Annotated in this window: 54 protein-coding genes, 1 tRNA gene and 1 pseudogene (1 of these 56 cut by a window edge); 27 read left to right on the top strand and 29 right to left on the bottom strand. The window is 60.4% G+C overall.

The annotated features are described in order from the left end of the window. From B9A12_RS13155 to B9A12_RS13165, 3 genes and pseudogenes are all read left to right on the top strand, one after another. Window positions 1-318: pseudogene (locus tag B9A12_RS13155) on the top strand (anaerobic carbon-monoxide dehydrogenase catalytic subunit); the annotation flags it as partial. Between the two features lie 190 nt (window positions 319-508). Next, a complete protein-coding gene (gene galE, locus B9A12_RS13160) occupies window positions 509-1,486 on the top strand; it encodes a UDP-glucose 4-epimerase GalE (RefSeq protein ID WP_084058572.1) in 978 nt (325 codons plus the stop codon). Between the two features lie 849 nt (window positions 1,487-2,335). Then, window positions 2,336-3,724, top strand: a complete 1,389-nt coding sequence (locus B9A12_RS13165; protein ID WP_084058573.1) for a lipopolysaccharide biosynthesis protein — start codon at window positions 2,336-2,338, stop codon at window positions 3,722-3,724. Here the strand turns inward: B9A12_RS13165 and B9A12_RS17970 are convergent. Further along, entirely contained in the window at window positions 3,700-4,695 is a 996-nt protein-coding gene (locus B9A12_RS17970; RefSeq protein ID WP_084058574.1) for a transposase, read from the bottom strand. The two genes, B9A12_RS13165 and B9A12_RS17970, sit on opposite strands and share 25 nt — an antisense overlap. 308 nt (window positions 4,696-5,003) lie before the next feature. On the opposite strand from B9A12_RS17970, the gene B9A12_RS17045 reads away from it, so the two are divergent. The 12 genes from B9A12_RS17045 to B9A12_RS13230 all read left to right on the top strand — a co-directional run bounded on the left by B9A12_RS17045 (window position 5,004) and on the right by B9A12_RS13230 (window position 17,819). Then, on the top strand, window positions 5,004-5,177 hold the full coding sequence (locus B9A12_RS17045) for a hypothetical protein (RefSeq protein ID WP_170920604.1): 174 nt from the start codon (window positions 5,004-5,006) through the stop codon (window positions 5,175-5,177). A gap of 156 nt (window positions 5,178-5,333) precedes the next feature. After that, window positions 5,334-5,552 carry an IS3 family transposase gene (locus B9A12_RS17890; protein WP_084058576.1) on the top strand — a complete coding sequence of 73 codons (219 nt, stop codon included), beginning with the start codon at window positions 5,334-5,336 and terminating at the stop codon, window positions 5,550-5,552. A gap of 204 nt (window positions 5,553-5,756) precedes the next feature. Further along, complete coding sequence (locus tag B9A12_RS13185) at window positions 5,757-5,939, top strand: hypothetical protein (protein ID WP_139796631.1); 183 nt, start codon at window positions 5,757-5,759, stop codon at window positions 5,937-5,939. 166 nt (window positions 5,940-6,105) lie between these two features. Next, window positions 6,106-6,999, top strand: a complete 894-nt coding sequence (locus B9A12_RS13190; RefSeq protein ID WP_084058578.1) for a sulfotransferase domain-containing protein — start codon at window positions 6,106-6,108, stop codon at window positions 6,997-6,999. A 246-nt stretch (window positions 7,000-7,245) separates the two neighbouring features. Next, window positions 7,246-8,460: a hypothetical protein gene (locus B9A12_RS13195; RefSeq protein ID WP_139796632.1), complete on the top strand. Its 1,215-nt coding sequence runs from the start codon at window positions 7,246-7,248 to the stop codon at window positions 8,458-8,460. Continuing rightward, complete coding sequence (asnB, locus tag B9A12_RS13200) at window positions 8,448-10,433, top strand: asparagine synthase (glutamine-hydrolyzing) (protein WP_084058580.1); 1,986 nt, start codon at window positions 8,448-8,450, stop codon at window positions 10,431-10,433. The genes B9A12_RS13195 and asnB overlap by 13 nt, the downstream gene beginning before the upstream one ends. Beyond that, a complete protein-coding gene (locus B9A12_RS13205; protein WP_084058581.1) occupies window positions 10,433-11,599 on the top strand; it encodes a glycosyltransferase family 4 protein in 1,167 nt (388 codons plus the stop codon). Before asnB ends, B9A12_RS13205 begins: the two co-directional genes overlap by 1 nt. Then, window positions 11,592-12,569 carry a UDP-glucose 4-epimerase family protein gene (locus tag B9A12_RS13210; protein ID WP_084058582.1) on the top strand — a complete coding sequence of 326 codons (978 nt, stop codon included), beginning with the start codon at window positions 11,592-11,594 and terminating at the stop codon, window positions 12,567-12,569. The genes B9A12_RS13205 and B9A12_RS13210 overlap by 8 nt, the downstream gene beginning before the upstream one ends. Beyond that, window positions 12,566-13,600, top strand: coding sequence for an MraY family glycosyltransferase (locus B9A12_RS13215; protein ID WP_170920605.1), 1,035 nt, complete (start codon window positions 12,566-12,568; stop codon window positions 13,598-13,600). Before B9A12_RS13210 ends, B9A12_RS13215 begins: the two co-directional genes overlap by 4 nt. Window positions 13,601-13,898: 298 nt before the next feature. Next, entirely contained in the window at window positions 13,899-14,312 is a 414-nt protein-coding gene (locus B9A12_RS13220) for a GxxExxY protein (protein ID WP_084058642.1), read from the top strand. A 262-nt stretch (window positions 14,313-14,574) separates the two neighbouring features. Next, window positions 14,575-16,536 carry a polysaccharide biosynthesis protein gene (locus tag B9A12_RS13225; protein ID WP_084058584.1) on the top strand — a complete coding sequence of 654 codons (1,962 nt, stop codon included), beginning with the start codon at window positions 14,575-14,577 and terminating at the stop codon, window positions 16,534-16,536. A gap of 80 nt (window positions 16,537-16,616) precedes the next feature. Then, the gene (locus B9A12_RS13230) at window positions 16,617-17,819 is read left to right on the top strand and encodes a Wzz/FepE/Etk N-terminal domain-containing protein (protein ID WP_084058585.1); all 1,203 of its coding nucleotides are present in this window, start codon (window positions 16,617-16,619) and stop codon (window positions 17,817-17,819) included. Window positions 17,820-18,125: 306 nt separating this feature from the next. On the opposite strand, the gene B9A12_RS13235 is transcribed toward B9A12_RS13230, so the two are convergent. Continuing rightward, window positions 18,126-18,213: transfer RNA gene (locus B9A12_RS13235), tRNA-Leu, on the bottom strand. Window positions 18,214-18,322: 109 nt separating this feature from the next. On the opposite strand from B9A12_RS13235, the gene B9A12_RS13240 reads away from it, so the two are divergent. After that, window positions 18,323-19,273, top strand: coding sequence for a bifunctional riboflavin kinase/FAD synthetase (locus B9A12_RS13240; protein WP_084058643.1), 951 nt, complete (start codon window positions 18,323-18,325; stop codon window positions 19,271-19,273). A 411-nt stretch (window positions 19,274-19,684) separates the two neighbouring features. Here the strand turns inward: B9A12_RS13240 and B9A12_RS13245 are convergent, their stop codons facing one another. The 17 genes from B9A12_RS13245 to B9A12_RS13325 all read right to left on the bottom strand — a co-directional run bounded on the left by B9A12_RS13245 (window position 19,685) and on the right by B9A12_RS13325 (window position 35,716). Continuing rightward, the gene (locus B9A12_RS13245; RefSeq protein ID WP_084058586.1) at window positions 19,685-20,248 is read right to left on the bottom strand and encodes a coiled-coil domain-containing protein; all 564 of its coding nucleotides are present in this window, start codon (window positions 20,246-20,248) and stop codon (window positions 19,685-19,687) included. After that, window positions 20,245-21,960, bottom strand: coding sequence for a GTPase HflX (hflX, locus tag B9A12_RS13250; RefSeq protein WP_245802450.1), 1,716 nt, complete (start codon window positions 21,958-21,960; stop codon window positions 20,245-20,247). Before hflX ends, B9A12_RS13245 begins: the two co-directional genes overlap by 4 nt. 320 nt (window positions 21,961-22,280) lie before the next feature. After that, the gene (locus tag B9A12_RS13255; RefSeq protein ID WP_084058588.1) at window positions 22,281-23,582 is read right to left on the bottom strand and encodes a phenylacetate--CoA ligase family protein; all 1,302 of its coding nucleotides are present in this window, start codon (window positions 23,580-23,582) and stop codon (window positions 22,281-22,283) included. Window positions 23,583-23,690: 108 nt separating this feature from the next. Further along, window positions 23,691-25,049: a replicative DNA helicase gene (dnaB, locus tag B9A12_RS13260; RefSeq protein WP_084058589.1), complete on the bottom strand. Its 1,359-nt coding sequence runs from the start codon at window positions 25,047-25,049 to the stop codon at window positions 23,691-23,693. A gap of 4 nt (window positions 25,050-25,053) precedes the next feature. After that, entirely contained in the window at window positions 25,054-25,500 is a 447-nt protein-coding gene (rplI, locus tag B9A12_RS13265; protein WP_084058590.1) for a 50S ribosomal protein L9, read from the bottom strand. A gap of 72 nt (window positions 25,501-25,572) precedes the next feature. Beyond that, window positions 25,573-26,565 (bottom strand): YybS family protein, encoded by a 993-nt coding sequence (locus B9A12_RS13270; RefSeq protein ID WP_084058591.1) that lies wholly within the window; start codon window positions 26,563-26,565, stop codon window positions 25,573-25,575. 288 nt (window positions 26,566-26,853) lie between these two features. Further along, window positions 26,854-27,108 carry a 30S ribosomal protein S18 gene (gene rpsR, locus B9A12_RS13275; RefSeq protein WP_084058592.1) on the bottom strand — a complete coding sequence of 85 codons (255 nt, stop codon included), beginning with the start codon at window positions 27,106-27,108 and terminating at the stop codon, window positions 26,854-26,856. Window positions 27,109-27,147: 39 nt separating this feature from the next. Beyond that, entirely contained in the window at window positions 27,148-27,558 is a 411-nt protein-coding gene (gene rpsF / locus B9A12_RS13280; protein ID WP_084058593.1) for a 30S ribosomal protein S6, read from the bottom strand. Between the two features lie 138 nt (window positions 27,559-27,696). Further along, complete coding sequence (locus B9A12_RS13285) at window positions 27,697-28,026, bottom strand: FtsB family cell division protein (RefSeq protein ID WP_084058594.1); 330 nt, start codon at window positions 28,024-28,026, stop codon at window positions 27,697-27,699. Then, the gene (locus B9A12_RS13290; protein ID WP_084058595.1) at window positions 28,023-29,639 is read right to left on the bottom strand and encodes an ASKHA domain-containing protein; all 1,617 of its coding nucleotides are present in this window, start codon (window positions 29,637-29,639) and stop codon (window positions 28,023-28,025) included. Before B9A12_RS13290 ends, B9A12_RS13285 begins: the two co-directional genes overlap by 4 nt. 126 nt (window positions 29,640-29,765) lie before the next feature. Beyond that, window positions 29,766-30,551 (bottom strand): YkgJ family cysteine cluster protein, encoded by a 786-nt coding sequence (locus B9A12_RS13295; protein WP_170920606.1) that lies wholly within the window; start codon window positions 30,549-30,551, stop codon window positions 29,766-29,768. A 42-nt stretch (window positions 30,552-30,593) separates the two neighbouring features. Continuing rightward, complete coding sequence (locus B9A12_RS13300; protein ID WP_245802451.1) at window positions 30,594-31,649, bottom strand: DUF72 domain-containing protein; 1,056 nt, start codon at window positions 31,647-31,649, stop codon at window positions 30,594-30,596. Between the two features lie 44 nt (window positions 31,650-31,693). After that, window positions 31,694-31,990 carry a hypothetical protein gene (locus tag B9A12_RS13305; protein ID WP_084058598.1) on the bottom strand — a complete coding sequence of 99 codons (297 nt, stop codon included), beginning with the start codon at window positions 31,988-31,990 and terminating at the stop codon, window positions 31,694-31,696. A 7-nt stretch (window positions 31,991-31,997) separates the two neighbouring features. Further along, window positions 31,998-32,243 carry a KH domain-containing protein gene (locus B9A12_RS13310; protein WP_084058599.1) on the bottom strand — a complete coding sequence of 82 codons (246 nt, stop codon included), beginning with the start codon at window positions 32,241-32,243 and terminating at the stop codon, window positions 31,998-32,000. 285 nt (window positions 32,244-32,528) lie between these two features. Then, entirely contained in the window at window positions 32,529-33,188 is a 660-nt protein-coding gene (gene phoU / locus B9A12_RS13315) for a phosphate signaling complex protein PhoU (protein WP_084058600.1), read from the bottom strand. After that, the gene (locus B9A12_RS13320) at window positions 33,185-35,020 is read right to left on the bottom strand and encodes an ATP-binding protein (RefSeq protein WP_170920607.1); all 1,836 of its coding nucleotides are present in this window, start codon (window positions 35,018-35,020) and stop codon (window positions 33,185-33,187) included. The genes phoU and B9A12_RS13320 overlap by 4 nt, the downstream gene beginning before the upstream one ends. 9 nt (window positions 35,021-35,029) lie before the next feature. Then, entirely contained in the window at window positions 35,030-35,716 is a 687-nt protein-coding gene (locus tag B9A12_RS13325; RefSeq protein ID WP_084058602.1) for a response regulator transcription factor, read from the bottom strand. 358 nt (window positions 35,717-36,074) lie between these two features. Here B9A12_RS13325 and pstC point away from each other — a divergent pair, with 358 nt between their 5' ends. The 5 genes from pstC to B9A12_RS13350 all read left to right on the top strand — a co-directional run bounded on the left by pstC (window position 36,075) and on the right by B9A12_RS13350 (window position 41,534). After that, on the top strand, window positions 36,075-37,454 hold the full coding sequence (gene pstC / locus B9A12_RS13330) for a phosphate ABC transporter permease subunit PstC (protein WP_084058603.1): 1,380 nt from the start codon (window positions 36,075-36,077) through the stop codon (window positions 37,452-37,454). Between the two features lie 43 nt (window positions 37,455-37,497). Beyond that, window positions 37,498-38,766, top strand: coding sequence for a phosphate ABC transporter permease PstA (pstA, locus tag B9A12_RS13335; protein ID WP_084058604.1), 1,269 nt, complete (start codon window positions 37,498-37,500; stop codon window positions 38,764-38,766). Between the two features lie 153 nt (window positions 38,767-38,919). Continuing rightward, window positions 38,920-39,966, top strand: a complete 1,047-nt coding sequence (locus B9A12_RS13340) for a PstS family phosphate ABC transporter substrate-binding protein (protein ID WP_084058605.1) — start codon at window positions 38,920-38,922, stop codon at window positions 39,964-39,966. 217 nt (window positions 39,967-40,183) lie between these two features. Continuing rightward, window positions 40,184-40,969, top strand: a complete 786-nt coding sequence (gene pstB / locus B9A12_RS13345) for a phosphate ABC transporter ATP-binding protein PstB (RefSeq protein WP_245802454.1) — start codon at window positions 40,184-40,186, stop codon at window positions 40,967-40,969. A 94-nt stretch (window positions 40,970-41,063) separates the two neighbouring features. Further along, window positions 41,064-41,534, top strand: a complete 471-nt coding sequence (locus B9A12_RS13350; RefSeq protein WP_084058607.1) for a PilZ domain-containing protein — start codon at window positions 41,064-41,066, stop codon at window positions 41,532-41,534. A gap of 3 nt (window positions 41,535-41,537) precedes the next feature. On the opposite strand, the gene B9A12_RS13355 is transcribed toward B9A12_RS13350, so the two are convergent. From B9A12_RS13355 to B9A12_RS13390, 8 genes are all read right to left on the bottom strand, one after another. Next, window positions 41,538-42,275, bottom strand: a complete 738-nt coding sequence (locus B9A12_RS13355) for an ABC transporter ATP-binding protein (protein ID WP_084058608.1) — start codon at window positions 42,273-42,275, stop codon at window positions 41,538-41,540. Further along, a complete protein-coding gene (locus B9A12_RS13360; protein WP_084058644.1) occupies window positions 42,272-43,042 on the bottom strand; it encodes an ABC transporter ATP-binding protein in 771 nt (256 codons plus the stop codon). The genes B9A12_RS13355 and B9A12_RS13360 overlap by 4 nt, the downstream gene beginning before the upstream one ends. Next, the gene (locus tag B9A12_RS13365) at window positions 43,039-43,878 is read right to left on the bottom strand and encodes a branched-chain amino acid ABC transporter permease (RefSeq protein WP_170920608.1); all 840 of its coding nucleotides are present in this window, start codon (window positions 43,876-43,878) and stop codon (window positions 43,039-43,041) included. The genes B9A12_RS13360 and B9A12_RS13365 overlap by 4 nt, the downstream gene beginning before the upstream one ends. A gap of 101 nt (window positions 43,879-43,979) precedes the next feature. Beyond that, window positions 43,980-44,846, bottom strand: coding sequence for a branched-chain amino acid ABC transporter permease (locus B9A12_RS13370; RefSeq protein WP_084058610.1), 867 nt, complete (start codon window positions 44,844-44,846; stop codon window positions 43,980-43,982). Window positions 44,847-44,856: 10 nt separating this feature from the next. Beyond that, window positions 44,857-46,071: an ABC transporter substrate-binding protein gene (locus tag B9A12_RS13375; protein WP_170920609.1), complete on the bottom strand. Its 1,215-nt coding sequence runs from the start codon at window positions 46,069-46,071 to the stop codon at window positions 44,857-44,859. Between the two features lie 100 nt (window positions 46,072-46,171). After that, the gene (locus B9A12_RS13380; RefSeq protein WP_084058612.1) at window positions 46,172-47,017 is read right to left on the bottom strand and encodes an MBL fold metallo-hydrolase; all 846 of its coding nucleotides are present in this window, start codon (window positions 47,015-47,017) and stop codon (window positions 46,172-46,174) included. A 158-nt stretch (window positions 47,018-47,175) separates the two neighbouring features. Then, a complete protein-coding gene (locus tag B9A12_RS13385; protein ID WP_084058613.1) occupies window positions 47,176-48,816 on the bottom strand; it encodes an acetate--CoA ligase in 1,641 nt (546 codons plus the stop codon). 381 nt (window positions 48,817-49,197) lie between these two features. Next, the gene (locus B9A12_RS13390; protein ID WP_084058614.1) at window positions 49,198-49,806 is read right to left on the bottom strand and encodes a CBS domain-containing protein; all 609 of its coding nucleotides are present in this window, start codon (window positions 49,804-49,806) and stop codon (window positions 49,198-49,200) included. A gap of 319 nt (window positions 49,807-50,125) precedes the next feature. Here B9A12_RS13390 and B9A12_RS13395 point away from each other — a divergent pair, with 319 nt between their 5' ends. From B9A12_RS13395 to B9A12_RS13405, 3 genes are all read left to right on the top strand, one after another. After that, window positions 50,126-51,808 (top strand): CTP synthase, encoded by a 1,683-nt coding sequence (locus tag B9A12_RS13395; protein ID WP_245802452.1) that lies wholly within the window; start codon window positions 50,126-50,128, stop codon window positions 51,806-51,808. A 212-nt stretch (window positions 51,809-52,020) separates the two neighbouring features. After that, window positions 52,021-52,875, top strand: a complete 855-nt coding sequence (gene kdsA / locus B9A12_RS13400) for a 3-deoxy-8-phosphooctulonate synthase (RefSeq protein ID WP_084058616.1) — start codon at window positions 52,021-52,023, stop codon at window positions 52,873-52,875. 15 nt (window positions 52,876-52,890) lie between these two features. Beyond that, window positions 52,891-53,451, top strand: coding sequence for a KdsC family phosphatase (locus B9A12_RS13405; RefSeq protein WP_084058617.1), 561 nt, complete (start codon window positions 52,891-52,893; stop codon window positions 53,449-53,451). A gap of 36 nt (window positions 53,452-53,487) precedes the next feature. Here the strand turns inward: B9A12_RS13405 and B9A12_RS13410 are convergent, their stop codons facing one another. Together B9A12_RS13410 and B9A12_RS13415 are read right to left on the bottom strand one after the other, a co-directional pair. Further along, window positions 53,488-54,702, bottom strand: a complete 1,215-nt coding sequence (locus B9A12_RS13410; protein WP_084058618.1) for an NAD(P)/FAD-dependent oxidoreductase — start codon at window positions 54,700-54,702, stop codon at window positions 53,488-53,490. Window positions 54,703-54,759: 57 nt separating this feature from the next. Beyond that, window positions 54,760-55,125, bottom strand: a complete 366-nt coding sequence (locus B9A12_RS13415) for a DsrE family protein (RefSeq protein WP_084058619.1) — start codon at window positions 55,123-55,125, stop codon at window positions 54,760-54,762. Window positions 55,126-55,353: 228 nt separating this feature from the next. Between B9A12_RS13415 and lptC the strand changes: the two genes are divergently transcribed. The 3 genes from lptC to lptB all read left to right on the top strand — a co-directional run. Continuing rightward, window positions 55,354-55,920 carry an LPS export ABC transporter periplasmic protein LptC gene (lptC, locus tag B9A12_RS13420; protein WP_170920610.1) on the top strand — a complete coding sequence of 189 codons (567 nt, stop codon included), beginning with the start codon at window positions 55,354-55,356 and terminating at the stop codon, window positions 55,918-55,920. Window positions 55,921-56,167: 247 nt separating this feature from the next. Then, on the top strand, window positions 56,168-56,764 hold the full coding sequence (gene lptA / locus B9A12_RS13425; protein ID WP_084058621.1) for a lipopolysaccharide transport periplasmic protein LptA: 597 nt from the start codon (window positions 56,168-56,170) through the stop codon (window positions 56,762-56,764). Continuing rightward, window positions 56,761-56,788, top strand: the 5' portion of a protein-coding gene (lptB, locus tag B9A12_RS13430) for an LPS export ABC transporter ATP-binding protein (RefSeq protein ID WP_084058622.1). It continues 707 nt past the right edge of the window; only the first 28 of its 735 coding nucleotides appear in the window; it begins with the start codon at window positions 56,761-56,763; the stop codon falls past the right edge of the window. The genes lptA and lptB overlap by 4 nt, the downstream gene beginning before the upstream one ends.

The following is a 56,788-nucleotide window of genomic DNA, read 5'->3' on the forward strand; positions in this document are numbered from 1 at the left end:
GCGGATCTTCCCGTGGCGGGCGCGGCGCCGGAGTGGATGAGCGAGAAGGCCATCAGCATCGGGCACTACTTCGTGGCCTCGGGCGTGTACACGGTCTTCGGTGTGACCTTCCCGTCCGTCGAGGGGACCAAGTTCCACAAGCTGCTCTTCGAGGGCCTGGAGGAGCTGGGCTTCGGCAAGTGGGGCTTCGCCAAGGATCCCATCGAGATGGCACACATGATGATCGCCCATATCGACAAGAAGCGCGAGGCGCTGGGGATCATGGGACCGCGCGAACGCAAGCTCTTCGACATGGCCGACCGTCGCGCCCTGGACTAACGAAGCGGACAAAGCCCATGGGGGTAAAATGGCGAAGACCGGCCTGAAGGGCGGCTTCGTTGGAGGCCCCGGCTCACCGAGCCGGGGCCTTTTCTTTTGTGCGGTGTCAGCCCCCTGCCTTGGGGGTTCTTGACAAGGCGCTTCGTCCGGTTGGATAAGGAGAGATCGTCAAACCGAACGGAGGGAGATCATGCGCGTTCTCGTCACGGGGGGTGCCGGCTACATCGGAAGTCATACGTGCAAGGCCCTGCATCGAGCGGGTTTGGATCCGGTGGTTTTGGACAACCTTTCCACGGGCCATCGCTGGGCGGTCAAGTGGGGCACGTTGCTGCATGGGGACCTTCGGGATGCCCAGTGGGTCCGCCGGGTTTTGAAGGAGACCCGCGTCGATGGGGTGATTCATTTTGCCGCCAGCGCCAATGTGGGCGAATCCATGGCGGATGCGCGCAAGTACTTTGAAAACAACGTGGCAGGAACCCTGAACCTGCTGGGAGCCATGCTGGAAGCCGGGGTGCGCTCCATCGTCTTTTCCTCGTCTTGCGCGGTCTACGGGATCCCGGAACAGGTCCCCATCCCCGTGGAGCATCCCCGTCGTCCCATCAGCCCCTATGGGGAGACCAAGCTCATGGGGGAAAAGATGCTGCGCTGGTTCGGCGAGGTGCACGGCCTTTCCTGGGTCGCTCTTCGTTACTTCAATGCGGCGGGGGCCGATCCGGACGGCGAACTGGGAGAGTCGCACGATCCGGAAACCCACCTCATCCCGCTGGTGATGGAAGCCGCCTTGGGAAAAAGGGGCCCGGTGCGGATCTTCGGAACGGACTACCCCACCCCGGACGGCACGGCGATCCGCGACTACATCCATGTGGCCGATCTGGCCGAGGCGCACCTGAGGGCGCTCCGTCATCTTTGGGACGGCAAGGAGTCTGTGGCCCTCAATCTGGGGACCGGCCGGGGCCACAGCGTCCTGGACGTGATCCGGGCGGTGGAGGCGGTGGCAGGGCGCCCCGTCCCCCAGGTACCGGCGGACCGACGCGCCGGGGATCCCCCCGAGCTCGTGGCCGACGGCGCCGGCACCCGCGCGCTCCTCCAGTGGGAACTCCGGTGGGATCTCAACGGCATCGTGGAAACGGCCTGGCGCTGGCACAAAGACCGTGCCCCGCATCTCTGATCCGCACTCTTATACGCCCACGTGGTCCAATAGGACGGAGATGCACACAGGCTACGCACACAGATAAAAAAATCTGTGTCTGTCTGTGCCAATCTGTGTCCCATTAAATAGAATACGGATGCACAAGCCCCTTTCGTTCCTTTCCTCATCTTTGCGCCTTGGCGCCTTTGCGTGAGGACATAAAAGAACCGCCCCCGAAAGATTCCCCCAGCGAGAACCCATCCCGACCGGCCGGCGCCTTGGCGTGAAATGCCTTGACGCACAACCGGTTTTTGACTAACCATCTCGCGAAACAAAGATCAATATCCTATTGTCATCGTAGGATTTTTATGCACCTGGTGCCCAAGCACCTCAGCGGCAATCGGTCGGTTGTAACCGAGTTGGCGAAGCTGTGGGCTCAGCGCGCCGTTTAGTTGACGCCCCCGAAGCCCCTTTACTTTGACCATTTGAAAAGGTGGACGGAACGTAATGGCTTTTTTGTTGGTATGGAATAACAGGCTCTAAAGCAGATTGGGATGGCTAGTCTGCAGTGGAATAGAGCGGATCGGTCATCCCGCGAGAACTCCGCTAAGGAGCGGCTTGTTGGAGTGATAAAGGGTGGTCTCTTCAAAAAAGGTCAGGTAGTGCGCTGTGTGAAAAAGGGTGGCCCAACCGTCACCCCTGATCGTTTCGCGGGGCCGTCCTGTGCTACACTCATCCCCTGGCACCATGACCCCGGAAAGGCAGGCAGTATAGATGTCCCGCCGGCCCAACCCACGCGATGCGTCGAATCCCTTTTCTTGCCGCTTACTACGGCCTTTCACCTCCGCGGCGCGTTAGGGGCGTTCAAAGATATAATGGTGGTTCTCCATGGCTAAAACGGCAGAGTGCATGGAATCTCCGACTTCGAACGGCTTGTCGAGGAACCTGCCTCGCTGGGTACCGGCCTGGGTCGCCCGCAGGCTCGACGAGCACATGCGAGAGGTGATCGCCGGCGCCGCCGTCACCTTCACGGTGAAAGTGGTCGGTTCGGCGCTCATGTTCGCGTTCAACGTGGTGGTGGCCCGGCTCCTAGGCGCAGAACAGACGGGACTCTTCTTTCTGGCCCTCACCGTACTCCAGGTGTGTGCCGTGCTCGGCCTCTGGGGCCTGGACAATGCAACCTTGAAGTTCGTGGCGGCGAACGCGGAGCTCGGGGAATGGGGTAGGGTCTTGGGCGTGTACCGCAAGGCCGTAATTTTCACGGCCGGCCTTGCAGTCCCCTTGGGTTTTGCGGTGTTCGTGGCTGCGCCCGTCCTTGCCTGTTCCGTGTTCCAAAAACCTGAACTCACGGGTGCCCTCCGGGCCGCCGCCGTGGGCGTGCCGGCGGTGGCCTTGCTGTGGATCCACTCCGAGGCCCTCAAGGGCCTCAAGCGCATGCTGGCCTCCCAGTCCTTGCAAAGCCTGATTCTCCCGATCACAGCGCTTTTGACCGTTCCGGTTGCGGCCAGATGGTGGGGGGCGACCGGTGCGGTGGCCGTGTACGCGGTCGCCGCCTACGCGGCGGTGGTCGGGGGCTACGGATTCTGGCGGCGCCACACGGCGCACTCCCGGGCGGCCGCCGCCGCGTTTCCTGGGCGAAATCTTGTGGATACCGCCAAACCCTTGGGAGCGGTTGCGGCGACAAACCTTGTGATCCAATGGCTCCCCTTGCTGGTTCTGGGGGCTGTCGGCACCAAGGCCGACGTGGGTGTGTTCGGAGCGGCGCTCCGCACCGCGATGCTCACGAGCCTACTTCTGGTGGCCGTGAACAGCATGACAGCGCCAAAGTTCGCGGCGCTTTGGGCAAAGGGGGATCTGCCGGCGCTCGAACAGACGGCCGTGAAGTCGGCCGCGCTCGTGGCCCTGGCGGCCGCACCCATCCTGTCGGTCCTCGCCTTTTTCCCGAAGCATGTACTGGGCTTGTTCGGGCAGGGCTTCGCCTCGGGCTCCGTGGCGCTAACCATTCTGGCCGCCGGGCAGTTTGTGAACGCGGCCACCGGCTCAGTAGGCTGCCTGTTGATGATGACCGGAAACGGCAAGTGGCTCTGGGTTTCTGTAGTTCTGGGGGCGATGACGTGTGTAGGTTTGTCGAGCGTGATCCCCGTGTGGAATAGTGTAATCGCTGCTGCCATCGCCGTAGCTGTACCGCTCGCAATGCAGAATATAGCAGCCTCTGTTTTCTCGTTTTGGCGCATCAGGGTCGCACCGTGCAACTATAGGGCGTTGTTTTCGAAATAGTTCAGCCCGAATTGTCCATAACCCGCAAGGGCGTGGGGGGTAGATGATGGCGAGACCTTAGTGTTCCGGGGTTGTGGCCCGGTGTAATCCGGGGGTGAAGCCGGCCGTTTCTGCAAGCCCATGCAGACATCGGCCCTTTCCCCCGAACCGTGGGCCGCCCCCCCTGCGTTCAGGGTAGATCCTGTGAGAGGTATAGGCCCGTGACGGGAACGGTTGTGCCAGAAGACTGGCGACGTTGGCCAGGATGGAGCGCAGGAATTCCCGGTAGAGGCAAGGGGAAGGGCAGCGATAGAGAGCGGGTCGACGTGGCAAAGCCGCCTTTGGCGCGCACGAGGATGTGGGCGCGGCCGAAAGCGCAATACAGCGCCCAAGGGGTAGTCGGTGAGGCCGTCGAAGACGACAAGCGGATGGAACATATACTGTTTGTAGAACCCGTGGAACAGGGCCAGTTGCTGGCGGCCGAGGGCGGGGTTATCGGTGGAATCGATGTCGAGGACGATATGGCGGCGAGCGCCGGGGTGGGCGGCTATGTAGGATTCGAGGAGTACCCGGGGAAGGCGGACCAACTGCCGTCGAGAAATACGGTTTTCCAGGCGGGAGATTGTGGGCTGGGAGGCGAGATCGGGGTCGGAATCGGGGGTGTGGCCGGTGGCGATCTTGATAGCAGGGTCGGAACGCAGGGTGTTGTGGTCGTTCGCATTCTCGTAGCTGAGGGCGATGGCATAAATGCGCTGGCGAAGCAGCGTGAGTTGGGCGTGCCGAATCTTGCGCAGGTCTCTGGGGTCAGCGATGGCGGAGTTGAGGGCGCGAATGAGGCCAGTGCGCTCTTCGATCTCTCGCAGGAGGGGCGCACCGGCGTCGGAGGTGATCTTACCGCCGTCGAAGGTGGCGGTGAGGGATTTGCGGCCGAGAGTTGCGAAGGAGAGCTGGGTGTGACAGACTGTGCCCAACGGGCACTCCTCTTTTGGCATGTTTTTCTTTGGCGGAACAACATGTTAGAGGGTGCCCGTTCTCTTGTCTACCTCCCTTCGTGGATAATCCGGGCTAGTCCAATCGCCCTTCATGCAAGTCACGCTGTTTCGCCTCTCGAATCAACTTGACACATACCTGGTCTTACAATGAGAGCGACAGGAGGGGGTTGTGCACTGGCTCCGGGGTGAAGCTCTGAATGCGACTCCGCCGGGAAACGGGCCAGCAGGCTGCGGTTCTGTCAACCTGGCAGGATGAGTTCCTCGAAGGCGATATAGGCGCCCCGAAGCGTCGTACGAATGATCCCAAGGTGGCAGCACTGGAAAAGGAGCTGAAGCGGGCCAAGCGGATGGTCGGGGATCTCATGATGGACAAGGAACTGTTGGAGATGCGCATTGCCCGGACGAGGGCGAGTTCCCTTTTCTGCAGCGAAGGTCGAATCCGTGAGCTGAACCTGCTCGGTCCCCGCGAAGTGTGTTTATGACAAGGCCCGGGTATACTGGCAGTGGGGTGTGGACCGTTCGACACACTATGCCCGCCAAGCGGCCGATGAAGGGCCCGTTCAGACCCAACGCCGGGGGCGTAGACCGGTGCTGCCGGACGATGAGGTGATAGCTGGCATCCGCTCGGCGCTGGCCGAGTGAGATCCTGGGCCTTCGGGGAGGGGCGCCGCAAGGTATGGGCCCGTCTGCGGCACCGGGGTATTCCCGCTTCGAACGAGCGGATACATCGCCTGATGCGCCAGCACGGCTTGCAGGTCCCGCATCGGCCGGGTACTGCTTGGGCCCGCAGACGCACGATGTCACCCTCACCTCCAAGGCGGCGAACCGGATGTGGGGCACGAACGCCACCCAAGTGAGGACCCGGCGGGACGGCATGGCAATGGTGTTTCTGGCCATCGACCATTTTGCGGGAGATGTGGTCGGCATCCATGCGCCCCCGCCCGGTACCCGTTTTGAGGCACTGGAGGCGGTATATCAGGGTGTGTTGGAACACTTCGGTCCCTTGGCGAAGGAACCTTCCGAAGGCCTGTCCTTGCTGCATAACCATGGGTCAGAGTCACATGAGCTATCACTTTCAGGACGAGATAGCCTTTCTGGGTATCGAATCGATTCCAGGCTTCGTCAAGGCCCCAGAGAGCAACGGTGTGGCCGAGGCGTTTATCCGCACCCTGAAAGAGCAGCTGCTGTGGGTGCAAACCTTCGATACGGTCGAGGAGCTAGCGCGGGACCCTGCTGGGGTTTAAGAAGCGGTTCAACAAACACTGGATACTCAAGCGGCATCGTTATGCGACGTCGGAACAGGTGCGATCTGAACATGCACCAGTGGCGGCGACGGCATGAATTTTGTGCAAAACAGTGTACAGGATTTCGGGGGCTTTACGAATTGATCAGAGGTTCCAGAGGCAACTTATGACGAATCCAAACTTCTTCATCATTGGCGCGCCGAAATGCGGGACTACATCCTTGTCTGCTTGGCTGGCGGAGCATCCGAATATTTATATGTCTCCCATGAAAGAGCCACAATTTTTCAACAGCGACCTTCAGATTTCCATAGTCCCGAATCGCTACGCATATGAACGACTTTTTCGTGGTGTAAAGGCGAAGCATGCAGCTGTAGGGGAGGCTTCAGTGTGGTATCTTGCCTCCCAAGTTGCTGTGCCACGCATCGAGCAAGAACTGCCCGGTTCAAGATACATTGTGATGATTAGGAATCCGGTGGATGCGGCGTATTCTCTGCATGAGCAGCAGTTGGTTACGGGGAATGAACACATTAAAGACTTTGCGGCGGCTTGGAACCTGTCCGAAGAAAGAGAGGTAGGCAAGTTCGTCACTCGCCGTTGCCGTGAACCGAGGTTGCTAAATTATAAGAATGTTTGCCTATTTGGTAGACAACTTGCGCGATTAATGGATACTGTCTGTAAGCAGCGCGTCCTTGTTCTTCTGTTAGATGATGTAAAGGAGAATCCGCGCCGTGAGTACATGAAGGTCTTGGATTTTCTGGGTGTCGAGGACGATGGGCGTCAGGACTTTCCAGCAATGAACACAGCGAAAGAATTGCGGTGGCCGATACTGTACTATGCCGTGCGTGACCTGGGACATTTTTTGGGCATAAAGCGGTGGCTTGCCGTGCCAGAGTTATGGCGATTGGTAAACATAATAATCGGATATAACAACCGGTTTCGGCCCCGAGAGCTCATGTCAATTGATCTACGTGAAGAACTGACCGAATACTTTCGAGAAGATATTTATTTACTTCAGAAGTTACTGGAGCGGGATCTGTCTCCTTGGCTGGATGTAGCATAAGAAAGTTCGCAGAAGGGAGAGAAAATGTCTGATGAAAGTGTTTCTAAAAGTCAATAAGAGTAGTTAAAGAGTGTAATCCGATTGCTATTTTGGACAAAGTTGACGTTGCAGAGGTTCGTTTGTGTTTCCTCCCTTATAAATAGTCCGTTTGCAGCGTTTTAAGATCGTTGCATTCGGGTTGCTCGTTACGCTATTGGAGGTTCCGACGTGTATGTGTAAGGCCTACTTTGGGCGGTTTAGAACGTCATGAATATCATTCTCGACAATAGATTTTGTCGCAGTATCTTCTCTCGGAGACTTTGGTTAAGCGTGGTTTTGGGCGTTGCTCTCGGCACGGGCTACATGACTTCGCTCCGATTTTGGGGACCGCTAGGATTATCTGAGATTCTGTTTTGTGTTGTTATTTCTGTTATGCTGGTCCGGAATTTCCGTGTGCTGGTCCGTTTTGAGCGCTCTCTATCAGGGTATATTAAAGTATACCTGCTGTTTACCTTTCTGCTTGTTCTTCCTGTAGTGACTTCTATTGTGTATTTCTTGTCCGAGTACTCAGAAATGTCGTCTCCGGAGTACATTGCGTCGTGGATAGCAGGTGTCCTGCTGGCGTTTTTGCTGGCGGCCGAAATAAGGGAAAACAGCATCGATATGCGTTTGGTTTCTAGCGTGTTTTTTGTAGTGTTTGTGGCTGGTAATATTATCTCGATGGTCACTGGTTATGGGTATTATGGGGTAAGGTATAAAGGTTTTGCCAACAATCCGAACCAGTTGGTTTTTTATCTGCTATCTGTTTCCTTGTTGCTGGCTCTGTATTATAGAAAGTTGTTTTTCGCCGGCTTTCCAGTTCTTTTTTATATTGGGTTAATTTCTGGGAGTGATGACTATAAACTTTCAGTTGCCATAAGTATAGTTATTTATTTTTATCTGGTTGTGTTTTATTGGAAAAAGGCGTCTCTCGGTGTAAATGTATTGCTGTTTTCTTTTATGGCGTGTGTGTTTGGTTTGGGTTTTGGTCCACAATTTGCTGAAGTGCTCATGCGTATTTGGCATCAGGCAGATGAAGGTGGGGCCAGAATCGGTTTAATGGTAAATGCACTCCAAGCGAGTGCGTATTCGCCCTTGTTTGGATGGGGTGCTGGCTCCTTTTCTGGGCTCACAGGACCATTTGAAGGGTGGGAAGGACACAACAACCTATTGGATCTTTCTATGCAGTTTGGTTTCTTGGTTCCTGTTGTGATTTACGGAGTTTTTGCTGCGGGGATGGTTCGAGCATTGGGTAGACGAGAATATTTGGTGTTTTCAGTTATGGCAGGGTTTGTCGTGGCAGGTTTGTTTCATTTTTCAGCAAGGCATTTCGTGTTCTGGGTGGAGTTTGGTGTGTTTCTTTACTACGTTTTCTATTCTCGTTCCGAGTCGTCTGTCCGTCTTCATAGGAGCAGCGTAGAGAAGGCTCCATGTGTGGGCTGAGCGGTATATGGGGCGGGGGCTATGCAGACTCAAACATCGTCGGTCGCATGGTCAACTGCCTTGTTAATCGGGGGCCAGATGACGTCGGTGTGTGGACGGATGCGGATGCCGGCCTGGCATTGGCGCACCGCCGCCTCTCCATCCTCGACCTCTCGCCAGCCGGGCACCAACCCATGGTCTCACCCTGCGGGCGTTATGTATTGGTCTATAACGGCGAGATCTACAACCACGCGGATCTGCGTGCTGATCTGGAATGCGAGGGGGGCTCTTTTGCCTGGCGGGGTCATTCGGATACCGAGACGTTGCTCGCCGCGCTGCGTCATTGGGGCGTGCAGAGAGCGCTGGAACGCCTCAATGGCATGTTCGCTTTTGCCCTGTGGGATGCCCGTGAGCGGACTCTGTATCTGGCCCGGGATCGCATGGGCGAAAAGCCGCTCTACTACGGTCGTAATGGCGATACTTTCCTGTTCGGCTCTGAGCTGAAAGCGCTTGTTGTTCATCCTGCCTGGCAGGGGGAGGTGAACCGGGACGCGCTGGCCCTGTTTCTGCGCCACAATTACGTACCCGCACCATGGAGCATCTACCGGGGCATCTTCAAGCTGCCACCCGCTCACTTTGTTGTGATCAGTGAGGGTGGCAAGCGGGTTGGGGCGCCGCAGTGCTATTGGAACTTGGCTGAGGTGGCGAAGCGGGGTGTGGCTGCCGCTGATGGCGACCCGCAGGCGTTGGCCGACGAGCTCGACGGCCTGTTGCGCGACGCTGTGCGACGGCGCATGGTGGCGGACGTGCCGCTGGGCGCTTTTCTGTCGGGAGGATACGATTCCACGACCGTGGTCGCGCTGATGCAGGTGCAGAGCAGCCGCCCTGTCAAGACCTTTTGCATTGGCTTTTACGAGGAGGCCTTCAACGAGGCCCGGCATGCGAAAGCGGTGGCGGAGCATCTGGGTACCGACCATACCGAGCTCTACGTCACGCCTGAAGAGGCGATGGCTGTCATACCGCGGCTGCCTGAAATCTATGATGAGCCCTTCTCGGACTCTTCCCAGATACCCACCTTTCTCGTTAGCCAGCTAGCGCGCCGTCATGTGACGGTCAGCCTCTCGGGCGACGGCGGCGACGAACTTTTCTGCGGGTATAACCGCTATGTCCTGGGTTATCAGGTCTGGAGCAAGTTGCGATTGTTGCCCCGGCCTCTGCGGGAAATGCTGGCGGCGGTGCTCAACCGAGCGCCTGGGCATGCGCTGGATGTGCTTCAGGGAAAGCTGCCACAGCGGTTCCGGGTCTCCAACTTGGCCGATCGGCTGCCCAAGCTGGCCGAAGTGCTGGCACACCGGGATGGGCAATCATTCTACCGCAGCCTGGTGTCCCATGCCAAGAATCCGGATCAGCTGGTTCTTGGCGCCAACGAACCCGATACCATCCTCAACCGCCCCGATGGCCTGCCGAGCCTCCCCGGCCTGCGCGAGCAGATGATGTATCTGGACATGCTCACCTACCTGCCCGACGATATTCTGACGAAGGTGGACCGGGCGAGCATGGCTGTGAGTCTGGAGGCGCGGGTGCCGCTGCTGGACCATCGTGTGGTCGAGTTCGTCTGGCGGGTGCCCACCGAGTACAAGTACCGCAACGGGCAGGGCAAATGGCTGCTCCGGCAGGTGCTCTACCGCTATGTACCCAAGGAGCTGATGGAACGGCCGAAGATGGGATTCGGCGTACCCATTGAGCACTGGCTGAGGGGTCCGCTGCGGGATTGGGCCGAGGCGCTGCTGGACGAAAAACGCCTGCGTGAGGAGGGCTATTTCAAAGCGGCGCCCATCCGGCGTATGTGGGAAGAGCATGTTTCCGGCAAACGGCGCTGGCACTATTACCTGTGGGATATGCTGATGTTTCAGTCCTGGCTGGAGGTACAGCAGAAGAGCCGGGGAATGGCTGACCGCAGAGAAAAGAGTCTTGTGAGCATGGTGGCTGGCTAATGTACCGTCGTCTTCTGTTCGTCGTCAATGATGCGGGGTTCTTTCTCTCGCACCGGCTCAACATCGCGCGAGCCGCTCTTGAGGACGGCTGGGAGGTGCACGTGGCGACGGCGGACGGACCGGCTGTGACGCGGGTCCAGGCGGAAGGCTTCTGGCATCATACGGTGGCTCTTTCTCGTAGTGGCGCCAATCCGATGGCCGAGCTCCGGACCCTTTGGGCTCTATTCCGGCTGTTTCGTCGCCTTAGACCTACTCTGGTTCACGCGGTGACCATCAAGCCGGTGGTCTACAGTGGGCTGCTTGCCCCGTGGGCCGGAGTGCCAGCGCTGGTCCAGGCAATCTCGGGGCTCGGTCATGTGTTCATTGCCGAGGGGCGTCTTGCAGCCTTACGGCGTAAGATGATAGCCGCAGCGTATCGGCTGGCCTTTCGGCATCCTAACTCGCGTGTGATCTTTCAAAACCCGGATGATCTTGCTGCTTTGGGGCAGGCAATCAGGGACGGGCAGGCGGTGCTGATTCCCGGGGCCGGCGTCGATCCGGAAAAGTTTGCTCCGAGGCCGGAGCCGCCGGGGGAGCCGCTGGTAGTTCTCGCGAGCCGTATGCTCTGGGCCAAGGGGGTGGGCGAGTTTGTCGAGGCCGCACGCAGACTGCAGGAGAGGGGCGTTTCGGCACGTTTTGCGCTGGTGGGTGATTCGGACCCGGGCAATCCGGCCGCCGTACCCGATGACCGGCTGCGTGCCTGGGCCGCCAGCGGTGTGGTCGAGTGGTGGGGGCGGCGCGAGGACATGCCTAGCGTGTTTGCTAAGGCGCACGTCGTGTGTCTCCCTTCATATCGCGAGGGCTTGCCCAAGGTACTGCTGGAGGCTGCTTCCTGCGGCCGGGCTATTATAGCAACGGATGTACCCGGCTGCCGTGAGATCGTCCGTGACGGGCACAACGGCCTTCTGGTGCCGCCGCGCGATCCGGAGGCGCTGGCCGGTGCAATTGAAAGGGCTCTGAAAGATCGGGATCTTCGCGAGCGCATGGGGGCTCGCGGCCGGGAGATGGTCCTATCCGGCTTCACTTCGGCGCAGGTGGTGGAGAAAACACTGGCTGTCTACTGCGAGCTTTTGAACCGGGCCGGGGTGACGGCGGAGCCGGGGTTCGAGCCAACGGCCGATGAGTGAACGAACGGTACTTGTTACAGGCGCGACCGGTTTTGTGGGGAGGGCGCTGGTTTCGGTGTTGTCTTCGCGCGGCCATGTCGTGCGGTCAGCGGTGCGGCGGTGCGGCTCCGGTGCGCCGAACGAGGTGGCGGTTGGCGATTTGCAGGCTCCGAACCGTGATTCACTTAAGGATGCGCTCGCGGGGAGCGATGCGGTGGTGCATTTGGCGGCCCGAGTGCACGTGATGTCCGATTCAGAGGACGATCCGCTGGCCGTCTATCGGGCCGTGAACGTCGTGGCGACCGAATCTGTTGCGAGGATGGCCGCCGAAGTGGGTGTCGAGCGCTTCGTTTTCTTGAGTTCCATCAAGGTTAACGGCGAGGGCACGCCCGGGGGAACCGCCTTCACTGAGCGAGACAAGCCGGCGCCGCAGGATGCCTATGCCGTTTCGAAGCACGAAGCCGAGCGAGCACTCCACCAGGTGGCGCAAGAGACGGGATTGCAAGTAGTTATTGTCCGTCCCCCGTTGGTGTATGGGCCAGGAGTTCGCGCAAATTTCTTGCGCTTGATGAACATGGTTGCGCGCTGCCTGCCATTGCCGCTTGGCGCAGTGGACAATCGTCGCAGCCTCGTGGGGCTGACCAACCTTGTGGATTTTCTGGTCACCTGTTTGGATCATCCGATGGCGGTGGGGGAGACCTTCCTGGTTTCCGATGGGGAGGATCTCTCGACCCCCGAACTCATCGGACGTATCGCCGGGGCGATGGGCCGGCCCGCCCGGCTCTTCCCCTTTCCACCTGGCTGGCTCCAAGCCGGGGGCCGCCTGCTTGGGCTTGAGGCGACGGTGGAGCGGCTGTGCGGTTCGCTGCAGGTGGATATCGGCAAGGCACGAGGCGTACTTGGCTGGCAGCCGGTGTCGAGCGTCGATGAGGAGCTCGCTCGCACAGCGGATTGGTACATTCAGTCGCGCTCCGACAGGAGGGGAAGGTGAGCCAGATATCCCTTGCAATCCTGGATGTGGTATCGATCCTGGCAGGCTTGGTCGTCTCGTTTGGGCTGACTGGACGGTTCACCGATCCACGCTCTCGACTGCATCTCATCGATCAGCCCAATCACCGTTCGCTGCATGAGCAGCCCACACCGCGCTCGGGAGGAATCGCTATCCTTGCGGGCCTGGTGGTCGCTTCCGCAGTGGGGGCGACGGCGTGGCAGTTGCCCATTGAATTTGCGTGGGTGGCAGCGGGGGGGCTGGGCCTTGCTGCCGTGTCTTTTCTGGATGATCTTCGCGGCGTACGGCCCCTATATAGACTGCTCGTGCACTTTGCAGCCGCGGCCTTGTTGCCGATCGCGGGGTATGGTGTGCAGCGGATGGTACTGCCCGGCATCGAACTGTCACTGCCGGCAGGGCTGGGGGTGACGCTATCCCTCCTGTTTACCGTGTGGATGGTGAACCTCTACAACTTCATGGACGGCATGGACGGGTTTGCGGGCGGCATGGCTGTGTTTGGGTTCGGCGCCTACGGCATACTGGGATACCTGGCAGGGGAGCCGGCCTTCGGTTGGGCTGCGTTGGCGGTAGTCGCCGCTGCAATGGGGTTTCTGGTCTTCAACTTTCCGCCAGCGCGCATTTTCATGGGGGATGTGGGCTCGGCTGTGCTGGGCTATCTGGCGGCGGTCTTTGCCCTATGGGCTGATCGGCAGGGAATTGCCCCGCTTTGGGTCTCCGTACTGGTGTTCTCCCCGTTTGTCGTTGATGCGACGGTGACCCTTTTCCGGCGCGCCCTGCGCGGTGAGCCACTCTGGGAGGCGCACCGCAGCCACTATTACCAGCGGCTGGTTAGAAGCGGCTGGGGGCACCGGCGCACGGTGATTTGGGAATATGGAGTGATGGCGATGTGCGCGGCTGCGGGCGTCGTCGCCGTTCGCATGTCGGTTCCCGGCCAGTGGACGGTACTGGGGGGCGCAACTACCGTTTTGATCGCGGCCATGGTCTGGGTCGATCGTCGGGCCCCGTTTTCCTGAACGGGATGAGGTTGCTTCAGCTGTGATCAAGCATAAGAGAGGCGTCCGGCAGTGGCTGCCTTGCCGTTTTCGGCCAACACTTGGAGAGTACCAGGCTGTGCGCAGAGAAAAATATAGGACACAGATGAACGCGGACTTCGTACGCAGATAAGTAAAAATTAGATCTGTGTTTATCTGCGTGAATCTGTGTCCCATTAAAAATAGGACGCAGATAAACGCAGGCTGCGCACGCAGATAAAAACATATATCAGTGTTTATCTGTGTGGGTCTGTGTTCCATTGATTTGAGAGGATGTGTGATAGGCGAGCAATACAAACACAAAGCCATCACCGACCAAATTCTGAAGGCGTTCTACACAGTGTACAACATACTGGGCTATGGTTTCTTGGAAAAGGTCTACCAGAACGCCATGGCCCTGGAGCTGCGGAAAATCGGTCTGGATGTGGTGCCTCAGGCGCCCATTCAGGTGTTCTATGGGGGGCATGTGGTGGGGGAATACTTTGCCGACTTGCTTGTGGACAATGCTGTGATCGTCGAGCTCAAGTCGGTGCGCACGCTGTCAGCCGAACACGAGGCGCAGTTGTTGAATTACCTGAAGGCAACCCGCTATGAAGTGGGGCTGTTGCTCAATTTTGGACCGAAACCGCAGGTGAAGCGCAAGGCGTATGACAACGAGCGCAAAGGCGATTTATCGTGGGTGGGTGTGGAATAGGACGCAGATGAACGCGGGCTGCGCACACAGATATAAAAATAAATCTGTGTTTATCTGCGTGTATCTGTGTCCCATTGGTAAGAAGCAGATGCACACGGACTTCGGACGCAGATAAAATAAGAATGGGACGCAGATGAACGCAGGCTTCGCACGCAGATTAAAAAAATAGATCTGCGTTTATCTGCGTTTATCTGTGTCCCATTAACTCAGACTTCGTGCGCAGATAATAATGAGCCTCTGCCCCCTTGATGAGTAGACAAAGATGATCAGCTTCATTGCCCGGCAGTGGAAAAATCCCAACTTTTATATCATGCTGGTAAGCGACGGGCTCTTTTTCGTCCTGGCCCTGGTCGGGGCCTATCTGCTTCGCTTCGAGTTCCAACTGAGCCCATCCAACCTGGAGCAGATCAAGCAACTTCTTGGGCCCTTTGTGTGCGTGAAGCTCGGTACCTTCCTGGCGTTCGGGTTGTACCGGGGGATGTGGCGCTATACGAGCTTGCAAGACATGTGGCGCCTCGCTCAAGCCTGCGCCTTGGCGAGCATGGTTTTGGTCTCCTGGCTCGCTTTCGCATACCGTTTAGCAGGTTTTTCCCGGGCTGTGTTGCTCCTCGACCCGATGCTCACCTTCATGTTCACCGCCTGCTCTCGGGTCATGATCCGGTATGTGCGCGGGCTCTCCCCGGGCGACAGCCGCTTGGTGGTCAATTTCCCTGGGCTGAAGCCACGCCGCCGCATGAAAGCTCAAAAAAATGTTGTCATCATCGGTGCCGGCCAGAGCGGGGAAAAAATTCTTCGGGAAATCTACGATAATCCCCACCTCCATTACAATGTCGTCGGCTTTCTGGACGACGATCCGGAAAAGATCGGCCGAAGCCTTCATGGTGTCGGCGTGCTCGGGCGCCCGGATGAGCTCCCTTTGATTGCCGAGCGCAAGGAGATTCACGAGGTTTTCATCGCCATACCGTCGGCGAGCGGGAAGCAAATGCGGCGCCTTGTGGGGATCTGCGACACCTGTGGCATCGCCTACAAGACCCTACCCGGTATCGGCGAAATCATGGACGGCAAGGTCAGCATCAAGGCGCTTCGTGATGTGGCCTACGAGGATCTCCTGGGGCGTCCCCCGGTGTCGTTGGACACAAAAGAAATCGCTCGGTACCTCGCGGGCCGAACGGTGCTCGTTACCGGCTGTGGAGGATCCATCGGATCCGAGTTGTGCCGCCAGATCATCCGATTCGATCCCCGAAAGCTCATCCTCATGGATGCCGGCGAAGCGAACCTCTACCAGATCCAGATGGAGCTGGAGCATGAAAAGGGCTTTCACCGCTACTGCGCAATCCTGGGGGATGTGCGTAACCGAGCGTTGGTGGAATCCGTGTTTTCCGAGCACCGCCCGGAGGTGGTCTTTCACGCTGCGGCCTATAAGCATGTTCCCATGATCGAGAAAAACCCGTGGGAGGCGATCTTCAACAATGTGCTGGGCAGTAAGGTGATCATGGAGATCTCGGCCAAGTACGGTGTCCAGCACTTCGTGCTCGTTTCCACGGACAAGGCCGTACGGCCCACCAACGTGATGGGGGCCAGTAAGCGGGTCACCGAACTGATCATGCTCTCCTTGCAAGGCCATTCCACTCGGTTCATGGGGGTTCGGTTCGGAAACGTGGTGGGATCTTCCGGTTCGGTCATTCCCCTCTTCCGCCGCCAGATCGAATGTGGCGGTCCCGTCACCGTCACCCACCCGGAAGTGACCCGCTACTTCATGACCATCCCCGAGGCTGCCCAGCTCATCTTGCAGGCCGGGTCCATGGGAGAAGGCGGCGAGATCTTTATCCTGGAAATGGGAAGCCCGGTGAAGATCGCCGACATGGCGCGAGATCTCATCCGATTGTCCGGAAAAGAACCCGGCGAGGATATTGAAATCGTCTTCACCGGACTGAGGGAAGGGGAAAAGCTCTACGAAGAGCTCATCACGGTGGGTGAAGGGATCGTGGCCACGCACCATGAAAAGATCATGGTGCTGAGTTCCAACGGCAAAATCAACGGCCATGGCAACCCGGATGATTTGCGCCGCTGGCTGGATGGGCACTTGAAGGAACTGTTCGAGGCCGCGGAGCGATTCGATACCCAGGGGATCAGGCGGAAGCTCAAAGAGATCGTGCCCGAGTACCAACCGGAAAATGGGGGACAGGGCCCTGGGGGGAGGCACGCAGACAGAAAGAAAGAATAGGACACAGATGAATACGGGCTTCGCACACAGATAAAATCAGTGCTGATCTGTGTGTATCTGTGTCCCGTTAAGGAGGGAGAATGGTGACGGAAGAAAAATTGCAAATTCCACACTCAGAGCAACCCTATCCTTACTATGCAGAAGATGAGATCGATCTTTCTGAGCTTCTTGCAGTGCTCTGGCGAAGAAAGATGACGATAATGCTGACCACCATCGGCATCGCGGGATTGGCACTGATTTTTTGCCTTATTTCCACAAAACAATACCTTGTAACGGCACAGATAACCCCCGGCGTCAGTAATTATAACAACGAAGGGGACCCCATACGACTAATGACGACAAATGATCTAGAAGGATGGTTTGATAAAGAGGCATATCTGACTGTGTTAAAAGGAATTTTGAATGAAGAGGAACTAAGAAGGGTAAAAATTGGTGCGAGTGCGCCCAGGGGTTCAAATGTAGTGAGTCTGGAACTTTATTGGCCAGAAAAGAAAAAGGGAGAAGAAATATTGGACGTGGTTCTCGACTCCATGTCAAATATAAATAATTCCACATTGGTATTGGGAAAAAGCCTTCAGGTACCGATGAGCATCATTGAGGAAGGGATCTCAAGGCGTGAAAATAGTCTGAAGCAGTTGGAAATTGAGAAAGAGAAACTTGAAAGGGAGATTCAATTAAAAACATATGATCTGCAGGTTGCCAAAGAAAGCATCAAAGCAGTGGAGGAAAAGTTCGTCCGTACAAGTCAACTTATAAACGACCTATCAAAAGAGTTGCGGGATATAAAGAAGAATACTGGTGCGCTTATATCGCTTAGAAATGAGCTTGCGAAAAGGTCTGGTGCAGATAAACTTTCGCTTCTGATGTACACTAATATCATTCAGCAAAATATCTCTTATAATACACAAATCAGGCAACAGATCACAAATCTAAACACACGTATTGTTGATCTTGAGTTGTCAAAAAATGTCAAACAAAATAAATTAAAAAAAATTGAAGATAATATTAAGACACTCCAAGTTAAAAAAGACCAGGAATTGCCCTTGAAAAAGGCAAGGTTAAAAACAGAAATAGCGACCTTGACGGCAAAAAAAGCAGCCCTTTCTCCCATTGAAGTGGTACAGGCACCATTCAGTTCACTCAGGCCCGTGAAACCCAAGACAGTCATGATCGTGACGCTTGGGGTGGTGGTGGGGGCGTTCATGGGTATATTCATGGCCTTTATTTTGGAGTTTATAAGCAGTAACAGGGAAAAGATTACAGGTACCCAAGGAAGGCAGTAAAGGGCATGCCCCTTAACGGTGGGGGGGCAGATGCTGGCTTTCTCGCCATTTGGAACGCATCCATCTCCCCAATTGCCCCTCCCCTGTTTCATGTTCGGCATCCATGGGCCTCTGGAAGAGGGGCTGCACGGCAGGGTGGGATACATGGGAGCCGGGTCCCATGCTGTGCACTGCTAGGAGAGATCCTTCACCGTAAGGATCGTTAGCCCCCGCACATAAAAAATGCCCATGGAGTCGGGGGCCTTACGGAGGGTGGAAGCGCAAAAAAGCCGCATCCCTTAAAGGGGTGCGGCTTTTTTGATCGAATGGTGCCGAAGCGGGGACTCGAACCCCGACAGGCCTATTGCCCACTAGATCCTGAATCTAGCGCGTCTACCAATTCCGCCACTTCGGCATTATAGTAGGTGCGAAAAGCATTGCCTTCAAGGCGTGCCTAAATTATGGTAAAAGGCCTTGAGTGTCAAGCCCAATTTCGTGCGGAATCGGAGGTTCCAAAGCAGGAAATGAAAGTCTACAGGGACATCGCATCCATTGAAAAACCGTTCCGGAATCCGGTGATCACCATCGGCAATTTCGACGGCGTGCATCGCGGCCACCGGGCCCTCTTCCAACGAGTGATTGGTTGGGCCAGGAAGCTGAAAGGCGAGTCGGTGGTCATGACCTTTGATCCGCACCCGCTCCAAGTGCTGCGTCCTGGAAACGGCCCCAATTTTATCACGCCCTACGCCCGCAAGCTGGAGCTGATGGAGCAGGAAGGGATCGACGTGGCCATAGTGGTGCCCTTCAGCCAGGATTTCGCACGCATTTCGGCCCATGACTTCGTGAAGGATCTGTTGGTGGACCGGATCGGAATCCGCGGCATCGTGGTGGGCTACGACTACCGGTTCGGCCGGGGCCGGGAAGGCAACATCAAGATGCTCCGAGACCTGGGGATTCGCTACGGTTTCCAGGTGGAGATGGTTTCCGGCATCGAACTGGACGGCACGGTGGTGAGTTCCACGGCCATCCGGCACCTCATCCGAGACGGGCGCATCCAGGAAGCGGAAACGCTTCTGGGGCGTCCCTACGAGATCACCGGACAGGTGGTCAAAGGAAGAGAGCGGGGCCGGCTTTTGGGGTTCCCCACGGCCAACATCCGTGTGGAAACCCAGGTTCCTCCCAAGGCGGGCGTCTACGCGGTGGAAGTGGAACTGGACGGAGAAATCTACTGGGGAGCGGCCAACTTCGGTACCAATCCCACTTTCGGAGATCCCGAACCGTCCCTGGAGGTCCACCTGCTGGATTTCCAAGGGGATCTTTACGGCAAGGAATTGACGGTGCGCTTCGTGGCCAAACTCCGGGATGAGCAGCGTTTCGACGGCCCCGAAGCCCTGGTGGACCAAATCCACAAAGACGTGGCCGAAACACGCCGAATCCTGGCTTCCCGAAAGCCCCTGGCCGCCGCCGCGTGTTAGGGGGTGGAGGCAAGATTTTTGATCTTTGCGCCTTTGCGTGCGAAAAGCATACACGCGAAGGCGCTGAGCAACAGATGAGGGCCCAAGGGGGGCGAAGGGCTTTTGTTGGTAAAGCACGGTGGTATGATGGCGTTGCGTGCGGGAAGCAATCTCACGCCAAGGCGCCAAGCCGCAATGAAGAAAAGGAAAATTTTTTAGCGTCTTTGCGTCTTTGCGTGAGGATATATTCTTTTAGGCCTGGGACGATTAGATTCACGCCGAGGGGAAAGGAAAAAATCTCACGCCAAGCCGCCAAGGAATTTGACCCTTTGCGTGAGACATGGAATACACGCGGAGGCGTCAAGAAAGCTTGCGTCCTGGTTGAGGCGGGCGGGTGTTCACTCGCCCGCAAGCACACACGCTTGGGGGACGTCAGAGAACCCCTTTGGGCGGAAGAAGCTTTTCAAGAAGCGATTTCAAAAATTCCAAGTCCTGCCCCTGTTTTTCCTGGATGGCTTCCAACCGAGTCAGTCGCCGGTTCATCTGCCACTGCATCCGCAGGACAAATCCCAGGATCACGAGCGAGATGGTGATGAAGAGGCCGAACATCCACTGGAGTGTGTCGAAGCGTGCCTGAACGGCTTCGAACCGGGCGTTCATCTCCGAGCGCAGATCATCGATGCGCTTGTTGAGCTTGGCGTCCAGATCATCGATGCGCTTGTTGAGCTTGGCGTCCAGATCGTCAATACGCCCGTTCGATTTGGCATCCAATTCTTTGATCCGCCCAGTTAATTTGGCGTCCAGGTCGTCGATGCGTTTATTGAGCCTGGTATCCAGATCGTCGATGCGTTTTTCCAGGGACCGTTGGCCTTCTTCCAGTTTGGCCAGGCGCTCCACGATCTCACGGTCGCTGATCCGAGGCGCCGTCTCCACGGCCCTCGCCGGGGTCGCCAGCAGGGTGCAACAGAAAAAGATGAGGAGGACCAGGTGCTTCATGGCAAGCTCCTGTGCCCTGTTCCATGCAAGGGGTTCGCTCCAAGGGCCTGACAGAGCGGGCCGGCCTCCAATTCCCCACTATCCTCCTGAACCCTTTCCTCAGGGGCAACCGCTTCCTGGGGAAGGATAAACCGTTCCACTTTTCGCTCCAAGACCTCCACGAGCGGCTCCAGGGTGGATCGGTCGATGGCCGAAATGGCCACGGCGTCGTAACGGCGCAGGGCGCGCGCCAAAACGGGGGCGGGTGTCCGATCCATCTTGTTGAAGACCAGCACCGAGGGCTTCCGGTCCAGATTCAGCCGCTTCAGCACCTTTTCCACCGATTCCATGTGCTCTTCATAATGGGGATTGCTCACATCCACCACGTGCAGGAGGATGTCCGCGTCGTGCAGTTCCTCCAAGGTGGCGGAAAAGGCGTCCAGCAGGTCCTGGGGCAGATCCCGGATGAAGCCCACGGTGTCGGTGACGATCACTTCCATGTCCCTGGGAAAGCGCAGCCGCCGGCTGGTGGGATCGAGCGTGGCGAAGAGGCGGTCTTCGGCACCGACTCGGCTGTGGGTGAGGGTATTGAGCAGGGTGGATTTTCCCGCGTTGGTGTAGCCCACGATGGACAGGATGGGCACCTGGTTTCGCAATCGCTTGGAGCGTCTCTGGGAGCGGTTCTTTTTTACCTGATCCAATTGCCTTTCCAGGTGAGCGATCCGGTCCTTGATGCGGCGCCGGTTGATCTCCAGCTTGGTCTCACCGGGGCCGCGCATGCCGATGCCGCCCCGGAGCCGCGAGAGGGCATCGTCTTTCACACCCAGACGGGGCAGCAGGTATTTAAGCTGGGCGATCTCCACCTGGAGCTTGCCTTCCCGGCTTTGGGCCCGCTGGGCGAAGATGTCCAGGATGAGCTGGGTTCGATCGATGACCCGCAGCTCCGTGATGTCCGTAATGGCACGGACCTGGGACGGGTTGAGATCCTGGTCGAAGATGAGAAGATCCACGCCGCACTGAAGCGCCCGCACGATGATCTCGCCCAGCTTCCCCTTGCCGATCAGGTACCTGGGATTGGATTGCCGTTGGCGCTGGATCAGGGTGTCGGCCACGGTGATGCCGGCGCTTTGGGCCAGTTCCACCAGTTCCTGCATGGACGCCGCGGCCTCGTCCCGATCCAGGTCCGTCACGCTCACCAGGATGGCCCGGTCCTTGGCCGAGGCCGCCGGCAGGGCCCGGCGGCTCCTTTCCAGTTCTTCTTCCAGAGATTGGATGAATCGGGAAAAATGCAGCTGCGGTTCCGCGCAGGGCATCACGGGCAGGATTTCCCACGCCGGGCGATCCCCTGTGTTTCCGGGAAAGATGTGGGCCACTTCCAGGTCCCGGGCGCCTCCGTGGGCGTCCATGCGAACCGCGGCCACGCAGTCCAGGCGCAGAAAGACCAGGTCCATGAGGTCGTCCTGGCTGAGGGGTTCCCCCTTCAGGTGGGTGTGGACGAAGCGAAGACCCCGCAGGCGCCAGCGGCCCCCGCGGCTTTTGGGCAGATCGGGGATGTAGATGGATCGAGGATCACCCACCAGCACCATCTCCACCGATCCGTCCCGAGCCAACATGAGGCCCACCTGACGGCCGCTTTCCTGGGACAGGCGCGCCAGGTCCCGGGCCAGGTCGGGAGAGACGATGTCTTCGGGGGCGCAACGGCGCCTGGTGAGGTTTTCCAGGCGCTTGCGCACCTGTTTTTTTAACCCTGTGGTCTGGCCGTAAACCCTGCGAATGGTCTCTTCCCTCCGTTCATGACCTTGGACGCATGCTCAGTGTCGCACACTCTCCGGAAAAAGGGGCCGGCGCCCCTCGGCACCGTCAAGATAACACGACCGGGAAAAAGAGGCGAGGAGCTCTTTGGTCCCATGATCTTCTGGATGGAAGCGGAACGCAACGTGCCAAAGGAAAGGCGGGGATTCAGGGGGGCCGGGATCAGAAGCAGGGTGTGGGGACGCCCCCGGCCTTGGGAGTCCCCATCACGCGTTGCTCGTCGCGGGAAGCGGGGCTCCGCTCACATCTTTCGCCGGTCGATGAGGCGCACCGCCTTGCCTTCGTTTTTCGGCAGACTGTGGGGCTCCACCAGGGTGACTCCCGGCGTGACCAGCAGTTCGCTCTTGAGTTCCTTGGTGATCCGGTTGCGGATGCGCTGCAGGTGCCGCATGTCTTCCACGAAGATCCGGTCGGTCACCTCCACTTCCACCGTCATGGTGTCCACGTTGTCCTGGCGGTCCAGCACGATGCGGTAATTGTTGCCCACCTCGGGAATGCCCATGAGGACCTGTTCCACCTGGATCGGGAAGATGTTGACGCCCTTCAGGATGAACATGTCGTCGGACCGGCCCTGGATGCGGTCCAAGCGCCGATGGGGGCGGCCGCAGGGGCAGTCTCCCGGCAGGATCCGGGTGAGGTCCTTGGTGCGGTAGCGCAGCAAGGGCATGCCGTGGCGGGTGAGGGTGGTGAGGACCAGTTCGCCCATTTGGCCCTCGGCAACGGGTTCCAGGGTGTCGGGGTTGACGACCTCCACCAGATAGGCGTCTTCCCAGATGTGCATTCCGTTCTGGGCCTGGCACTCAAAGGCCACGCCGGGCCCGTTCATCTCCGAAAGGCCATAGCTGTTGAAGACCTTCACCCCGTAAAAGGCCTCCACACGGGAGCGAACCTCTTCCGAATAGGGTTCGGCCCCCAGGTAGGCGATGCGCAGGGACAGGTCCCGCTTGGGGTCCACGCCCAGTTCCTGCATCACGTCCATGAGCCTCAAGGCGTAGCTGGGAATGATGTGGAGGACCGTGGTCTGGAAGTCTTTCATGAGCTGGATCTGGCGCTTGGAATTGCCGGCGCCCGAAGGAATCGTCAGCATGCCCAGCCGTTCGGCTCCGTAGTGAAAGCCCAGGCCTCCCGTGAAGAGCCCGTAGCCCGTGAGGTTCTGAAAGGTGTCCCCGGGGCGCGCTCCGGTCATGTAAAGGCAGCGGGCCATGAGATCCGCCCAGGTCTCCAGGTCGTGGCGCGTGTAGAAGACCGCCGTGGCCTGGCCCGTGGTCCCCGATGAGACATGCAGACGTACCAGCTGGTCCCGGTCGACGCACAAAAATCCGTAGGGATAGGCGTCTCGGAGGTCCTGCTTGGTGGTGAACGGAAGATGTGACACATCCTGCAGGCTGCGGATGTCTTCCGGGCGAAGTCCCTTGAGCCGTTCCCGATAGAAGGGGGAGCGGCCGGCCCGGCGCACGGTCTCCCTCAGCCGATCCACCTGCAAAGCCTCCAGCCGCTCTCGCGAAAGGGCTTCGTGTGCTGCGTCCCAGTAGGTGTCTTCCACTTTCCCGTTCCTCGATGGGTTCTTGGGTGTCACGCTCTCGCCTCGCCTTCCATCCGCCCAGCGCCTGCGGCGTTCAGGCCGCCGCACCCTGCATGAAAAAAGACGGGCTCACTCCCCCGCCACGCTTTCGTCTTCCGGCGCCAGATCCTCAAATCGGGTATAGCTGTTGATGTAGGCCAACTTGATGCGCCCGGTGGGTCCATTTCGCTGCTTGCTCACAATGATTTCCGCCGTACCCTTGTCCTTGCTTTCCGGGTTGTAGACCTCGTCGCGGTAGATGAAGGCGATCACATCGGCGTCCTGCTCGATGGCTCCCGATTCACGAAGGTCGGAAAGCTGGGGCCGCTTGTCGTGGCGCTCTTCCACCTTGCGGTTGAGCTGGGACAGGGCCACCACGGGAACGTTCAGTTCCTTGGCCAGGGCTTTGAGCGAGCGGGAGATGTCGGAGATTTCCAGCTCCCGCCGTTCCGAATGCTCCCGGCTTCGCATGAGCTGCAGGTAGTCCACCATGATCATGCCGATACCGTGTTCCATCTTGAGCCGCCGGGCCTTGGCCCGAAGTTCCAGGGTGGTGATGGCGGGGGTGTCGTCGATGAAGATGGGGGCCTCCATGAAGTAGCCCGCGGCCGTGAGCAGCTTGGCGCAGTCCTGCTGACTCAAGAATCCCGTTCGCACCTTCTGGGAATCCACCCGCGCCTCGGAACACAAAAGGCGCATGGCCAGCTGTTCCTTGCTCATCTCCAGGGAAAAGACCGCACAGGGAATACCGCTCTTCATGGCGGCGTTTCGAGCGATGTTCAGGGCAAAGGCGGTCTTTCCCATGCTGGGCCGCCCGGCGATGATGATCAGATCGGAAGGTTGCAGGCCCGAGGTGATGTTGTCCAGGGCCCGGAAATGGGTGGGTACACCGGTGACCAGCTCGCGGCGTTCCTGGAGCGATTCGATGACTCGAATGCTCTCCTTGACCACATCCTTGATGGGGGCGTAGGAGTTGCGAATCCGGTTTTCCGTGATGGCGAAGATGGCTGACTCGGCCCGGTCCAGGACCTCTTCGGCGTTCTTACCCGCCCCGTAGCACCAGGAACTGATTTCGCCCGCCACTTGGATCAGGCGCCTCAGAACGGCCTTCTCGCTGACGATCTTGGCGTAGGTGGGAACGTTGGCCGCCGACGGAACCAGTTGCGTCAGTGAGGCCAGATAGGCGGCCCCACCGACGCTGTCCAGTTCCTGGCGTTTCTCAAGCATGTCGGTGACCGTGATCAGGTCCACCGGCTCGTTTTGCTCGAAAAGGTCCTGCATGGCCCGGAAGATGATCCGGTGCGCCTCCCGGTAGAACTCGTCCCCCCGCAGCAGCTCCAAGGCCGCGGCCAAACTGGTGTTGTCCTGGAGCAGCCCTCCCAGCAGCGACTGTTCCGCTTCCAGCTGGTGCGGAGGAACCCGGCGGAGTTCATCGGCAAGCGCTTCCATGGATCTACTCTTCCCTGGTCACCACCACCGTGATCTCCGAGGTGATGCCGGCGTCCATCTTGACCGGAACGCTGAATTCACCCAACTGCTTGATGGGCTGATCCAGCTGGATGACGCGCCTGTCCAGATCAAAGCCCTGTTCGGTCAGGGCCTTGTGGATGTCGGCCACGTTGACGGATCCGTACAGCTTGTCTTCTTCCACCACCTTGCGGGAGAAGGTGAGGGTCACCTGGTTGAGCTTTTCCGCCACGGACTGCATTTCCCGGCGTACCTTCTCGCGCTTTTGTTCCAGCATGCGCTTGTGGTGTTCCAGTTCCTTGACCTTGGAGCTGGACGCCTCCAGGGCCAGGCCCTTGGGAACCAGGTAGTTGCGGGCGTATCCGGGGGCCACCTTCACGATGTCCCCGATCCGGCCCAAGTTGGGTATGTTTTCGGTGAGAATGACTTTCATGATTGGATACTCCTCTGTTGCAAAGGCCTGTGGTGTTCCCACATAGAGGCGGCCGAACGTCCCGGCCGCAGCTCATCCGACCGGAGTGGGATCGGCCTTTGGTTTCAACCGCCGAAAATCGAACCAGGTGTCGAAAAGCCCCAGCATCACCACACCTAGGCTCACAAACTGTTGCAAGAAGACCACGCCGTAGATCACCCCTCGAAGCAGCCCGGGCACGTTCCATTTGGCCATGTAAAAGGCCAGGATGGCCACCCCGTGCAGCAGGTAGACGGCTCCCAGGGCGAAGAGCAGATTCAAGCCCAGGATCCTGGCTCCCGTGGACGGCACGAGGGTCAAAAACCCGGCCGCAATGACCCCCCAAACGAGCACCTCCGGGGCGCTCCATCGCCGCCACTGGGGCCAAGGCGGCAGCGCCACCCGCTGGCGGCGCAACAGCCGGGTGGCCAAATAGAGGTTGATCCACGCGAAGACGATGGTGGATCCCAGGGCCATGCCCGGAAAGATTTTCACCACAAAGGGGACGATACGTGCCAGGTTCTCCCGAACCAGGGCCTCCTGGGCCTGGCTCAGCCCGGAGCCTTGCATCAAGGCCTCCATCAGGGCCATGAGGCGCCGTTCCAAATGGGCGAAGACCCCGCCCTCTGCGCCGGCGTGGGTCAGCCAGAACAGAGCCGTTCCCAGAAGGAAGACCTTGACGGCGGCATCCCCCACCATCCGGGATAGCGACCAGGGGCGTCTCATGCCCAAGCCCAGCAGCGTCCCCAGGGTCAGCAGCTCCAGGTAGTAGGCCAGGCTCTGATGGGCTCCCATGGCCATCAGGACCGCCCCGCCCAGCACCGCCGCCCCGCCGGGAACCCAGATCCCCGCGGAACGGCCCCACCGGTAGAGGCTCACCGTGGAAGGCAACGGCGTGAAGACGCTGGCAAAGATTCCCGTGACGGGTACGAGGACGACCGTCATAAACAAGGCGACGGTCGTACCGATTCCCACAGCAAGCTCCCGTACTGTCATGGGTTGGGAATCCCGGTATTCTTCGTCTCTTGTCAGCGTCTCTGGGGCCATGAGGTGCGTCCTTTGCCTGCGGGGCCTGTTCCGCGCCCTGGGGGCGTGCGCCGATGGCGTGCACCCTGTGGGGACTTGCACGTGCGCTCGCGCACGGGCGCTTCCCGAGGTCCCCCGATGGGCTTGCCTCTTCCCTGTGGAAGCCGGCGCGCCGGCGATCTCAATTGCTCGCGACCAAGGCCGCTCCCGCAGGCAGTCAGTCTATCCTCTGGGATGCGGACCTGCAGCCTGCCGGCAGCGCGGGCACCATACCCGCGCTGCCGGGCAAAGGCATCTTCAAAACGGGCCTTAGATGGAATGTTCCACCGTGTAGGGAAGCAGAGCCATCTGGCGCGCCCTCTTGATGGCCAGGGTCAACTGGCGCTGATGCTTGGCGCAGTTGTCCGAAATCCTTCGGGGAATGATCTTGCCGCGTTCCGTCAGGAAATAGCGCAGGGTCTTGGCGTCCTTGTAGTCGATCTTCAGGCTCGAATCGGCGCAAAAACGGCAAACACGCCGGCGCCGAAAGATTCTGCGACGTCTCTTTTTCCTCTTCACTGCCATGGTCGATCTCCTCCGTCTATGAAAACGGGGGGCGAAGGCTTACGCTTGGCCTTCGGCCTCCTCGGGTTCCTCACCGGCTTCTTCCGTCTCCGGCGCTTCCGCCTCCTGGGTGGGCGCGGTCTCCGGCTCCGGTTCCTTTGCCTCCTCGGGGTGGAACTCGTCGTCCTGCTTCACCGTGATGAACTTGAGAATCCGCTCGTCCAGGCGCATGTTGCGTTCCAGCTCCGCGATCAGATCCGGCCCGGAAGCGAACTCCATGAGCACGTAGTGCCCGTAGCTCTTCTTTTTGACGGGATAGGCAAGCTTCTTCTTGCCCCAGGGGGCATAGCTCACCACCGTCCCGCCGCCCGATTCGATCACCCCGCGCAGCTTTTCACCCACGCTTTGATGGGCATCCTCGGGCAGGTCGGGATCCAGGATGAAAAAAGACTCGTACTTACGTAACGACATGCTTCATGACCTCCTTTCGGCTTGGCAGCCCCGGTTGTCCACCGGAGCAAGGAGCTTGTTTGTGGGAACTGCCTCACCTACCACAGGCGGGGAAAGAGCGTCAAGGGTTCCGTGAGGCGCAGGATTTGCCAGGGGCTTTCATGGACGGCGCTCTGGGGGAAGAAAGCGAACCAGGATTTCATCGGGCCCCACCCAGCCCAGTTCCTGGCGCACAACCCGTTCCTGGTAGGGGCGTTCGTGAGCCAGCCGGTTCACTTCGCGGTAGAGTTGGCGGCAGCGGGCTTGCAATTGCCGCGTTTCGGTTCGCAGCTTTCGTACCTGTTCCCGCTTGTTGCGTAGCCCTGCCACACCCTTGGGAGAAAAGAAGACCGCCTGAAGCAGGACCAGGTTGACGACCGCCAGCAGGACCACCACCAGGGGGGCTCCCAGGTATTTGCGAACGGTGTGCAAGCCGGATGGCCGCGTCATAACCCCTCCTTGGCTCTGTCCGGAATGGGCACCGAAGGAAAGAGACCGGGGTCCGTGTGGGGCAGAAAGGTGGCCCCACGGAATTCGTGCATCAGCTCCACATTCACGTTCAGTTCCACGTAGGTGATCTGGTTTCGCACCTGTTCCAGGTCCTTGAGAAGCGTCCGGTCCACCAAAACCATGGCGGCGCCGCGGCCGGCCGTGTTGCCCAATCCCTCATACGTATCCAGGGGCAGGTCCGGCAGCATGCCGATGCGGATGGCCATGACCGGGTCGATGTGGTTTCCGAACGTGCCGGCCACGTAGAATTTGTGGATCTCTTGAAGGCTCACGCCCACCTTCCGGGCGATGATGTTGAGGATCGTGTACATGGCCGCCTTGGATTTGAGAAGGATGCCGATGTCGATTTCGCTCACCACCAGATCCCGTCCGTCGGCCGTCTCCGCCCCCCAGGCCACCACGAACCCCGGTCCGTTGTCCGTGTCCACGATGCGCGCACACGGCAGGTTGCGGTTGAGGGTGCCCCGAATGGTCAGAATGCCGGCCATGAACATTTCCGCCACCAGATCGATCAGGCCGGAGCCGCACAATCCCTTGGGTTTTTCCTGGCCGATCACCCGGTATTGCACATCCAGTGTGTGGGGATCGATGCGCACCCAGTCGATGGCGCCGGGACCGGCCATCATGCCCCGCTCCACCACGCCGCCTTCCAAGGCGGGGCCCGCCGCGCCGGCGCAGGCGATGAGCCAGTCCTTGTTGCCCAAGACCACCTCGGCGTTGGTGCCCACGTCCACCAACAGGCTCAGTTCCTCTCGCCGGTGCATGCCGCTGGCCAGGATGCCCGCCATCAGATCCCCGCCGAAGTAGGAACCCACGTTGGGAAAGACGAAGACCAGGCCCTTGGGGTGCATGGGCAGAGCCAAGTCCCGTCCTCGAAGAAACGGGAACCGATTGGCCACGGGAATGTAGGGCTCCTTGCAGATGTTGGCCGTGTTCAGTCCCAGAAAAAAGTGGCTCATGGTGGTGTTGCCCGCCACCGTGAGGGCGAAGATCCGGGAGGTTTCCAGCCCCTTGTGGGCGGCCATCCGGGCCACCACGTCCCGGAAGGCACTGAGAAGGAGTTCCTGGAGCCTTCGGCGCTTGTCGGGATCGGAGGCGTAGACGATGCGGGTGAGGATGTCTTCGCCGTAAGGGATCTGCGGGTTGGGTTCCGAGCGGCGGTCGATGACGATCCCCTTTTCCAGATCCAGCAAGTAAAAAGCCAGTCGCGAACTTCCCAGATCCACCGCCACTCCCAGCACGGGATCGCGGGATGTCCCCGCCGTCAGCTCCAAAATTTCCCAATGGTCTTCCTGGTAGCCGACAACCACGGTCACCGTGAACCCGCCCCGGCGCAGTTCCTGGGAGATCGGGTCCAGGTCCCAGGGATCCACCCGCACGGGAAAAAAGCCGTCTCGGCGCAGAGCGCGCACCAGCCGGTCCACATCCGCCGTGTTGTCTTCCAAGCGGGGAGGCGGCACGCTGAGGGTGTGCTGGACCACCATGGGCTTCGGGCTCAGCCAGTCGGGAAGGATTTCCAAAGAGTCGGGGAGAGGCTGTCTGTTTTCCTTCATGCAGAAACCCCGCGGGTATCGGTTCGCGTTTCTTTCACAAAAGCCACACGCATGGTCGCCCACATGTCGTCAGGAAAAAATTGTCTTCTGCGCAAAGCGCCGACCAGGCATCCATGTTTTGTCGCATCACTCCACCCACGTGATGGGCCGAAACTCCATTACATTGACCACAAATTCGAGAAAACCGCAAATCAGAAGGTCGCTCAGTTCCTGAAGCCCCAGGGCGGCGTCCAGCCTGTCCAGCTCTTCCAAGACGACCGGGCCCGGTTCCAGGTTGAAGCGCACCGCATGGGGGTGCTGAAAATGGGACGGGCGGCACCAGGACGGCGGGGACAGGCTGTAGTGCATTCGACACGGTAACGGGCGGTGCAGATAGACGCTGCACAGGTCCCCTTTCAAAAAGGGACAGGCGATGTGCAAGCCGTGATACTGATGGAGTCTGCGGGTCAGTTCCTGCTCCCTGGTTCGAGCCGTGCCCGGAGGATGCCACCGGCTCAGTTGGGACCAGATCTCCTGGCGCTCCAGACATCGGCGGAAGGCCGATTCCACCGTTCCGGCCACCGTCAGGCCGTCATACAAGAAAAGGATCTCCGCTCCCGTCAGTCCGGAAGGCATCTGGGTGCAGCAATGGGAGCAATCCGGCCGGCACCGCACGGGCGAACCGGTGCGCCGAAGGTGGCTCAACACGTAACGGTGGGATTGGTCCAGGACCTGGAAGGCCTTTTTCAGTTGGGTCCGAAAGGACGACGGAAGGGCCCGGCGTCTTTCCCACGACGGGCCGTGCACGCTTTCCCGCGCCGCCCGCACGTGCTCGGCGGCCACCGCTTCGTAGCGATAAACCTCACGGGCCACTTCTTCCGGAAAGGGATTGCCGATTTCGGGCCAATGGCCGTATGGACGCTCATGTGTCATGGCCGTCATCCGTGATCCGTGGATCGCGATCCCCCATCCATCTCACGCCTTACGGTCCGCCCGCGTTTGCTTCAAGAAGGTGAAGGCCAGCTGGCGCGCCAGCAGCGGGGCGTTGCCGCCCGCCCGGTTGTTGATCACCACATAGACCGTCTTGTGCCGTTTAAGGCCGGTGGTGGCGATGGCCGCTGTTTCTTCGAACATACGGGGCAGGGCCATGCCCGGGACCAGGCGATCGAAGGGATGGGCCTTGGCGTAGGCGTCTTCGTAGCGCATCCCCCGGGGGGTCATGAGGCGGATGACCAGGGCGTCGGAGCCGCCGGTAAACTGTTGGTTGCGCTTTCGGAACTGCACCATGAGCGGGGGAAGCCAGGTCCAGTGGGACAGGACGCTTTCCACCCTGTGTTTGGCCAATACCCGGAAGACCTCCGGCGTGTGCAGGGCTTCCGTTCGGAGTTCCAGGTGGTAGCGGGTTTCCGGGGGCACGGTGCCGAAAAAACGATCCAGCTCCAGAGCGAAGGCGTTGGGATCCGGCCTTTCGGCCTTTTTCTGGTATTCCTGTTCGAAGATGAATCCCCGAATGCGATCTCCCAACAGCTCCACGGCGGGTTCATAGAAGCCCTTGGTGAAGAGTGCGGGGTTGAGGTAGGTCGGATTCACCCGAAAGGAGCGGCCTTGCCACAGGCGGCGCGCCGTCACCTTCTGGGGGACCTTGAGCAGCACCCGAGCGTCTTCGGGCAGGTGCTGGGCGTATTCGCGCAGGGTGCGGTAGGTGCGGGTGGGGCGTCCCTCCGGGTCCCAAAGGGGGCTGTAGAAGGTGAAATCCAGTTCCAGCACCCCGAAGTGTTCGAAGTATTCCCGAACACTTTCCACCGGCAGCACCAGCGACTTGAAGGACGTGCCTCCCACGCGCTGGGTGCGCTGGCGGATTCGGCCTTCGTAGCGTTCCGGGGTGTAGATCTGGTGGATCCATCCCCCGTAGCGATCGCTGGCCGTCCCGATGAAGAGTTGGGGATGAAGGTGGCGGAAGACAAACCGGGAGATCGCCTTCCGCGCCGCCTCAGGCTGGCAAAAGAGGCACGGGCCGGTGGGATCGTGCACCGGGGTCCCTTCCGGGCTCCGGGGCGGCTCGAAGCCGTCCGCCGTCAGGGAAGCAGGGGATCGTCCTTGGGCCGATCCTTGCCGGCTGCCATCTTCTTTCTTTGTGACCATCGTTTCAAGAAGCGTCCGACGGGCGTTTGGACTTCCTTCGCCGGCGACTCCACCTCCTGCAACATGCCTTGCGCCTTCAGGGCCTCCTGCAAACAGGGCCGGACCCAGGGGCAGCGCAGGCAATCCGTCTGCGGCTGGATAAAGCCGTCTTCGTCTTTGGGGCACACCACGGCCGCATCTCCGTAGCAGCTGGGCGCGCCGCCTTCTTGCTGGAGCTGGTCCGTACCCATCGCCTCCCTACTCCAGGATCTCCAAGACGGCCCGCTTTCTCAGCTTGGTGGCAGCCGCGTTCATGATGGTGCGGATGGCATGGGCGTTGCGGCCTTCGCGACCGATGATCTTGCCCAAGTCCTCCTTGGCGGCCCGCAACTCGATGACCGACAACTGATGCCCGTTGATTTCCCGAACCTTGACTTGGTCCGGATATTCCGCCAACGCGCGGGCGATGTACTCCACCAGGTCCTTGATTTCGCTGTCGTTCATGGCCAATTCCCTCGCTCCATCTCCATTGGGTGTTTCCGGGTTGAATCGCCCATCTCCTGCCTGAGCTTGGAACCGTCCTCGCAGGATCACGCACTTTCGCCGGGGTGTTGAGGCCGAATCGCGGCCGTTTCATGGGTTTGTGGAAATGAGGGTCATTTCGAAGGAACAGGTGAAAACTACAATCCAGGCCACTGTAGCGGACTTCCTTGGGCATGTCAAGAAAGGAAAAGTAAGGATAATAATATGTTGGGATGATCCTTACCGCTCTTCGCCGGCAGGACCTGCCTAGGGCTCACACCGATGCTTGATATTGACGCCCTCGGCCATGAAGATCACGGATTCGGCGATATTGGTGGTCTGATCCGCCACACGTTCCAAACACCGCGCCACGATGATCGTCTGCACGGCCCGCTCGATGGACCGACTTTCCGTGACCATCAGATCGATCATCTTCTTGAGGACCGCCACGTTCAATTCATCGGCCTCGTCGTCCATCTGGCACACGTCATAGGCCTGGCTGATGTTGCGATTGGCGAAGGAAGAGATGGCCACCCGGAGCATGTCCATGGCGGTGTCGGCCAGTCCATCCAGTTCCGGAACGGGGGGCAAGGGGGGCTTGGCACTCAGGCTCTTGGTGCGCTGAGCGATATTGACCGCCTGGTCGCCGATTCGCTCCAGATCGATGCTCATGCGAATGGATCCGATGATGAACCGAAGATCCTTGGCCACGGGCTGTTCCAACGCCAGCAGCGAAAGGCACAGGTGATCCACGGCCATTTCCAGTTGGTTGATTTCTTGGTCGCCTTCAATGACCTGTTGGGCCAATTGCGCATCCCGGGTTCGGAACGCCTTGAGGGCCTTTTCCATGGCCTTTTCCGTCACGGAGGCCATCTCCAGGATGGTCATCTTCAGTTCATCCAATTGCCGGTGAAAGCGTGTCTTCATGCGGGGTGCTCCTTCAATCCATGGGGCGTGTTGTGGTCGGAAACGGCGGTGGCGGGCGAACCGGGGGCCTTCTTGACGAAGAAGCCGAACCGGGCGCCTCTGTCGGTGCCTGGGACCGGGCTTTCGACCCAGATCTTTCCCCCCAGCTTTTGCACGATGTGCCGGCAGATGGCCAGACCCAAGCCCGTGCTGCCTGTGGCCGTCTCCCGTTGCTTGTCCACCCGGTAGAAACGTTCAAAGATCCGCTGCTGGTGTTCCGGGCGGATTCCGGGGCCCTGGTCTTCCACGTAAAAGACGACTCGGTCCCCTTCCTCCCGGGCGCTGGTGCAGATCGGCGTTTTCTCGATGCTGTATCGAATGGCGTTTTCCATTAAGTTTTGGAAGACCTGCACCAGATGGTCCCGGTCGGCGCTTACCCACAAGGGGGTGTTCGGCAGGTCCACCACAAGGTCCATTTCCTTTTTCAGTGCTTCCTGCTGGCACGTTTCCACGGCGGCTCGGACGGCGGTGCGGGCGTCCACGGCCGTGTCGGGGACAGGCAGGGGCCGGCTTTCCAGTCGGGTCAGGGTGAGCAGGTCGTTGACCATGCGGGTCATGTGATTGGCTTTTCTCAGGATGGTTTCCACAAAAGAGCGGGGTTCTTCTTGCTCCGCACAGGGACTTTCCAGAAGGGTTTCCGCGTAGCCCTTGATGGCGGTCAGGGGCGTTCTCAGCTCGTGGGAGACGTTGGCCACGAAATCCCGGCGGATCCGGGCCACCCGCTTCAGTTCCGAGATATCGTGGAAGACCAGCAGGACGCCCCGGCTCTTTTCCGTCCTTTGCAGTGGGACCACGTGCACGTCGTAGGTTCGGTCGCCTTCCATGGAAATTTGCACGCGCTGGTGGGCCCCTCCCTTCAAAACGTGGTCACAGGCCTGTTGCAGCTCCCGGTTCAAAAAGACTTCCAGGGGTTTGAGCCCCGCTCGGGGCCTGGGATCTTTCTGGATATCATGAATGGCTCGATTGCACGTCTCGATGGTGCCGTCGTCGGCAAGCAGTATGACCCCATCGTGCATGCTTTCCAGGATGGTCTCCAGCCGGGTCTTTTGGTCTTCCAGGTGCTTCATCTGCTGTTCGATCCGGCGGCCCAGGTGCTCAAGGGTCCGAGCCAGCGCATCCAGGCTGGGATCACCCAGGGATCGACGGAGTCCGTGGACTTGCCCGCGCCCGATCCCTTCGGCCAGGTCCGCCAGCTGGGCGATGGGCCGTTCCAGAAAGGACGACAAAAAGTACGCCAGAGCGGCGGCCGCGATCAGGCCCAGCCCCAGGATGGCCCACAGCACCTTGTATTGCTCATCCAGGCGCTCGCGCAGGGAGGACACGGGCATGGCGAGGCGCAGGACTCCGGGGGGCAGGTTGGCGATGTGGTCCACGGGCACGGCCGCGTAGAGGAGATCCCGGCGCAGCGTGGCACTGCGGCGGACGCTGATACCGAACCCGTGGGCACGAGCCGCCACCACTTCCGGTCGGCTCCAGTGATTGTCCAAAAAACCCAGCTTGTCGTAAGGCACGTGGGAATCGGCCACCACCTTGCCTCCCTGGGCGATATAGGTGATGCGTACCCCCAGTCTGTCCGCCGCCTGGGTGCACCAGGTATCCAGGTCCGAAAGCCATGGGAAGGACGCGTGCTCCTGAAGGCTCCAATGGACAAAGGCCAGTTCCTTTTGGATCCTCTCCTTGGAATCGCCAAAGGCCGCTTGGCGGAGCTCCTTTTGGAAAAAAAAACCCGGCAGCGCCAAGGCCAGAACCAGAACCGCCCAGAATGCGGCCAGCAACCGCATGCGGAAACTCATGGATTTCACTCAAGACTCCCGAAGTCGATAGCCCACGCCCCGGATGGTTTCCACCGCGTCCGCCCGTGGGCCCAGTTTCTGCCGGAGGCGGCGGATGTGGGTGTCCACCGTCCGGGCGTAGCCGTCGAACTGATATCCCCACACGCGATCCAAGAGCCGATCCCGGCTCAGGACCCGGCCGCGGTTGCTCATGAGCTCCAAAAGGAGATTGAACTCCGTGGCCGTAAGAGCCGTCTCTTCCCCATCCACCCATACCCGGTGGGCTTCCAAATCCACCGTGATGCCTTCCGCCTGGAGATGGGACTTCTCTTCTTCCAGGGTGGACGAGCGCCTCAGCACCGCCTGGACCCGCAACACCAGTTCTCGGGGACTGAAAGGCTTGACCACGTAATCGTCGGCCCCCAGTTCCAGACCCACAATGCGGTCCGCCTCCTCGCCACGGGCCGTGAGCATGATAATGGGAACGTGGGCCGTTTCCCCGTTTCGGCGGATTTCCTTACACACTTCCAGGCCGTCCATGCCCGGCAGCATGAGATCCAGGATGACCAGATCCGGCTTTTCCGCCAAAGCCGTCTCCAGGGCGTGGGTGCCGTCCTGGGCCTTCAGGACGTGGTAGTCGGCGGCTTTGAGATGCCAGGCCACCAGATTCAGGATGTCCGGATCGTCTTCCACCACCAGTATCTTGCTTTTGCTCAAGGAAAAGCGCTCCTGTCAAGGGTTGTGCCTGGGCCCAGTCCCCATGGGTCTCCTGAAAGCCACAGAGAGCTGGGAATCGCTCTTACCTTGCCGTTGGGGATGGAAAACATTTTCCTGTCACAAAAACGTGATCTCACGGTGACAATTGTGTGACGTGTTGGGTGGTGCGTGCGCCTCGGGTGCGCGCAATGATTGGAACATCCGATCTTTGACCATGTGCCCGTCCCGTGGAAACAACCTTCCGCCTTCCTGTAACACATTTGTAACACCCCGGTCATCTTCCTTTCACACAACCGCCTTAGAGTGGCGCCATGAGATCGAGCAAGCGACCAAGAGTGAACGAGAAAGGAACAGATTGGTGACGATCGGCGTTTTGTGGATTCCTTTGGTGCTTCTGGCGGCCACGTCCTATCTCCTGGGACGAAAGCGGGCGGTTCAGGCCGCTTCGACGGGCGTGCGGCTCCATTCCCGTCCCACCTATTACGGGACCTACGTGGCCTTGTGGTGTCTGCTGCCCGCCGTCGGGGTGGCGGCGCTTTGGATCGCCTTGGAGCCCTGGGTGCTGACGCACCTCATCGTGCGGGATCTTCCCGATTCCTACCGGCATCTTCCGCCGGACCGCCTGGGGCTGGTGCTGAATGACGTGAAGAACCTGGCCACCGGGGCCATGGTGTCGGGAGAGCCGGACGCGGCCCTGCGGGCGGCGGCGGACCACTATCGTTCGCTCCGGTCGTTGGGTGCTTCGGCGATGGTGGTGGCTTGTTTTAGTTTGGCCCTATTGGGACTCTTCTGGTCCATTCGCAGGGTGCGCGCGGATTTCAGGGCTCGCAACCAGGTGGAACGGGTGATCCGGGGATTTTTGATCCTGTCGGCCACCTTGGCCGTCTTCACCACGGTGGGCATCGTGTTGTCCGTTCTGTTCGAGGCCCTTCGGTTTTTCCGGGCGGTGCCCCCCTGGGAATTTTTCTTTGGGCTCCAGTGGAGCCCCCAGATGGCTATCCGGGCGGATCAGGTGGGATCCAGCGGCGCCTTCGGCATGATTCCCGTCTTTACGGGAACGATGCTCATTTCGGCCATTGCCATGGGCTTGGCGGTCCCCGTGGGCCTCTTTTCCGCCATCTATCTGAGCGAATACGCTTCCCGGGCCGTGCGGGCCGTGGTCAAGCCGCTTCTGGAGATCCTGGCCGGCGTTCCCACGGTGGTTTACGGCTTTTTTGCCGCTCTCACGGTGGGGCCCACCATCCGGCACATGGGAGAATGGCTGGGGCTGGAGGTGGCTTCGGAAAGTGCCCTGGCGGCCGGTCTGGTCATGGGCATCATGATCATCCCCTTCATTTCCTCCCTTTCCGACGACGTGATCAATGCCGTTCCTCAGGACCTGCGCGATGGGTCCCTGGCGCTGGGGGCCACCCGCTCCGAAACCATCCGGCAGGTGGTGCTGCCGGCGGCCCTGCCCGGCATCATGGGCGGGGTGCTTCTGGGGGTCTCCCGGGCCATCGGAGAGACCATGATTGTGGTGATGGCCGCGGGCCTTTCGGCCAATCTCACCATGAATCCCTTGCAGGCGGTGACCACGGTCACCGTGCAGATCGTCACCCTGTTGGTGGGCGACCAGGAATTCGACAGTCCCAAGACCCTGGCGGCCTTCGCATTGGGTCTCGTGCTCTTTTTGGTCACCTTGGTTCTCAATGTGATCTCCCTGGCGGTGGTGCGCCGGTATCGGGAACAATATGAATAGGGGGGTTCGTTTGAAAATCCGGCAGATGGATGGGAGCCAACCGATGGAAAGTCATTCCGGCATAGCCGCCGTTGTGAAGAAAACCTTGAATCGGCGATACCGCGCCGAAAGGCGCTTCCGGCGCATCGGTCTGGCCGCCGTGGCCGTCGGGCTTCTGTTTTTGGCCGTCCTTTTTACGGCCATCGTTTCCAAAGGCTATACGGCCTTTCAGCAGACCCACGTCTTGCTGGACGTGTACGTGGATCCCGACGTGGTGCACGTGGGCAATCTGGACAGCGCGGACTACCAGGGGCTTATTAAGGCCTCGCTGCGGGAGCTCTTTCCGGACGTGAAGGGCCACCGGGACAAGCGGAATCTTTACAAGCTGGTGAGTTCGGGGGCCGGCTCGATACTTCGCCAGAAGGTTTTGGAGGACACATCGCTCATTGGCCGAAGGATCCAGATCTGGGTGCCGGCCGATGACGATGTGGACATGGTGATCAAAGGACACGTGGACCGAAGCCTGCCCGAATCGCAACGGCGTCTCAACAACAAGAGCCTGGCATGGGTCGATGCTCTGAAAGAGCAGGGCAGGCTGGAAAAAAGGTGGAATTTAACTTTCTTTACGGCGGGCGATTCCCGGGAGCCGGAGCTTGCCGGTATCTGGGGCGCCACGGTGGGATCTTTCTATACCCTGCTGATCACCCTTTCCCTGTCCTTTCCCTTGGGGACGGCCGCCGCCGTCTACCTGGAAGAGTTCGCACCGCGCAACCGGTGGACGGACCTCCTGGAGGTGAACATCAACAACCTGGCGGCGGTGCCGTCCATCGTCTTCGGGCTGCTGGGGCTCGCGGTTTTCTTGAATTTCTTCGGCTTGCCCCGGTCTTCTCCCCTGGTGGGAGGGCTGGTGCTGACCCTCATGACGCTTCCCACCATCATCATCGCCGGGAGAGCCGCCCTGCAGTCGGTGCCGCCGTCCATCCGCGACGCCGCCCTGGCGGTGGGAGCGTCCAAGATGCAGGCCGTGTTCCACCACGTGCTGCCCCTGGCGCTTCCGGGCATGCTCACCGGGACCATCATCGGGATGGCGCGGGCTCTGGGCGAAACGGCCCCCCTGCTCATGGTGGGCATGGTGGCCTTCATCGTGGACATCCCGCGCGGTTTCACCGATGCGGCCACGGCCTTGCCGGTCCAGATCTTTTTGTGGGCGGACAGCCCGGAGCGCGCCTTCGTGGAAAAGACTTCGGCGGCCATCATGGTGCTGTTGGGCTTTCTTATCCTCATGAATGGTGCGGCCGTCTTCCTGCGAAATCGTTACGAGCGGCGCTGGTAGGTACCAGATCGTCCTGAAAGGAGGTGACAAAAAAAGCCACATAAAAGAGGGCTTTCGAGCCAGTCCATTACGAGAGTGGACCACCGCGTGCCCCCAAGAGGGCAACGGTGATCGTTACCAGTGTATCGTGCCAAACGAAGGAGTGAACACATCATGAAAAAGATTATCTGTGTGCTCGGAATGGCTGTGGTCCTGGGTTTGAGCCAGGCCCCTGCCGCAACGGCCAGGGACTATATCAGCATCGTGGGCTCCTCCACGGTCTATCCCTTCTCCACCACGGTGGCGGAGCACTTCGGCAAGACGACCCCGTTCAAGACCCCCAAGGTGGAATCCACGGGAAGCGGCGGTGGCTTCAAGCTCTTCTGCGCCGGTGTGGGCGTCCAACACCCGGACATCACCAATGCCTCCCGCGCCATCAAACCGTCGGAAAAGCAAACGTGCGCCCAAAACGGCGTTCGGGAGATCGTGCAGGTCAAGATCGGCTATGACGGCATCGTCCTGGCACAAAGCAAGAAGGTTCCGGCGATGCATCTTTCCCGCAGGGACATCTTCCTGGCGCTTGCCAAGGAAGTTCCCGATCCGTCGGGGGCCGAAAAGACAGTGCCCAACCCGTACAAGACCTGGAAGGACGTGAATCCCCAGCTGCCGGACGTCAAGATCGAGGTCCTGGGGCCGCCTCCCACCTCCGGTACGCGCGACGCCTTCCTGGAGCTGGCCATGCAAGGAGGGGCCAAATCTTTCAAATGGCTCAAAGAGCTTAAGAAAAAAGACAAGAAACTCTTCAAAAAGATCGCCCACACCCTCCGCGAGGACGGGGCCTACATCGATGCGGGTGAAAACGACAACCTGATCGTGCAGAAGCTGGAAGCGAACCCCAACGCGCTGGGCATCTTCGGCTTCAGTTATCTGGATCAGAATGCGGACAAGATCCAAGGGGCTTTCGTGGATGGAGTGGAGCCCACCTTTGAGAACATTTCGGCTCAGAAGTATCCCCTTTCCCGACCCCTTTTCTTCTACGTGAAGAAGGCCCACGTGGGCACCATCCCGGGCATCCAGGAATACATCGCCGAATTCACCAGCGAAAAGGCGTGGGGCCCGGAAGGTTACCTGGCCGACAAGGGGCTGATTCCCCTTCCGGATGAAGAGCGATCCAAGATGCGGGAGGTGGCGAGGAAGCTGGAAGTTATGCCTATGGAATAATGAATGGTTGAGCGAATCAGGCCGTCGGCACGGCCCCCGAGGAGGGATGCCTCCCCGGGGGTCGCGTCCAGCGCCGCCATGATGTATGATAGAGAGGATTATGCACGCTTTTGTGAGTCCCGTATTGCCGCCGCCATCTTCCAGTGACGTTGAAGGGAAACTGCCCGTGGCTCCTGATGATGTACGCCAAGACAAACCGTCCACGGCTGAGGCTTCCATGACCACCGTGGGGGAAATCCGTGCGGCCAACCCCCGGATGACCTGTCGACAGGTCAATGTCTATTACGGAGACAAGCACGCCATTAAAAACGTCTCCATCGACATCGGCCGCAACGAAGTGCTGGCCATGATCGGCCCGTCGGGATGCGGTAAATCCACCTTTCTCCGATGCCTTAACCGCATGAACGATACGATCGAAGGGTGCCGGGTGACGGGAACCATCACCTTGGACGGTCAGGACATCTACGATCCGGACCTGGACGTGGTGCTCCTTCGAGCCCAGGTGGGCATGGTCTTTCAAAAACCCAATCCCTTTCCCAAGTCCATCTACGACAACATCGCCTATGGGCCCAAGATCCACGGGCTGGCCCGAACCCGCAGTGAGCTGGACCAGATCGTGGAAACATCGCTTCAGAAGGCGGGCCTGTGGGATGAGGTCAAGGATCGGCTGAAGCATCCGGGAACGGGGCTTTCCGGCGGCCAGCAGCAGCGGTTGTGCATCGCCCGGGCCATCGCCGTGAGTCCCGAAGTGATCCTTATGGACGAACCGTGTTCAGCGCTGGATCCCATCGCCACGGCGCGCATTGAGGACCTCATCCACGAATTGCGTGAACAATACACCATCGTCATCGTGACCCATTCCATGCAGCAGGCGGCCCGGGTGTCCCAGCGCACCGCTTTCTTCCACATGGGAGACCTGATTGAGGTGGGGCCCACCGACCGGATCTTCACCCGGCCGCGCCACAGCCTGACGGAAGACTACATCACGGGTCGTTTCGGATGATGGGTCAGGCCTCGCTTCTTTACGGCCGCCCGGATTGACATCTTCCCGCCTGTCCCGCATAAGGGAACGTGGACACGGAAAATGAGGTGGGAAGATGGACCAGCAGGTGAAGAAGGTCTACGTAGCTCAAGACGGCACTGCGATTGTGATCTGTGAGGCGTGCGGGCGGACCCGGAAGCTCGTCAATATCCAGGAGAACATGCCGGGAAAGACGGTGCGTGTGCGCTGCGGGTGTGGAGCCCATTTTACCATCCTCTTGGAGCGGCGCCGCTACTACCGCAAGCGGGTCCATCTGCCGGGCTACTATTCCAAAACCTCTGCGCCCGGCGAGCAGCCCATGGTGGTCAAGGACATTTCCCTGGGAGGGCTTCGCTTCGAGACCCTGGAAGAACACGAGTTGAAGAAGGGGGATGTGGTGCTCGTGCGCTTTCGCCTGGACGACACCGCTCGCACTGCCATCAACCGGCCGGTGGTCGTGCGTTTCGTGGGCCACCAAGTGGTCGGGGCGGAGTATTTCAAGGACGATCCCATCGACAAGGCCCTTGGGATCTACCTTCTCGCGTGAGTGTCACGGCGCGGGGACCGGTCCGAAAAGGACCCGGCGCAGGTGCTGGTTTTGCAGGATATCCGGCCCAGGGCCCTGGAGGGTGATGGAGCCGTCTTCGATGAGAAAGGCCAGGTCCGCCACGCGCAGGATTCTTCGCACGTGCTGGCCGGCGATGAGCAGGGTGATGCCGCTTTTTCTCAGCTTCTGAAAGGCGTTGCAGAATCGTTGAACCACCTTGGGACTCAGCCCCAGAAAGGGATCGTCTAGTAACAGCAGCCTGGCGCCGGCCATGAGGCCCCGGCCCAGGGTGACCATGCGTTTTTCCCCGCCGCTCAGCGCTCCGGCCGGAGCGTCCATCCGGGAAGTCAATTCAGGAAAGAGGCAGAGCACCAGCCGCAAGCGCTCCGAGATGTGCGCGCGGTTGAGGTAGGCGCCCACCTCCAGGTTCTCGCGTACGGACATGTCCGGAAAAACCTTCATGCCCTCGGGAACGTACACCACGCCCAGCGACACAACGTCGGCCATGTCCATGGAGTGGATGGGGATGTTTTCATAGAGGATCTGGCCCCGCACGGGCCGGATGAGACCTGAGACGGCCTTGAGGATGGTGGTCTTTCCGGCTCCGTTGGGGCCCACCATGGCCACAATCTGGTGGGGCCACACATTGAACGTGGCGTCTGAAACCACGGGCGTCTCCTGGTAGGAGACGGACAAATGGCGGACGCTCAGGAGGGGCTGGTCCGTGTCCGTAGGGCTCATCTGTCTTCCCCCGCTGCGTGTTTGGAAGGGCGTTCGCCCAGGTAGGCCGAAAGGACTTCCGGGTGATGGAGTACCTGGGCGGGCGGGCCTTCCGCGATGGTTTCCCCCTGGTCCAAGGCCACAAGCCGGTCGGAGACCCGGGCGGTCAGGTTGAGAAAGTGGTCGATCAGCAGCACCGTCATGCCCTGGTCTCTCAAGGTACGTACCAGCTGGGCGGCGTGGCTGACCGCTTGAGGGCTCAAACCGGCGGCGATCTCATCCAACAGCAAGAGCCGGGGGCCGGTGGCCAGGGCGCGGGCCACTTCCAGTCGCCTCTGTTCCGACAGGGTGAGTTCTCTTCCCGGGGTCTCCTCTTTGCCCTCCAGGCCCACCAGCTGGAGCAGGCGACGTGCCTCCTCGCCCACCGGGCGGGAGCGGCGGCGGATCTCCTTGGCCCGTCTCCCGAACCACAGGCCGATCTGAACATTTTCCGCAGCGGTCATTTCGGGAAAGGGGCGGGCGATCTGGAACGTGCAGGCGATCCCCATTCGGCAGATGCGATGGGGGGGCCATCCCGTAATGTTTTTCCCGCCGAAGTGAATGGATCCCGACTTGGGACGCACCAGGCCCGTGATCACGTGCAGTAGGGTGGTCTTGCCGGCGCCGTTGGGGCCGATGAGACTGACGATTTCCCCCTGGGCGACGGAAAGCTGGATGTTTTGGAGGATCGGTCGTCCGCCCAGTTGGACGGTCAGGTCCCGGATGTCCAAGAGGGAGGGGCGGGTCATGATCCAAGACCTTTCGGCAAGAAGAGAAGCATCACCATGATGACAAGCCCGTAAATGGCGGCGTGTCCCGCCGGAAGCCAGGGGTGGAGAAAGAGCTGGTCCGCTCCGTAGAGCACGAGGGCTCCCAGAACCGGGCCATACCACCGGAACCGCCCTCCCAGCATGGCGAAGACCAGAGGCATGGCGGAGATGTGCAGGTTGAAGACAAGGGCCGGTTCCGTCATGCCCATCAGGTGGGCGTACAGGCCGCCGCACAGACCCGTCAGGGCGGCACTGAGCACGGTGGCCCCCAGGCGGGTCGCGAACACGTTCACCCCCAGTACCGCCGCCGCCCGTTCATCTTCGCGTACCGCCCGCAAGGCCCATCCCCAGCGGGAGTGGATGGCCAGAGCATGGAGGATGCACGCCAGGGCCAGCAGGGCCATCAACCCATAGTATTGGGCCGTGATGTTGTGGGCCAGGTCCAGCTCCATGCCCGCCACCGAGAAGGCGGGTAGGGGGCGGGTGCCCACCAGGCCCAGGGACCCCAGTGTGAAGGAATTCCAATTGTCCGCAATGACCTTGGGGATTTCCACGGAAGCCAACGTGGCCAGGGCGTAGGAGGCGGCGCGCAGCCTCTGGAACGCCACGGCCACCACCAACCCGTAGGCGGCGGCGCACAGGCCCGCCGCGGCCAAGGTAACAGGTGCCTGGGCGCCCACATGGCGGTCCAGCAGGGCGGCGGCGTAGGCGCCGAGACCGAAGTAGGCCGCGTGCCCCAGGGAGATCAGACCGCTCAAGGCCACCAGGTTCCAGGCCACCGTTACCGTGGCGTACAGGAAGGCAAAACCTAGCACACGGCATACCAGTTGGGTGTGCCATCCTCCCGCAGGCCACAGCACCAGGGTCAGACCCACGACCACAAGCAACGCGATAGAACGGGAAGAGGAAGGGGGACTCACAGTTCGGCTGCCGATTTCTTTCTGGCCAGAAGGCCTTCTGGTTTCCATATGAGCAAGGCGATGAGGATCCCGGCGCTCACCAGTTCTCTCCAGTTGGATCCCAGCCATAGGGTGGTGCCCGATTCCAGAAGCGCCAGAAGCCAGGCGCCCATGAGCAAACCCCGGATGCGACCGGCGCCCGCAAAAAGGGTGATCACCACAGCGATGAGCGTGGCTTCCATGCCGCCGGAAGGATGCAGGTAGGCGCTTTGTCCCAATAAGGGGCCGGCCAGCCCGATCAGTGCCCCTCCCACGGCGAAGGCGATCCGATTCATGTGTTCCACCCGGATGCCGGCAAGGCGTGCCGTCTCCCTTTCCTGGATGACGGCCCGAAGTGCCTTACCCAGAAAGGTTTTACGCAACATCAGAGAGACACAGACCGTGGCCGTGATAGACAGGCCGATGAGCCAGAGCTGGTTGCGGGTGATGAGCGTGTGTGCCACCAGCCGGATGGGCGGTCCGGACGTGGGGATCCGCCTGTAATCGGCGGTGAAAAAGAAGAGCATGAGGTTTTGGATCACCAGGGCCAGGCCGAAGGCGAAAACGAGCGACGAGAGCTCATAGGGCTCTCGAAGCCTTCGAAACAGGGCCAACAGCCCCAAGGCGAGGCACGTCATGGCCAGCATGCACAGGGGAAGGGTGAACGCAAAGGGTGTTTCCCAGAACCTGGTCAGGCCGTAGGCCAGGTAGCCGCTCAAAACGATCAGCTCACCATGGGCCAGGTTGAAGGTGTGGGTCACGCCGAAGATGATCGAAAAGCCCAGGGCCACCAGCGTGTAGAAGGATCCGAGGGAGATGGTGTTGATGAGCAGTTGCAACCACATGGGCGTTCGCTCAGGGCTGGATGGAAAGCGACATGGGATAGACCCACGAGCCTTGGGCCCGCTCGGCGGGATAGACCGGCACCAGGGCTCCGTTTTGAATCTGGACCACCGTCTGGCGGTAATAGAGGGGGTCCCCCTTGGCGTCGAAGGCCACTCGCTCCATGGGCAGCAGGAGATCCGTCGTGCGAAGGGCGCGGGCGATCTCCGGGCCCGTGAGCGGCTTGCCCGCCCCCACGACCCGGGCCATGGCATCCAGAAGTGCCCGGGCCGAGGTGTAACCGTGCATCACGGTGGAGGTGGGTTCCCTCTTGTATTTTTCCCGGAACCAGCGGGTGAAGGCCTCTGAGGCCTCTTCGGTGCCGGGCAAGGCCATGCCGGGCTTCCACGCGCATAAGCCGAAAAGGTCTTCCGCCGCTTTTCCCATTTCTTGGACAAAGGTGGGATAGGACACGCCCCAGGGGCCTATGTAGGCTTTGATCGGCACGCCCAACTCCCGGATCTGACGCGCCAGGATGAGGTGGTCCTGGAAAAAAGTGGCCGCGATGAGGACGTCGGGAGGCGACGGCTTCAGCTTGAGGACCAGCGGGGAAAAATCGGGCACCCCGGGACGGAACTTTTCCACAACCGTGACCGTCACCCCCGCTTCTTGCAGGCATCTGAAAAGTTCCCCGGCCAGTTCGGTGGCTCCCGGGGTCGCCGCATGAAACAGAGCGGCGCTTCGGGCCCCCAGGGCCTGGGTCACAAATCCGCACAGCGGTTCGCTTAGGCCTCGCAGATGGGAGATGCGAAAGAAATAGGGGTTGTCCTCCCGACTCAGATGGGTCTGCAGACTGGCGGAGGCCACATAGGGGATGTGGTGGCGCAGGGCCAGCTGACTCAGGGGTCCCACCAGTGAGTCCACATAGCCGCCCACCAGGGCCGTCACCTTCCGGCGGACGATCAGGTCCTCGGCCTGCCCCACGGCCACTTCCGGCCGACTCTGGTCGTCCCGGCTGTGCAGGACCACCCGGTTGCCCGCCAGGCCTCCCGCTGCGTTGATCTCGTCCACAGCGGCCTGGATACCCAGGAGGATCTCCCGCCCGTGGCTGGCCAGCTTTCCGGTGAGCGGGTTGATGGAGCCGATGGAGATGGGGGCGGCGTCGATCCGTGTTGCCGCCGGGCCTGCGACAAGGATCAGAGCAAAAAGGATCGCGAAGACAATCCTTTTGGTACCCAGCTTTTTCATGGCGCCCTCCTCGGTGCAGTGGATGGAGCGAACGGTTCTTCCGCTACCATACGCCATGGCCGAAAAAGGCGCAAGATGCCGCCCCGTGCAGACTGCCCCATCAATCTTCCACGGCCAGCGTGTATCCCACCGGAGCGAAAGCGAAGTGGGGGCCGAACTCCGCCGACAGCCTGGCAATGGGGGCCTGGCCCGTGCAGTGACTGACCGCCAGGATCTGGACCTGGTAGCGTTTCAGTTCTTCCAGGGTCTTGTCCAACTGCTCCGAAGGCGAAAATCCCAGGTGGGTGCCGCCGAGAACGGCGTAGATCCGGTCTTCGCCGCATTGGCGCGTGACGTGCTCCAAGATGTTGATGAGTCCCGCATGGGCGCAGCCCAGGATCACCACGAGCCCCTTGGGGGTTTTGAGGACCAGGGAATAGTCGTCCCGGAAGGGATCCGCCGTCCACCCGTCGCCGTCCCGGATCACGAACTTGGGATCTCCCGTTTCAAAATCGGTCCTGCGAGGGACCTGGCCGGAGACGAACACGTTGGGAACGATCTCTCGGAAGTCCTCCACCCACTGGAAGCGGGCACCCCGGGTGGTCAGGTAGGCTTCCTTCCACGGCATGCCGATGGAGACCGGTTTTTGGTCCGGCCCCACGGGCATCCATCGAAACCGCTCCAGGAGGACATCGGGATGGGCCACCACCTGGCAGGGTCCGTGAACACCGAGAAAGGCCAGCATTCCCCCCGTGTGATCGAAGTGCCCGTGGCTCAATACCAGCTTATCAACCTTGGCCAGATCCTTTTTGAGGCGCAGGGAGTTGGGCACCAGGCCGAACCCCTGGCCCGTGTCGAAGAGCAGAGTGGCCGTTGGGGTTTCCACATAGGCGGCGAAGCCGTGTTCGCCGAGAAGGCCGGGAACCGGCACCGTGTTTTCGCACAAAACGGTCACTTTCCAACTCATGGGATTCCTCCTGGGCCAGTGCGGCCATGTCGGGTGATGCGTGGGTTGTAGGGCGCCTCGGCCTCAGCGGCCAGCACAAAGGGCGACCGGAGAAGGTCGCCCTTTGTGGTAGATGCCAAAGATGGGAGCCGGGCGGCCGGCTCCCCGAAGGTTTCCGGCTACTTACGCAGCTTGCGGCGAAGCAGCTTGCCGGTGGGGGTGCGGGGCAGCGCGTCCACGTATTCGATGAGCCGCGGCAGCTTGTAGACGGCGATGTGTTGCTTCAAGAATTCCTTGAGTTCCTCAAAGAATTCGTCGCTGCCTTCGTGGCCGGGCTTGAGCACCACAAAGGCCTTGGTCACCTGACCCTTTTCCGGATCGGGCACGCCCACCACGCCGGCGTCCGCCACGGCGGGATGCTTCAAAATGGCTTCTTCCACCTCCGCAGGCCCGATGCGATAGCCCGAGCTCTTGATCATGTCGTCTTCGCGGGAGACGAAGAAAAGGTTTCCATCCTCGTTCATGTAGACGGCGTCGCCCATCTGGTTCCAACCGTTCTTGACGCCCTTTTGCTGGCTCTTGAGAAGGCGTTCGTCGTCCACGTAGGGCTTCCAATACAAGGTACCCGACGGGCCCTTGATGATCATGGACCCCACTTCGTTGGGCTTGCAGTCGTTCCATTCGGGGTCCACCACGCGGATCTGAACCCCGGGAAGGGCCTTGCCGATGGAGTTGGGAACAGGTTCGGGGTTCATGGTGTTGGAGGTGAGCAGATGGAGCATCTCCGTGCCGCCCAGGCCTTCCCAGATGGGCTGGCCGGTCAGTTGAGTCCAGGCCTCCAGGGTCTCCGCGCCCAGGGCGTCACCGCCGGACGTGCACAGGCGCACGGAACTGAAATCGTACTTCTTGAAGTCGGGGAACTTCATCAAGGCCCGATAGGCGGTGGGAAGACCCGTGAGTACCGTGATCTTATGCTTTTGGATGAGATCCATCATGTCCGCGGGCGCAAACTTGGGGATCAGCGAAATGGCCGAGCCGCCTTCGAAGGGGATGAGCGTGAAGGTGCCGAACCCGGCCGCAAAGGACACCGGAGCCGCACCGCCCAGCACATCACCCGGCCCCAGGTTGTAGACATACTTGTTGACCAGACGCGCCTCGATGATGATCGGGCGCACGAAATGCACGCATCCCTTGGGCATGCCGGTGGTGCCGGAGGTGTAGAGGATGACGCCGATGTCGTCGGCCTTCAACATGACGGCGTCCAGATCCGGCGAGCCCTTTTCCAGCATCTCCTCAAAGACCAGGTTGCCTTGGGCCTTCACTTCGTCGGGATTGCCGCCGATGACGATGACCCGGGTGCCGTATTCGAAGTCGGGCTTGGCTTCTTCCACCGGCGGTAGGAGCGGGGCGTTGACCGCAAAGTACTTCATCTCTGCATTGTTGACGACGAAGGCCACCTCTTCCTTGGACCACAGGGGAGAGGTGGGGACTGGAATGGCGCCAATCTTTTCGATGGCAAAGATGGTGACCAGGGCTTGCGGAGAATTGACCAGCCGAATCCCCACCCGGTCCTGGGGCTCCACGCCCGCTTCCTTGAGCGCATTGCCGAACTTATTGACCATCTGCTGGATCTGGGCAAACGTGAAGACCTTGTCCATGAACTTGACTGCCGGGTTGTCGCCCCGACCCTCGCGCACATGGCGGTCCAGCAGGTAGTCGGCCAAGTTCAGTTCCATGGGGGTGTCTGCGAATTCTTCCGGCACCACGTACTCAGGCCACATCTCTTTAGGGGGAAGATAGTTTTCGGGAACCTTCGCCATGCTCATTCCTCCTTGCCGTTGCGGTTAAATAAGGCCATCGCGTCAACACGTGATCACGTGGTCGCCTGCGGGCCGTCGCCCTGAAACGGACTCGGCCCGATCCGAGACGCATCCGGTGGGTCGTTCGCCGGATGGGTACGCCGTAGGTTGCGGGCTTCGAAAAGCCGAATCGCCGGGAAACTCTCGTCAACGGCCGTCTTGGGAATCTCCGAACCGAAGAGAATCCGGCAACAGCATGGGGAATGGGAGAATCAGCTAGAGGAGCAGGGAATCGTCACAGCAGGTTCCGGTCGCCGCCGCTGCCCAAGGGGGTTATGTGGCGGAGCGCCTTGTTTACATGGCATTCCGGTGCCCATCTTTTTCCACACAGGCCAGGCGCCCTCAGGCCTCCGCGGACAGCACTTGAATGCCCTCCTTCGTCAGGGTTTGTACAATCCCTTCCAGCTCGCGCTTCTTGAACCGAAAGGAATAGATGGGTTCGGCCTCCTGTAATTGCCGCAGTTGGCAGACACTGATGATTTCCGCACCGTTCTTTTCCAGAAGCCGGGTGACAGACTCCAGAGACGGAGCCCCATGGGCCAGCTTCACATCCACACGGCTGGAACTCTCCATGAGTCCCAGCATGGTGATGAAAGCCGACAAGATATCGATCACCGTGATGACGCCCACCAGCTTTTCGTCCCTGACCACCGGCAGCCCCCCGATCTTCTTTTCCAAGATGAGCTTGGCCGCCCTTTCCAAGGCTTCATCAGGGTCCACCGTGTGGGGGGAACGTACCATCACGTCCTGAACCGTCAGGTCCTCCAGCATGGAAGCGATGAGAACGCTGCGAAGATCCGCATCCGTCACCCATCCTTCCAGACGGCCTTGGGAATCCAGCACCGGCAGATGACGGATGGAATGGCGTTTCATCACCGCCATCGCTTCCTGAACGGAAGCCTCTTTCCTGGTGCTCACCACTCGGGTGGTCATCCAATGGCGCACAATCATGGGCGAAACCTTGCGTCGGTCGGCGAAACGAGGTGCTTTCGTGTAAGAGCGCTGTCACGTCGGAATTGGGGATTGGACCGCTTCTCATGGGGCCGCTTTGCGCAAAAAAGCTTACGGAATAAAGCTCCAAATTGCAAGAGAAAAATTGTACATACCCTGAAGCACCCCGTCTGCCTTTCCCTGTGACTTGCCGTGGAGCCGTTCGTTGACTTTGGGACCCCGCTGACTATACTGAATGGCTGTTTTGAGGAAAAAACCGGACCGGAACCCGATACATTCTCCCGGGGTGTGCCGGGACCGTGAAGAAAGGACAGGGGCCTTGCGACATCCAAAATTCATCTTCATCACGGGAGGCGTGCTCTCCTCCCTGGGCAAAGGGCTGGCCGCCGCTTCCATCGGCGCGCTCATGGAGAGCCGCGGTCTTCGGGTGACCATCCAGAAGCTGGATCCCTACATCAATGTGGATCCGGGGACCATGAACCCCTTCCAACACGGTGAGGTCTACGTCACCGACGACGGGGCCGAGACCGATCTGGACCTGGGCCATTACGAGCGTTTCACCCATGCCCGCATGGGCAAGCGGAACAACTTCACCTCCGGCAGCATCTACTATTCGGTTATCACCAAGGAGCGGCGAGGAGATTACCTGGGCGGCACGGTGCAGGTGATCCCCCACGTGACGGACGAGATCAAGGCCTGCATCCGCCAGGTGGCCGACGGGGTGGACCTGGTCATCGTGGAGATCGGCGGGACCGTGGGAGACATCGAAAGCCTGCCCTTTCTGGAGGCCATCCGTCAGTTCCGCATCGATGTGGGCCGCGAAAACGCCCTGTACATCCACGTGACCCTGGTGCCCTACGTGAAGGCGGCCGGGGAGGTGAAGACCAAGCCCACCCAGCACAGTGTGAAGGAGCTGCGAAGCATCGGTATTCAGCCCGACATCTTGCTGTGCCGCACGGAGTTTCCCCTTTCCAAGGAGATCAAGACCAAGATCGGCCATTTTTGCAACGTGGAGCCCGACGCCGTCATCACCGCCAAGGACGTGGACTGCATCTACGAGGTGCCGCTCTGTTTCCATGAGGAAGGCCTGGACGAAAAGATCCTGAGGATGCTCAACGTGTGGACCCGGGCCCCCCAGTTGGACGACTGGCGGCGGCTCATCGAGCGGATGCGCCGCCCGTCCCGCCAGGTCACCATCGCCATCGTGGGAAAGTACATCGATCTGCGGGAGTCCTATAAGAGCCTGAACGAGGCGCTGATCCACGGCGGCGTGGCCAACGACGCCCAGGTGCTTTTGGAGTTTGTGGACTCGGAAGATGTGGAACGAGCGGGCGGCGAAGAGCTTCTGACCACGGCGGACGGGATTCTGGTTCCAGGCGGTTTTGGTTCCCGGGGCATCGGGGGCAAGATCAAGGCCATCCGCTATGCCCGGGAAAACCGAGTGCCCTTCTTCGGGATCTGCCTGGGCATGCAAATGGCCGTGGTGGAATTCGCCCGGAACGTGGCCGGCTTGGAAGGGGCCCACAGCCTGGAGATCGACAAGCACACGCCCCATCCCGTGATCAATCTCATGCGCGAATGGTTCGATTACAAGAACAACCGGATCATTCGCCGGGACGAAGAGTCGGATCTGGGCGGAACCATGCGACTGGGGGCCTATCCGTGTGTGCTGGAGCCAAACAGCCGGGCGATGGAGGCCTATCAGCGCAGCGAGATCTCCGAGCGGCATCGCCATCGGTACGAGTTCAACAACGATTACCGGGAGGTGCTGGGAAAGGCCGGCATGCGCTTCACCGGGCTTTCTCCGGATAAAAACCTGGTGGAGATCGTGGAATTGGACGACCATCCTTGGTTTTTGGGCTGCCAGTTCCATCCCGAATTCAAATCGCGCCCCATGGATCCCCATCCGCTTTTTGCCGCCTTCATCAAAAAGTCGCTGGAAAACGCCGAGCGAAAAGGCGCCGCGACGGCGGCCGAAGGCGATGCCTCCCCCGGGAAGTAAAAAGGGGTGAAAGGACCGGGGAAGGGGCGAAGAGGCGGCCTGGTCAGGCCGACCGCTCGGGCCCGCAGGGAGCACCTGGGCGTTCTCGGACAGGCTCCTGGCAGGCGCTGGGGATGAAGCTTTTTTCGTAGCATGGCCCTTGAGGACTGAGAAAAAGCCCCATCCGGCCAACGGGCTACGGATGACGGATCACGGACCAAGGGAGGTCCCCCATGGAAACCACAGCCAGGTCCGCCGCCTCGATTGAGATCGGCGGCCGTTCTTTCGGTAAGGACCGGTTTTTTGTCATCGCCGGGCCGTGCGTTTTGGAAAGCGAAGAATTGGCCTTTACCGTGGCCAGGACCCTTCGCGACGTCTGTCAAGGTCTGGACATTCCCTTCATCTTCAAGAGTTCCTATGACAAGGCCAACCGCACGTCCATCCAGTCCTTTCGGGGGCCGGGGCTGAAGGCGGGCCTGGATCTCTTGGGGCGGATCCGCGCGGATCTGGGCGTGCCCGTGCTCACCGATGTGCACTCCGTGGACGAGGTGGCTCCGGTGGCGGCCGTGGTGGATGTTCTGCAGACGCCTGCCTTCCTCGCCCGTCAGACGGACCTGATCGTGGCCTGCGCCCGAACCAATAAGCCCATCAACATCAAGAAGGCCCAGTTTTTGGCTCCGTGGGATATGCAACAGGTGGTGGCCAAGGCGGAAAGCGCCGGCAACAAGCGGATCCTGGTGACGGAACGGGGCAGCTGCTTCGGATACAACAACCTGGTGGTGGACATGCGTTCGGTGGCGCTTCTCAGCCGGGGTCCCTATCCCATGGTGTTCGATGCCACCCACAGCGTGCAGCTTCCGGGCGGCCGAGGGACCGCTTCGGGCGGCCAGAGGGATTTCGTGGAGCCGCTGGCTCGGGCGGCCGTGGCGGCCGGGGCGGACGGGGTTTTCATGGAGGTCCACGAGGATCCGGACCGGGCCCTGTGCGACGGGGCCAATTCGCTCCGGCTGCGCGATGTGCCGGCGGTCCTTCGGGCTCTCCGGGACATCTACACCGTCACGAGAAAGCACGTGAACGCGGCGCGCTGAAAAGGGGAGAATCGTATGCGACTGGAAACGCCCCTGGTGCAAGTGAGTGAAGAGATCCGCCGGCGGATCCTTCCCTTGAAGCTGCTCATTTTCGATGTGGACGGAGTGCTCACCGACGGCGACATCACCTATCACGACGACGGATCGGAATCCAAGACCTTTGACGTGAAGGACGGACACGGCATCAAGCTGCTGCAGCGCACGGGCTTGGATGTGGCCCTCATTTCAGGCCGCTATTGCGCTTCCGTGGAACATCGGGCCAAGGGCCTGGGGATCGAGAGGGTCTACCAGGGGATCCACCGGAAGGTGGAGGCTTATGAGCAAATCAAGGCCGATACGGGCCTGGACGATCCCCAGATCGGCTACGTGGGTGACGATCTCATCGACATACCCGTGATGCGTCGGGTGGGGTTTTCGGCCTGTGTCGGGGATGCGAGCCCCCACGTGAAGCCCTTCGCCCACTACGTGGCCCAGAGTCCCGGCGGCAAGGGTGCCGCGCGGGAAATCTGCGAACTGGTCCTCCAGGTGCAGGGCCGCTGGGAACAGGTCACGGCCCGCTACTTCCAAGAGGACTGATCGCATCTTTGAGGATCTTGCCCCTGGGGCCTGTCTTCAATCCGCCCTGGCGGCGCGCCAGGCCGATGCACATTCGGGGGTGGACTTGGGCCCCTTCCCTGAATGCTTTCCCGTCAGCCGGCCGCACCCCTGAGTCATGACCCAGGTCAAAAAGCCCTTGTAGGTCTGCAGCCCGCGGGGAATCTTGAGAAATTCCTCTCCCAGCGATCGATGGCGATCGAAGATCCTGAAGCATAGGCCGGGAAACCGGTAGGCCCACAGGGCGAAAATGCGTGCGTAGATGAGATTGTCCCCCAATGCCTCCACGCATCGGCGGCGATACTCCCGGGCCGGCAATCCAGCCAGGGATCCCTGGAGGGCGTCGGCGACGGTTTCGGCGGCGATCTGGCCCGAACGGACGGCGTAGGCGATGCCCTCCCCCGAGAAGGCCTCGGCGAATCCGCCGGCGTCTCCTGCGGCAAGAACGCGTCGGGTCCCCAGGCGGCGGGCGATGCCCGAACAGGGAATGGGACATCCCCGGTAGGCCGGAAGGGAGCGGAGTCCCAAGCGGCGGGCGAATCGGCGAAAGAGGCCCACCGGCCTTCGAGCGGACCGGGCAAGGCCGCCCACACCCACGGACAGGGAATCCTTCAGGGGAAAGACCCAGCCGTATCCCCCGGGGCACGCATCGAAGTGGAACTCCAAAAGATCCGGCGCTTCCCCCTGGGCACTGCTGGGATCCCCACCGCATGGTACCTCCCCCACGACCGTCAGCCAATGGGTTCGGGCCGCCCCGCAACCGTTCAAGCCGCTGCGTGCGCCAAGCCGTCCGCTCGCCCCGTGGGCCAGGATGGCGTAGCGGGCTTGGTAGGTTCCCGCCCGGGTGTCCACCGTGATCCAGGAGGTCGACTCGCGGCACGCCAGAACCGTTTCGCCCTGCCTGCATTCCGCTCCCGCTTCCAAGGCCTTTTCCAGGAGCACATGGTCGAAGGCCTGTCTTCGCACCAGAACACAGATGGGCTCAGGGGCCTCCACCCGGATGTCCAACCGTCCGTATCGAGCCCAAACGCCTGGGATGGTTCTTTGGATGACAGAGGCCGGGAGAGAAAAGTCCAGAGCGGAAAGTCCCTGGATGGAAAAGGCGCCGCCGCAAGGCTTGGGCCGTGGGAAGATTTCCTTTTCGATGATGAGCGTTCGCAATCCCCTTTGGGCCGCGCGCCGGGCCGCGGAGGCTCCGGCGGGTCCGGCCCCGATGACGATGCAGTCCAGCATGGCGTTCCGATTCGTTCTCCCGTCCTGGGCGCGGCGACGAGAAGCCGCCCCGGTGCGTTAGAAGATGATCACTTTGCAGGTGGGGTCGCCGATCCTGTCCACCAGCACGGGGGCTCCGGAAATCTGGGCGCTCTCGATCAGGTCATCCGGCGAGATGAGCCGCTTGTTCGCACAGGCCTTGCACACGTGGATGGGAGTCTTCTTGGCCACGAGGATGTCCAGCAGATCCTTCATGTGTTCGCCCGTGGAAGAGCGGATTCCTTCGGCCATGCCCAGCTGAGCCCAGTGGATGGCGTCGTCGATCAGGAAGATTTCCACCTGATGGCCGGCTTCCACGCTGAGAGCCGCAAACTGGAAGGCCCGCGTGGCCCCGCCCGACCTTTCGAAACCCTTGGAGATGACAAAACAGATCTTCTGTGTCATGGAGGACTCCTTTCTGATCCCGGTGTTTCCTTCCGGGATCGGGGTTCCGTTGGCGGCGATGGCGCCATCTTTTTGTTGCCCCTGTGAGGTCCACCATCGTCTGTTTATTTAGATTGGATGCACCGAAAGGAGTCAAGGGTTTCGGGTATCCTTCTTTACACCCGGAAAGAGCGCGTGTTAGATTCCACACTGAAGCAGGTGGAAATACCACGGAAACAGGAACGACACATGGTTCAAAGCCGGCCCCCGACCCTGTGGCTCCTGGTGGCGGCCGCGGCTGTCCTGGCGGGCGTCTTCATCTACGCAGCGGCCCATAAGAGCGGATCGGACGCGCAGAAAGAGCAGCCCGCCCCCGTGGTGCCGGATTCCGAGATGCGCCTGACCCAGATGGAATACACGGAAGTGCAGGAGGGCCGCCAGGTGTGGCGGCTCAAGGCCCGCGAGGCCAAGTACTTCCAGGAATCCCAAAAGACCCATCTGCAGGATGTCCATGTGGAGATCTACCTGGAAGACGGGCGCACCGTGGTCCTGGAGAGCCGGGAAGGCATGTTGTATGCCGGCACCAAGGACATCGAGCTGTGGGGTCATGTGAAGGCGCAAGTGCCTCAGGGCTACGTGGTGCTGACGGAACGGGCCCGCTATCGGCATGCGGATCGACAGATCGTTTCCGAGACGCCCGTTCGGGTAGTGGGGCCTCTCGTGCAACTACAAGGATCCCGATGGCGCTACGATGCGCCGGCGCAAAGGGCCTTCGTGGACGGCCGGGTGCGGGCGGTGGTGAAGGCGGCTCGGTGAGCAAAGACGGCACCGGCGGGATCCCCGCCACCGGACCGTGGGGGCGGAAAATGGTGACAGGTCGGTGGTAGGAAGGCCGCGCTCATGGGCGTTCCATCCCCCGCCGCTCCCCTGGGAAGGGGCTACAAAGCCATGGAAGGGACCAAGTTGGCTCTTGTCAGGCGGCCCTCGAGGGGCCTCACCGGCCGGGAAGAAGGGGTGACGCCCGGCGTTTGAACCGGAGGCCGGACGCGAAGCTGGAGAAAAGATGACACGCCTTCTCTTGGGAAAAAGCGTATGGACCTGGTTGCAGGCGTTGGGCCGCGTCCGTGGAACCGGCGGCTGGTGCGGGCTTATCGTATTGTGCTGGGTGCTGGCCGTTTCAGCCAACGCTTACGGTGCGGATCCGGGCCCCGGGGCCACGGTCGGTCAAGAGCCCATCCACATTGCCAGCGATCGCATGGTGGCCGATCAGAAGGAGCGGACCGTCGTCTTTGAAGGGCACGTGACGGTGCGCCAGGGGGATATGACCATCACGGGTCAGAAGATGACCGTCTATGGCACCGAGGGCGGGAACGGATCCGACCAGGCCATGATGGATAAGATCCAACGCATCGTGGTGGTGGGGGACGTGAGGATCTCGCAGCAAGGACGGGTGGCCACAGCGGACAGGGCCGTGCTCTACAATCGCGAGCAAAAGGTGGTGCTCTTGGGGCAGCCCATGCTGATCCAGGGCAAAGATCGGGTGAAGGGCAAGCAGATCACCTTGTATCTTCGCGATCAGCGAAGCGTGGTGGAGGGCGGTGCCGACGCACCGGTACAGGCCGTCTTTCATCCCAAGAAAGGTTCGGGACAACCCCAATGACGTCCGCTGGAAAGTGTCTTCGCA

This window comes from Desulfacinum hydrothermale DSM 13146, from assembly GCF_900176285.1.
Taxonomy (GTDB): domain Bacteria; phylum Desulfobacterota; class Syntrophobacteria; order Syntrophobacterales; family DSM-9756; genus Desulfacinum; species Desulfacinum hydrothermale.

Bases quoted from the DNA above. Each gene is read 5' to 3' on its own strand.
- B9A12_RS13350 (WP_084058607.1), top strand. From the start codon at position 41,064: ATGGACCAGCAGGTGAAGAAGGTCTACGTAGCTCAAGACGGCACTGCG.
- B9A12_RS13290 (WP_084058595.1), bottom strand. From the start codon at position 29,639: ATGAAGGAAAACAGACAGCCTCTCCCCGACTCTTTGGAAATCCTTCCC.
- kdsA (WP_084058616.1), top strand. From the start codon at position 52,021: ATGGAAACCACAGCCAGGTCCGCCGCCTCGATTGAGATCGGCGGCCGT.
- B9A12_RS13410 (WP_084058618.1), bottom strand. From the start codon at position 54,702: ATGCTGGACTGCATCGTCATCGGGGCCGGACCCGCCGGAGCCTCCGCG.
- B9A12_RS13230 (WP_084058585.1), top strand. From the start codon at position 16,617: ATGGTGACGGAAGAAAAATTGCAAATTCCACACTCAGAGCAACCCTAT.
- B9A12_RS13320 (WP_170920607.1), bottom strand. From the start codon at position 35,020: ATGAGTTTCCGCATGCGGTTGCTGGCCGCATTCTGGGCGGTTCTGGTT.
- pstA (WP_084058604.1), top strand. From the start codon at position 37,498: ATGGAAAGTCATTCCGGCATAGCCGCCGTTGTGAAGAAAACCTTGAAT.
- rplI (WP_084058590.1), bottom strand. From the start codon at position 25,500: ATGAAAGTCATTCTCACCGAAAACATACCCAACTTGGGCCGGATCGGG.
- B9A12_RS13380 (WP_084058612.1), bottom strand. From the start codon at position 47,017: ATGAGTTGGAAAGTGACCGTTTTGTGCGAAAACACGGTGCCGGTTCCC.
- lptA (WP_084058621.1), top strand. From the start codon at position 56,168: ATGACACGCCTTCTCTTGGGAAAAAGCGTATGGACCTGGTTGCAGGCG.
- B9A12_RS13165 (WP_084058573.1), top strand. From the start codon at position 2,336: ATGGCTAAAACGGCAGAGTGCATGGAATCTCCGACTTCGAACGGCTTG.
- B9A12_RS13405 (WP_084058617.1), top strand. From the start codon at position 52,891: ATGCGACTGGAAACGCCCCTGGTGCAAGTGAGTGAAGAGATCCGCCGG.
- phoU (WP_084058600.1), bottom strand. From the start codon at position 33,188: ATGAAGACACGCTTTCACCGGCAATTGGATGAACTGAAGATGACCATC.
- rpsF (WP_084058593.1), bottom strand. From the start codon at position 27,558: ATGTCGTTACGTAAGTACGAGTCTTTTTTCATCCTGGATCCCGACCTG.
- asnB (WP_084058580.1), top strand. From the start codon at position 8,448: ATGTGTGGGCTGAGCGGTATATGGGGCGGGGGCTATGCAGACTCAAAC.
- rpsR (WP_084058592.1), bottom strand. From the start codon at position 27,108: ATGGCAGTGAAGAGGAAAAAGAGACGTCGCAGAATCTTTCGGCGCCGG.
- B9A12_RS13340 (WP_084058605.1), top strand. From the start codon at position 38,920: ATGAAAAAGATTATCTGTGTGCTCGGAATGGCTGTGGTCCTGGGTTTG.
- B9A12_RS13295 (WP_170920606.1), bottom strand. From the start codon at position 30,551: ATGACACATGAGCGTCCATACGGCCATTGGCCCGAAATCGGCAATCCC.
- B9A12_RS13305 (WP_084058598.1), bottom strand. From the start codon at position 31,990: ATGGGTACGGACCAGCTCCAGCAAGAAGGCGGCGCGCCCAGCTGCTAC.
- B9A12_RS13415 (WP_084058619.1), bottom strand. From the start codon at position 55,125: ATGACACAGAAGATCTGTTTTGTCATCTCCAAGGGTTTCGAAAGGTCG.
- B9A12_RS13195 (WP_139796632.1), top strand. From the start codon at position 7,246: ATGAATATCATTCTCGACAATAGATTTTGTCGCAGTATCTTCTCTCGG.
- B9A12_RS13390 (WP_084058614.1), bottom strand. From the start codon at position 49,806: ATGATTGTGCGCCATTGGATGACCACCCGAGTGGTGAGCACCAGGAAA.
- B9A12_RS13270 (WP_084058591.1), bottom strand. From the start codon at position 26,565: ATGGCCCCAGAGACGCTGACAAGAGACGAAGAATACCGGGATTCCCAA.
- B9A12_RS13225 (WP_084058584.1), top strand. From the start codon at position 14,575: ATGATCAGCTTCATTGCCCGGCAGTGGAAAAATCCCAACTTTTATATC.
- dnaB (WP_084058589.1), bottom strand. From the start codon at position 25,049: ATGGAAGCGCTTGCCGATGAACTCCGCCGGGTTCCTCCGCACCAGCTG.
- B9A12_RS13355 (WP_084058608.1), bottom strand. From the start codon at position 42,275: ATGAGCCCTACGGACACGGACCAGCCCCTCCTGAGCGTCCGCCATTTG.
- B9A12_RS13210 (WP_084058582.1), top strand. From the start codon at position 11,592: ATGAGTGAACGAACGGTACTTGTTACAGGCGCGACCGGTTTTGTGGGG.
- pstB (WP_245802454.1), top strand. From the start codon at position 40,184: ATGACCACCGTGGGGGAAATCCGTGCGGCCAACCCCCGGATGACCTGT.
- lptC (WP_170920610.1), top strand. From the start codon at position 55,354: ATGGTTCAAAGCCGGCCCCCGACCCTGTGGCTCCTGGTGGCGGCCGCG.
- B9A12_RS13360 (WP_084058644.1), bottom strand. From the start codon at position 43,042: ATGACCCGCCCCTCCCTCTTGGACATCCGGGACCTGACCGTCCAACTG.
- B9A12_RS13310 (WP_084058599.1), bottom strand. From the start codon at position 32,243: ATGAACGACAGCGAAATCAAGGACCTGGTGGAGTACATCGCCCGCGCG.
- galE (WP_084058572.1), top strand. From the start codon at position 509: ATGCGCGTTCTCGTCACGGGGGGTGCCGGCTACATCGGAAGTCATACG.
- B9A12_RS13205 (WP_084058581.1), top strand. From the start codon at position 10,433: ATGTACCGTCGTCTTCTGTTCGTCGTCAATGATGCGGGGTTCTTTCTC.
- B9A12_RS13245 (WP_084058586.1), bottom strand. From the start codon at position 20,248: ATGAAGCACCTGGTCCTCCTCATCTTTTTCTGTTGCACCCTGCTGGCG.
- B9A12_RS13185 (WP_139796631.1), top strand. From the start codon at position 5,757: ATGAGCTATCACTTTCAGGACGAGATAGCCTTTCTGGGTATCGAATCG.
- B9A12_RS13240 (WP_084058643.1), top strand. From the start codon at position 18,323: ATGAAAGTCTACAGGGACATCGCATCCATTGAAAAACCGTTCCGGAAT.
- B9A12_RS13190 (WP_084058578.1), top strand. From the start codon at position 6,106: ATGACGAATCCAAACTTCTTCATCATTGGCGCGCCGAAATGCGGGACT.
- B9A12_RS13285 (WP_084058594.1), bottom strand. From the start codon at position 28,026: ATGACGCGGCCATCCGGCTTGCACACCGTTCGCAAATACCTGGGAGCC.
- B9A12_RS13385 (WP_084058613.1), bottom strand. From the start codon at position 48,816: ATGGCGAAGGTTCCCGAAAACTATCTTCCCCCTAAAGAGATGTGGCCT.
- B9A12_RS13375 (WP_170920609.1), bottom strand. From the start codon at position 46,071: ATGAAAAAGCTGGGTACCAAAAGGATTGTCTTCGCGATCCTTTTTGCT.
- B9A12_RS17970 (WP_084058574.1), bottom strand. From the start codon at position 4,695: ATGCCAAAAGAGGAGTGCCCGTTGGGCACAGTCTGTCACACCCAGCTC.
- B9A12_RS13370 (WP_084058610.1), bottom strand. From the start codon at position 44,846: ATGTGGTTGCAACTGCTCATCAACACCATCTCCCTCGGATCCTTCTAC.